44 protein-coding genes (1 of these 44 running past the window's edge) are annotated in these 57,671 nt (G+C 52.0%); 38 read left to right on the top strand and 6 right to left on the bottom strand.

All coding sequences use genetic code 11. The features are described 5' to 3' along the window. Window positions 1–139 precede the first annotated feature (139 nt). Both nuoF and nuoE read right to left on the bottom strand, forming a co-directional pair. Window positions 140–3,247, bottom strand: a complete 3,108-nt coding sequence (nuoF, locus tag HMPREF9473_RS05875) for an NADH-quinone oxidoreductase subunit NuoF (RefSeq protein WP_006779152.1) — start codon at window positions 3,245–3,247, stop codon at window positions 140–142. 3 nt (window positions 3,248–3,250) lie between these two features. Continuing rightward, window positions 3,251–3,772 carry an NADH-quinone oxidoreductase subunit NuoE gene (gene nuoE, locus HMPREF9473_RS05880; protein ID WP_006779153.1) on the bottom strand — a complete coding sequence of 174 codons (522 nt, stop codon included), beginning with the start codon at window positions 3,770–3,772 and terminating at the stop codon, window positions 3,251–3,253. A gap of 414 nt (window positions 3,773–4,186) precedes the next feature. Here nuoE and HMPREF9473_RS05885 point away from each other — a divergent pair, with 414 nt between their 5' ends. The 17 genes from HMPREF9473_RS05885 to HMPREF9473_RS28070 all read left to right on the top strand — a co-directional run bounded on the left by HMPREF9473_RS05885 (window position 4,187) and on the right by HMPREF9473_RS28070 (window position 26,947). After that, on the top strand, window positions 4,187–5,026 hold the full coding sequence (locus HMPREF9473_RS05885) for a DegV family protein (protein ID WP_006779154.1): 840 nt from the start codon (window positions 4,187–4,189) through the stop codon (window positions 5,024–5,026). A gap of 124 nt (window positions 5,027–5,150) precedes the next feature. Continuing rightward, window positions 5,151–6,392 carry a CapA family protein gene (locus HMPREF9473_RS05890; protein WP_006779155.1) on the top strand — a complete coding sequence of 414 codons (1,242 nt, stop codon included), beginning with the start codon at window positions 5,151–5,153 and terminating at the stop codon, window positions 6,390–6,392. A gap of 31 nt (window positions 6,393–6,423) precedes the next feature. Then, entirely contained in the window at window positions 6,424–6,801 is a 378-nt protein-coding gene (locus HMPREF9473_RS05895) for a hypothetical protein (RefSeq protein WP_006779156.1), read from the top strand. Between the two features lie 124 nt (window positions 6,802–6,925). Beyond that, on the top strand, window positions 6,926–7,147 hold the full coding sequence (locus HMPREF9473_RS05900; RefSeq protein WP_006779157.1) for a hypothetical protein: 222 nt from the start codon (window positions 6,926–6,928) through the stop codon (window positions 7,145–7,147). Between the two features lie 104 nt (window positions 7,148–7,251). After that, window positions 7,252–8,544, top strand: coding sequence for a galactokinase (locus HMPREF9473_RS05905; protein ID WP_006779158.1), 1,293 nt, complete (start codon window positions 7,252–7,254; stop codon window positions 8,542–8,544). Window positions 8,545–8,779: 235 nt separating this feature from the next. Next, a complete protein-coding gene (locus HMPREF9473_RS05910; protein WP_034858835.1) occupies window positions 8,780–9,646 on the top strand; it encodes a tyrosine-type recombinase/integrase in 867 nt (288 codons plus the stop codon). Between the two features lie 433 nt (window positions 9,647–10,079). Further along, window positions 10,080–10,883, top strand: coding sequence for a signal peptidase I (gene lepB / locus HMPREF9473_RS05915; RefSeq protein WP_006779160.1), 804 nt, complete (start codon window positions 10,080–10,082; stop codon window positions 10,881–10,883). Between the two features lie 32 nt (window positions 10,884–10,915). Further along, complete coding sequence (locus HMPREF9473_RS05920) at window positions 10,916–19,189, top strand: hypothetical protein (protein WP_006779161.1); 8,274 nt, start codon at window positions 10,916–10,918, stop codon at window positions 19,187–19,189. 119 nt (window positions 19,190–19,308) lie between these two features. After that, window positions 19,309–19,878 (top strand): hypothetical protein, encoded by a 570-nt coding sequence (locus HMPREF9473_RS05925; RefSeq protein WP_138669922.1) that lies wholly within the window; start codon window positions 19,309–19,311, stop codon window positions 19,876–19,878. A 54-nt stretch (window positions 19,879–19,932) separates the two neighbouring features. Next, a complete protein-coding gene (locus HMPREF9473_RS05930) occupies window positions 19,933–20,457 on the top strand; it encodes a hypothetical protein (protein ID WP_006779163.1) in 525 nt (174 codons plus the stop codon). 41 nt (window positions 20,458–20,498) lie between these two features. Continuing rightward, window positions 20,499–21,140 (top strand): hypothetical protein, encoded by a 642-nt coding sequence (locus HMPREF9473_RS05935; RefSeq protein ID WP_006779164.1) that lies wholly within the window; start codon window positions 20,499–20,501, stop codon window positions 21,138–21,140. Window positions 21,141–21,156: 16 nt separating this feature from the next. Next, window positions 21,157–21,864 (top strand): hypothetical protein, encoded by a 708-nt coding sequence (locus tag HMPREF9473_RS05940; RefSeq protein ID WP_006779165.1) that lies wholly within the window; start codon window positions 21,157–21,159, stop codon window positions 21,862–21,864. A gap of 49 nt (window positions 21,865–21,913) precedes the next feature. Further along, the gene (locus HMPREF9473_RS05945) at window positions 21,914–22,612 is read left to right on the top strand and encodes a hypothetical protein (RefSeq protein ID WP_006779166.1); all 699 of its coding nucleotides are present in this window, start codon (window positions 21,914–21,916) and stop codon (window positions 22,610–22,612) included. A gap of 72 nt (window positions 22,613–22,684) precedes the next feature. Continuing rightward, a complete protein-coding gene (locus HMPREF9473_RS05950) occupies window positions 22,685–22,879 on the top strand; it encodes a helix-turn-helix domain-containing protein (RefSeq protein ID WP_006778881.1) in 195 nt (64 codons plus the stop codon). Between the two features lie 339 nt (window positions 22,880–23,218). Further along, complete coding sequence (locus HMPREF9473_RS05955; protein ID WP_006779167.1) at window positions 23,219–24,130, top strand: hypothetical protein; 912 nt, start codon at window positions 23,219–23,221, stop codon at window positions 24,128–24,130. Window positions 24,131–24,322: 192 nt separating this feature from the next. Further along, a complete protein-coding gene (locus HMPREF9473_RS05960) occupies window positions 24,323–25,195 on the top strand; it encodes an EamA family transporter (protein ID WP_034858023.1) in 873 nt (290 codons plus the stop codon). Window positions 25,196–25,207: 12 nt separating this feature from the next. Continuing rightward, complete coding sequence (locus HMPREF9473_RS28070; RefSeq protein ID WP_006779169.1) at window positions 25,208–26,947, top strand: metallophosphoesterase; 1,740 nt, start codon at window positions 25,208–25,210, stop codon at window positions 26,945–26,947. Window positions 26,948–27,047: 100 nt separating this feature from the next. Here HMPREF9473_RS28070 and HMPREF9473_RS05970 read toward each other — a convergent pair whose 3' ends face one another. The 3 genes from HMPREF9473_RS05970 to HMPREF9473_RS05980 all read right to left on the bottom strand — a co-directional run bounded on the left by HMPREF9473_RS05970 (window position 27,048) and on the right by HMPREF9473_RS05980 (window position 32,465). Next, window positions 27,048–28,862, bottom strand: coding sequence for a heparinase II/III domain-containing protein (locus HMPREF9473_RS05970; protein ID WP_006779170.1), 1,815 nt, complete (start codon window positions 28,860–28,862; stop codon window positions 27,048–27,050). A gap of 106 nt (window positions 28,863–28,968) precedes the next feature. Beyond that, on the bottom strand, window positions 28,969–30,573 hold the full coding sequence (locus HMPREF9473_RS05975; RefSeq protein WP_006779171.1) for a helix-turn-helix domain-containing protein: 1,605 nt from the start codon (window positions 30,571–30,573) through the stop codon (window positions 28,969–28,971). Beyond that, window positions 30,570–32,465 carry a sensor histidine kinase gene (locus tag HMPREF9473_RS05980; protein WP_006779172.1) on the bottom strand — a complete coding sequence of 632 codons (1,896 nt, stop codon included), beginning with the start codon at window positions 32,463–32,465 and terminating at the stop codon, window positions 30,570–30,572. The genes HMPREF9473_RS05975 and HMPREF9473_RS05980 overlap by 4 nt, the downstream gene beginning before the upstream one ends. Before the next feature lie 328 nt (window positions 32,466–32,793). Here HMPREF9473_RS05980 and HMPREF9473_RS05985 point away from each other — a divergent pair, with 328 nt between their 5' ends. The 5 genes from HMPREF9473_RS05985 (at window position 32,794) to HMPREF9473_RS06005 (ending at window position 39,533) form a co-directional block, all read left to right on the top strand. Then, complete coding sequence (locus HMPREF9473_RS05985) at window positions 32,794–34,149, top strand: ABC transporter substrate-binding protein (RefSeq protein ID WP_006779173.1); 1,356 nt, start codon at window positions 32,794–32,796, stop codon at window positions 34,147–34,149. Window positions 34,150–34,349: 200 nt separating this feature from the next. Continuing rightward, window positions 34,350–35,426, top strand: coding sequence for an ABC transporter permease subunit (locus HMPREF9473_RS05990; protein ID WP_006779174.1), 1,077 nt, complete (start codon window positions 34,350–34,352; stop codon window positions 35,424–35,426). A gap of 14 nt (window positions 35,427–35,440) precedes the next feature. Further along, complete coding sequence (locus tag HMPREF9473_RS05995) at window positions 35,441–36,277, top strand: carbohydrate ABC transporter permease (RefSeq protein WP_006779175.1); 837 nt, start codon at window positions 35,441–35,443, stop codon at window positions 36,275–36,277. A 151-nt stretch (window positions 36,278–36,428) separates the two neighbouring features. Further along, window positions 36,429–37,631 (top strand): glycoside hydrolase family 88 protein, encoded by a 1,203-nt coding sequence (locus tag HMPREF9473_RS06000; RefSeq protein WP_006779176.1) that lies wholly within the window; start codon window positions 36,429–36,431, stop codon window positions 37,629–37,631. A gap of 30 nt (window positions 37,632–37,661) precedes the next feature. Continuing rightward, a complete protein-coding gene (locus tag HMPREF9473_RS06005) occupies window positions 37,662–39,533 on the top strand; it encodes a DUF2264 domain-containing protein (protein WP_006779177.1) in 1,872 nt (623 codons plus the stop codon). A gap of 184 nt (window positions 39,534–39,717) precedes the next feature. Here the strand turns inward: HMPREF9473_RS06005 and nudC are convergent, their stop codons facing one another. Beyond that, a complete protein-coding gene (gene nudC, locus HMPREF9473_RS06010; protein WP_006779178.1) occupies window positions 39,718–40,557 on the bottom strand; it encodes an NAD(+) diphosphatase in 840 nt (279 codons plus the stop codon). Between the two features lie 171 nt (window positions 40,558–40,728). On the opposite strand from nudC, the gene HMPREF9473_RS06015 reads away from it, so the two are divergent. The 16 genes from HMPREF9473_RS06015 to guaA form a co-directional block, all read left to right on the top strand. Beyond that, window positions 40,729–42,501 carry a sensor histidine kinase gene (locus HMPREF9473_RS06015; RefSeq protein WP_006779179.1) on the top strand — a complete coding sequence of 591 codons (1,773 nt, stop codon included), beginning with the start codon at window positions 40,729–40,731 and terminating at the stop codon, window positions 42,499–42,501. Beyond that, a complete protein-coding gene (locus HMPREF9473_RS06020) occupies window positions 42,501–44,135 on the top strand; it encodes a response regulator transcription factor (protein WP_006779180.1) in 1,635 nt (544 codons plus the stop codon). The genes HMPREF9473_RS06015 and HMPREF9473_RS06020 overlap by 1 nt, the downstream gene beginning before the upstream one ends. Before the next feature lie 100 nt (window positions 44,136–44,235). Then, window positions 44,236–45,618, top strand: a complete 1,383-nt coding sequence (locus tag HMPREF9473_RS06025) for an ABC transporter substrate-binding protein (protein ID WP_006779181.1) — start codon at window positions 44,236–44,238, stop codon at window positions 45,616–45,618. Window positions 45,619–45,709: 91 nt separating this feature from the next. Further along, window positions 45,710–46,603, top strand: coding sequence for a carbohydrate ABC transporter permease (locus tag HMPREF9473_RS06030; protein WP_006779182.1), 894 nt, complete (start codon window positions 45,710–45,712; stop codon window positions 46,601–46,603). Between the two features lies 1 nt (window position 46,604). Further along, window positions 46,605–47,438 carry a carbohydrate ABC transporter permease gene (locus HMPREF9473_RS06035; protein ID WP_006779183.1) on the top strand — a complete coding sequence of 278 codons (834 nt, stop codon included), beginning with the start codon at window positions 46,605–46,607 and terminating at the stop codon, window positions 47,436–47,438. 170 nt (window positions 47,439–47,608) lie between these two features. Continuing rightward, entirely contained in the window at window positions 47,609–50,698 is a 3,090-nt protein-coding gene (locus tag HMPREF9473_RS06040; RefSeq protein WP_006779184.1) for a glycoside hydrolase family 2 TIM barrel-domain containing protein, read from the top strand. A 300-nt stretch (window positions 50,699–50,998) separates the two neighbouring features. Beyond that, window positions 50,999–51,361: a type II toxin-antitoxin system RelE/ParE family toxin gene (locus tag HMPREF9473_RS06045; RefSeq protein ID WP_006779185.1), complete on the top strand. Its 363-nt coding sequence runs from the start codon at window positions 50,999–51,001 to the stop codon at window positions 51,359–51,361. A 2-nt stretch (window positions 51,362–51,363) separates the two neighbouring features. Then, complete coding sequence (locus HMPREF9473_RS06050) at window positions 51,364–51,639, top strand: helix-turn-helix transcriptional regulator (RefSeq protein ID WP_006779186.1); 276 nt, start codon at window positions 51,364–51,366, stop codon at window positions 51,637–51,639. Window positions 51,640–51,784: 145 nt separating this feature from the next. Further along, window positions 51,785–51,955, top strand: coding sequence for a hypothetical protein (locus HMPREF9473_RS27235; protein WP_006779187.1), 171 nt, complete (start codon window positions 51,785–51,787; stop codon window positions 51,953–51,955). Further along, window positions 51,942–52,280: a type II toxin-antitoxin system RelE/ParE family toxin gene (locus tag HMPREF9473_RS06055; RefSeq protein WP_006779188.1), complete on the top strand. Its 339-nt coding sequence runs from the start codon at window positions 51,942–51,944 to the stop codon at window positions 52,278–52,280. The genes HMPREF9473_RS27235 and HMPREF9473_RS06055 overlap by 14 nt, the downstream gene beginning before the upstream one ends. A 192-nt stretch (window positions 52,281–52,472) precedes the next feature. Next, window positions 52,473–53,366, top strand: a complete 894-nt coding sequence (locus HMPREF9473_RS06060) for a helix-turn-helix domain-containing protein (RefSeq protein WP_006779189.1) — start codon at window positions 52,473–52,475, stop codon at window positions 53,364–53,366. Further along, entirely contained in the window at window positions 53,359–54,306 is a 948-nt protein-coding gene (locus HMPREF9473_RS06065) for a DMT family transporter (protein ID WP_006779190.1), read from the top strand. Before HMPREF9473_RS06060 ends, HMPREF9473_RS06065 begins: the two co-directional genes overlap by 8 nt. 227 nt (window positions 54,307–54,533) lie before the next feature. Beyond that, complete coding sequence (locus tag HMPREF9473_RS06070; RefSeq protein ID WP_006779191.1) at window positions 54,534–54,797, top strand: CD3324 family protein; 264 nt, start codon at window positions 54,534–54,536, stop codon at window positions 54,795–54,797. Between the two features lie 144 nt (window positions 54,798–54,941). Then, on the top strand, window positions 54,942–55,652 hold the full coding sequence (locus tag HMPREF9473_RS06075) for a hypothetical protein (RefSeq protein WP_006779192.1): 711 nt from the start codon (window positions 54,942–54,944) through the stop codon (window positions 55,650–55,652). Window positions 55,653–55,663: 11 nt separating this feature from the next. Continuing rightward, complete coding sequence (locus HMPREF9473_RS06080) at window positions 55,664–56,293, top strand: CatB-related O-acetyltransferase (protein ID WP_006779193.1); 630 nt, start codon at window positions 55,664–55,666, stop codon at window positions 56,291–56,293. Between the two features lie 211 nt (window positions 56,294–56,504). Further along, window positions 56,505–57,671, top strand: the 5' portion of a protein-coding gene (gene guaA, locus HMPREF9473_RS06085) for a glutamine-hydrolyzing GMP synthase (RefSeq protein WP_006779194.1). Its footprint extends 123 nt past the window's final position; the window shows 1,167 of its 1,290 coding nt (coding positions 1–1,167); the start codon lies at window positions 56,505–56,507; its stop codon lies beyond the right edge, outside the window.

Genomic DNA, 57,671 nt, shown 5'->3' on the forward strand with positions numbered 1-57,671 from the left:
AGGAGCCGTAGGCGTGGACGTCTTTCAAGTGGCAGAGGCTGGGAATTTTGATTCCGGCCTGGGACTGCCGCTTCCATAATGGTAGTGTTTTCGGGGACCTCTACCGGTTTTCCATTGATTGTAATATGTACCATATTCCTTACCTCCTGTCACAGTGGAGACATCTGAGCGCCTCAGCCATCGCATCCAGCTTGTGGAACCCACATGCCACTTCTTTGAAATTGTCTTTCCGCTCTTCTGGAGAGAGGGTTCTTACCGGGAACCGTTTGTGGGGCTCGGTGACCTCGGAGCCTTCCACATCGGGAATCTCAATGGTCTGGCCACGGTTTAACTCGCCGCTTCCGCCCAAATACCGGTCAATGTTGGAGGCCGCCCGCTTGCCGTCGGCAATGGCGGTGATGACCACATTTCTTCCCCACGGATTGACGTCGCCGCCGGCGAAGACGCCGTCCTTGGAGGTGGCGGTGGTAAACTGGTTGATGCCCACCCGGCCCCGGTTGTCGAAGTCAATGTTGGCGGTGCGGTAGAACAGATGGTCCACATCCTGGTTGACAGCGGTGACAATGCCGTCGCATTCCAGATTGAAGTCGGAACCTTCGATATGGCGGCTCATCCGTCTGCCGTCTCTGCCGTAGTCTGCCAGCTCTCTTCTCACCAGATGGATAGCCGTCACTTTGCCGTCTTCTCCCAGGAACTCTCTCGGGGAGGCCATGGTGATAATGTTGACGCCTTCCTCTCTGGCTTCCGCAATCTCCTCGGCTCCTGCCGGCATTTCCTTCTCGGTCCGGCGGTAGACGATGGTGACTTCCTCGGAGCCCAGACGGATGGCGGTTCTCGCCACGTCCATGGCGGTGCTTCCGCCGCCGATGACTACCAGCCGTTTCGGCACGCTCATGTCACGTTTCAGGCCGATGCGTTTCAGGAAGACAAGTCCGCTCTCCACGCCCTTCAAATCCTCGCCGGGCACATCCAGCAGTCTGGATTCCTGGGTTCCGGTTGCCACGTAGATGGCGTCGGAATCGGTTCGCAGCTGCTCGAAGGAGATATCGTCTCCGATGCGGGTGTTCAGGTGTATGTTGACGCCAGCCATCTCGATGGCTTTCACCTCTTTGGCCAGAACTTCCTTAGGCAGCCGGTATTCCGGAATGCCCCAGTAGAGAACGCCGCCGGCCACAGGTTCGGAGTTGTATACGTCGACCTGATGCCCTAAGTTCGCCAGATAGTAGGCGCAGGTCAGACCGGACGGTCCGGCGCCGATGATGGATACCTTCCTGCCGGTTGCCGGCTGTGGCTGAATCCGCGGAATGGTGTAATCATCCCGGAGGGCATAGTCGCCGATAAACCGCTTCAGGGAGCAGATGGAAATGGGCTCGTCAACCTGGCTGCGGCGGCAGTGGTCCTCGCACGGATGGGTGCAGACACGGCCGCAGACGGACGGGAACGGGTTATCCTGGCGGATTAACTGGTACGCCTCGTCGATTCTGCCCGCCGACAGCAGGGAAATGTAGCCAGGCACGTGTACGTGGGCCGGACAGGCGTTGCGGCACGGGGATTCCTGAAGCTCCGCGCAGACGCCGGCCTCGCAGTGTTTGTCATAGATATGGGTCTCATACTCCCGCCGGAAATATTTTAACGTGGAGAGCACCGGGTTGGGGGCCGTCTGTCCTAAGCCGCACATGGCCGTCTGTTTGATAGTCTCCGCCAGTTCTTCGAGCAGCTCCAAATCGCCTTCTTTTCCCTTGCCCTCGGTGATGCGCTCCAGAATCTCCAGCATCCGCTTGGTGCCGTTGCGGCAGGGGAGACATTTTCCACAGGATTCATCCCGGATAAAGTCCATGAAATACCGGGCCGTATCCACCATACAGGTGTCCTCGTTCATGACTACCAGACCGCCGGAGCCCATGATGGCGCCCAGCTCAGCCAGGGACTCGTAGTCCACCTTGGTGTTTAAATGCTCACAGGTAAGACAGCCGCCGGAGGGACCGCCGGACTGGATGGCTTTGAATTTCTTGCCGTCCTTGATGCCGCCGCCGATTTTGTAAATGATATCGCCCAGCAGAATGCCCATGGGCACCTCGATAATGCCGGAGTTTTCGATATCCCCGGCCAGGGCAAACACCTTGGTTCCGGTGCTTTTCTCCGTGCCGAACTGGCGGTACCAGTCGGCTCCGTGGAGGATAATCGGCGCAATATTGGCCAGTGTCTCTACATTATTAATGATAGTCGGCTCATTAAACAGTCCGCTCTCAAAGGGGAACGGCGGTTTCTGGCGGGGCTCGCCTCTGCGTCCTTCAACGGAGGAGAGAAGAGAGGTCTCCTCACCACAGACGAAGGCGCCGGCTCCGATACGGATTTCCAAATCGAAGGAAAAACCGGTTCCCAGGATATCGCTGCCCAGGAGTCCGGCTTCCCTTGCCTGGGCGATGGCATTGGACAGACGCTCCACGGCCAGAGGATATTCGGCCCGGACATAGACGAAGCCCTTGGAGGCGCCGATGGCGTAACCGCCTATCATCATGCCCTCGATAATGCTGTGGGGGTCGCCTTCCAGAAGACTGCGGTCCATGAACGCGCCGGGGTCGCCCTCATCGGCGTTGCAGACCATGTATTTGATGCCGTTTTTGGAAATGGCTTTCATGCCGGCATCCCACTTGACGCCGGTGGGGAATCCGGCTCCGCCCCGTCCCCGGAGGCCGGAGGCTTTTATCTGCTCCACCACGTCGGCCTGGCTCATGGTGAGAAGGGCCTTGCTGATGGACTGATAGCCGTCTCTTGCGATGTACGCCTCCATGGAGGCAAATTCCATGCGCCCGCAGTTGCGCAGGGCGATGCGGACCTGGCGTTTGAAGAAGTCAATGTCGTCCAGTTTGGGAATGCGTATCTCCTTGTAGGAGTCGTAGAAGGTGTACTCCTCGCAGATTTCCCCATTTACCAGATGGCGGGCCACCATGTCGGCAGTTTTCTCCGGTGTCATGGACGTGTAGAAAATGCCGCCGGGTTCCACCAGAAGGACAGGCCCCGCGGCGCAGGTTCCCATACATCCGGTGACAATCACGTGGACGGTGTCCTCCAGGCCGTTGGCTTTCAGGGACTCCTTTAAGGCGTCCTGGACTTCCTGGCAGTGGGAGGAGATACAGCCGGCTCCTCCGCAGACCAGCACTTGGTGTTTCCAGCGTTTTTGACTGTTTATGTAGTCTTCTTTGATTTGCAGCAAATCATCAGAAGTTTTGATTCGTCCCATCTCCATAACTTACTCCTCCTCCTTCTCATAATATCTGGCCAGTATCTGCTCCAGTTTGTCGGGATTGACCTGTTTGTATACCTGGTCGTCGATGGACATGGCGGGCGCCAGTCCGCAGGCGCCGATACAGCGGGCCACCTCGAAGGTGAATTTCCGGTCGGCGGTGGTGTCACCGATTTCCACATCTAAAAGCTCTTTCAAGCGCTCCACGATTTTCTTGCCGCCCCGGACATAGCAGGCGGTACCCAGGCAGACCCGGATGGTGTGCTCGCCCCGCGGCTGGGTGGAGAAAAAGGAATAGAAGGTGACGACGCCGGACACCTCGGAAAGGGGAATGTCAAGCTCTCTTGCAATGACTTCCTGTACCTCCAGAGGCAGGTATCCGTAGATGCCCTGCGCCATATGAAGGACCTGAATCAGACTTCCCTCCCGGCCTTTGTACTCTGCCGCCAGTTCTGCAATCCGTTCCAGCAGCTCCTGCTCATTCTGCGAACATCCGCAGCAGCAGGTGGTTGTTGTCTCATGACCCATAAATGTAACCCTCCTTGTTTTTTGTTTGTGAAAATTTATACAAAGTCAAAAAAAGAACAGCCTGATACAGCTGTTCTATGTTATGAGCAGTATATAATTTTCACAGAATCGTTGTCGATGCCTTACCTGGTAATTATACATGAAACTACCTCCGGAATCTAAAAAATATTTAGACAAACTAAATAATTTTGATAATTCAATCATACCATGAGACGGGGGAGAAGTCAATATGGATTGTATTTATTTTTGTACAATGTTTGTGGAATCCCGTTATCTTTGTGTAAATGAGCGGAAACCATTGACTTTCTAAGGTATTCTGACTATAATCATATATAGTAATGAAAACTACGTATGATGGTGATTTGATGAAATCACTGCACTGGTTAGGTGCTGCGTGTTTTAAGGAGGAAAATCATGAGCTATAAGATTATTGGGGACAGCTGTCTGGATTTAACAGAAGAATTAAAGAAAGATCCGCACTTTCAGATGATACCCCTGACTCTGCAGGTGGATGACGTGCAGGTGATAGATGACGAGACATTTGACCAGAAGAAGTTTCTGGCTATGGTGAAGGCAAGTCCCAACTGTCCGAAGACGGCGTGCCCGTCGCCGGAGATGTTTAAGGAAGCCTACGAGTGTGACGCGGAGAACATTTTTGTGATTACACTGTCCAGCAATTTGAGCGGCACTTACAATAGCGCGGTGCTGGCGAAGGGGCTTTATGAGGAGGAACACGGGAAGAAGAATATCGCGGTGATTGATTCCTGGTCGGCGTCCTCCGGGGAGCTGAATATCGGGCTTATGATTCGTGATTTGTGCGAGCAGGGGATGCCGTTTGAGGAAGTGGTGGAGAAGGCCATGCAGTATACCCAGCATGAGATGAAGACGTATTTTGTGCTGGAATCTCTGGATACCCTGAGAAAGAACGGGCGGTTGTCCGGGCTTCAGGCATTTTTTGCAACGACGCTGAATATCAAGCCGGTGATGGGAGCGGACAAGGGCAACATCATCAAGCTGGACCAGGCGAGAGGGATTAACAAGGCTCTCGTGAGAATGTGCGAGCTGGCGGTGAAGGAGGCGAAGAATCCGGAGACTTTGCGGGTGATTGTGGCTCACTGCAACAATGAGGCGCGGGCGCAGCTGGTGAAGGAGGAACTGTCCAAGCGGGCTCCGTTTAAGGAGATTATCGTGACGGAGACGGCCGGGGTGGCTACGGTGTACGCCAATGACGGCGGGATTATCCTCGCTTTATAGGGATTTGACCGGATTTGGTGGTGTTTAGAGTAAAAATTTTCGTGGATATTCGGCCATTACGCAACTTAGCGGTTGTGTAATGGCCTTTTTTTGTGTACAATATGTAGTAGTATGGAGGTCGTGTATGAAGCGAAAGGACATGTGGTTGAAAGTGCTGGTTCTCTTTTTGGCCCTGGTGGTGGCGGCCCTGCTTGGCTGGGTGGCGCTGGGACTGGCCCAGGTGGAGAAGAACGGCGGTTATCAGATAATGACAGTGCCGGATTCCTATGCCCATTCGGAGGAGAGTGAGGCGGAGAAACGGCTGGTACTTCTGGAGGACGGCAGACTGGTTTCCGAGTCGGAAGCGGCGAGACTGGAGGCCGGTGTGCCGGAGACCACCGCGCCCCAGAAGAAGCCGGTGATAAAACTGGAAAATGAGAAACGGCCGGTGACGCTGTTGTTTGCCGGAGATGTGCTGTTGTCCGACCATGTGCTGAACGCCTATGACAAGGCGGGAGGCATCCAGGGAGTGCTGGACGAGGGCATCCGGAAACAGATTCGTGGCGCCGACATTTTCATGGTGAACCAGGAATTTCCGTTCAGCAGCAGGGGAGCGGCTGTGGCGGACAAGCAGTATACGTTCCGGCTGCCGCCGTCCCGGGTGAATCTCTTGAAAGAGATGGGGATTGACGTGGTGACGCTGGCCAACAACCACATTCTTGACTTTGGGACGGACCCGCTTATTGACAGCGGAACGACGCTGGATGTGGCGGGAATTGACTACGTGGGCGCCGGGGAGAACCTGGAGCGGGCGAAAAAGCTGCTGCTCCGCCGGGTGAATGGAACCACCATCGGCTATCTGGGCGCGTCCCGGGTGTATATGGATGCATCCTGGGCGGCGACGGCCGGGCGGCCGGGTGTATTTTCCACCTATGACCCGAGAGATTTGGTGGCGGAGATTGAGGCGGCGAGAGAGGTCTGCGATTATCTGGTGGTGTATGTCCACTGGGGGATTGAGCGGGACACGAAGCCCCAGGAGTACCAGCGGACGCTGGCGATGAATTATATCGACGCGGGAGCGGACCTGGTGGTGGGAAGCCATCCCCATGTGCTTCAGGGGGTGGAGTATTATAATGGAAAGCCTATTCTGTACAGTCTGGGGAATTTCGTGTTCGGAAGCAGTATTCCGTCCACGGCGCTGCTGAAGGTGGAACTGTCGGAGGAGCGCCATGGAGGCAGCACCATTTCCCTGATTCCCTGTACGTCGTCAGCGGGATATACCAGTCTGGTGACGGAGGAGGATAAGGTGAAGCAGTTTTACCAGAGGATGGAAGAGCTGTCCTTTGGTGTGAGCGTGGGGGATAATGGAGTGGTGACGCCGAAGTAAGCAGATGATAGGAGCATAGGAGGGGATTGTGATGGGAATCAATAATAATAAAAATTATCTGTCTCGCATGATAGTCTCGTTCAGTATGCTCCTTTTTGCGGCGTGCTTAACGATGAATGTGTTCTTTTGCAGCGCTTATATTCTTCGTGAAGGATTAAATGAAGGATTCAATAAGACGACTTCAATTGAGACGGAGGCTGTTACAGAGCGTATCGCTGCCGATGATGACGGGGATAGTACTGTCTATTTTGAGAAAATAAGCCCCATACTCTCGATTCCGGCTATTGTAAATGGAATCAGTCTGATACTTTTTCTTGTCACTGTTTTTCTTTTTTTCTTTGTGAACTCATTTCGATTATTGCCTGATAGATGGACATTAATTAATCAGAAGGTACGTCTGGACAATTAAATCAATTCCTTTTTAAATCAATGCTCAAATGAATACAAGTATATACCAGTGTTATAAGTCATGTTTGGAATGAAACGATGGCTTGTTTTTGGTATGCAAAGGCGATTGAATTGGAGGAATTTGAATGAAAGAAAAGATGTATAAATTATTTCTCACCTTAATGGTGAGTCTGTCTCTGGGCTCAGGTCCCCTGGCGCAAAATGAGATTCGCAAGCTGCTTGAGGCATTTTCAGGAACGGGTGATGCGCAGGTACAGGTACTTGATGAAGTAGAAAGAGAAAAAGAGTTAGAAGAGATCAGGAAGAAGAAATTTCCAAATTTTTTTCGGGATATTCATAATTCATAAAAATTTATATTGTTATGTATTTTATGTTCTGATATACTTGGGGCAATTGGATATTTTTTAACGATACATAATATCTAAAATGATAGGTAAAGGAGAATGGTGGCATGAAGGTTCAGGACACATTGCAGTTGTTGGAGGGTGATGGAGCCAAGACTCTTTTTGGCAGGCTGTATGGGGAGAACGCCGTGGCGTTGAACGTGGCGAGATACCAGGATGTAGTGAGGAAATTTGAGAAGGAATTTGGCGACAGGGAAGTGTTGTTATTTTCCTCACCGGGGCGGACGGAAATCAGCGGAAACCATACGGACCACAACCATGGGAAGGTGCTGGCGGGAAGCATTAATCTGGACTGTGTCGGAGTGGCGGCGAAGAACCAGTCGGACAAGGTGAATATCATCAGCGAGACCTTTAACCAGAGATTTACCGTGGATTTAAATTACTTAGAGCCCAGCGAGAAGAAGGCGGGGACCCTGGACCTGGTTCGGGGACTGCTGAAGGGGTTTCTGGAGTCAGGGTATGAGATTGGCGGATTTGACGCTTATATTACCAGTAATGTGATCAGCGCGGCGGGGGTCAGTTCTTCCGCGGCCTTTGAGATGCTGCTGTGCTCCATGTTAAATACCTTTTTCAATGAAGGGCGGATGGATACGGTGGCTTACGCCCATATCGGGAAGTTTGCTGAGAATAAATACTGGAACAAGGCGTCAGGACTGTTGGACCAGATGGCCTGCGCGGTGGGCGGGCTGATTACCATCGATTTCTTTGAGCCGCAGACGCCGGTGGTGGAGAAGATTGCATTTGATTTCAGCTCCCAGAACCACAGCCTGATTATCGTCAACACGGGGAAGGGGCATGCGGATTTGAGCGCGGATTACTCTTCGGTGCCTTATGAGATGAAGAAGATTGCGGAGTATTTCGGCAAGGAGTTCTGCTCGGAGATAACGGAGCAGGATGTGATAGATAACCTGGCGAAGGTGCGGGAGTATGCGGGAGACCGCTCGGTGATGAGAGCCCTTCATTTCTTTGAGGAGAATAAGAGGGTGGAGGCCGAGGTGGCGGCGTTGAAGGAAGGCCGGTTCGAGGATTTCCTGTCCAATATCACAGCGTCCGGCAACTCCTCCTGGAAATGGCTTCAGAACTGCTACACCACCAGTGATGTGCAGGAGCAGGGCATCAGCATTGCGCTGGCGCTGACGGAGCTGTTCATCGCCGACAAGCAGAGAGGCGCCTGCAGAATCCACGGCGGCGGCTTCGCCGGCGTCATCATGGCCATGCTGCCCAATGAATTGGTGGATGAGTATGTGGCGTACATAGAAAAGGCGCTGGGCGAGGGAAATGCTTACCGGATGAGTATCAGGCCTTATGGGGCGATTTGTGTGAATGAGGTTATGGGGTAAGAGGAAGGAAAGGTAAAGATAAAGGAATCTTTGGACAGCAAGGAGTAACAGGTATAAAAGGTGGGCAGAGCTATGGTGTGGAGATAGTTCTGCCCTTTTTTGTGCGGGTATCTATGGTTTTGGATGGAAAAAATTACCATGAAGGTGAAACTGGAATATGTTGAAAAAAATAGCTGGATTGTATAAGATATAGATAAGTGATAGAATACAGATGAAAAGGGGGATTTTTTTTATGATGAATGTACGCAAAAATATGGGATTCTTGACGGAGGAACTGCTGGGGCAGTATGAGCGGTACTTGAAGGAGGAGGAGAGAAGCCGTGCTACGGTGGAGAAATATCTTCGGGATGTGAGAAAATTTAGGGATTATCTGGGGGCAGAGGGGGGAACGGAGTTTGATAAAGAGATGGTGCTGGAATATAAGCAGTATCTCAAGGAGCGTTATAGAACGACAAGCGCCAACTCTATGCTGGCAGCGGTGAACAGTTTTCTGGAGTACATAGGGCGTGGGGATTGTAAGGTGAAGCTGTTTAAAATCCAGCGGGCGCAGTTCAGTGAGAAAGAGAGGGAGCTGACAGAGAAGGATTATGAGAAACTGGTGCGGGCGGCACAGAGGAAGGGAGATATCCGGATGAGCATGCTGCTGCAAACCATTGGGAGTACGGGAATCCGAATCAGTGAGCTTCAGTTTGTCACCGTGGAAGCACTGAAGACGGGCCGGGCGGATATTTATAACAAGGGGAAATCCAGGATTGCGCTGCTGCCAGTGGAATTGGTGAGAGTGTTGAAGAAGTACTGCGGGAAAATGGGAATCAGAAGCGGAAGCATTTTCATCACAAGGAACGGGAAGCTGATGGACAGAAGCAATATCAATAAGAGGATGAAGCAGCTTGGAAGAGAGGCCGGGGTGGATGCGTCGAAGGTATTTCCCCATAATTTCCGCCACCTGTTTGCAAGAATTTTTTACAGCATCGAGAAAGACGTGGTGCGGTTGATGGATTTGCTGGGGCATTCCAGTATCAGTACGACCAGGATTTACACGATGGGCACGGAGGAACAGCCAAGGAGGCAGATGTCGCGGATGCGGATGGTATTCGGTTAACTTCCGGCAAATAAAAAATACCCCATAATAGGAATTATGTGGTATCTATAACAATCGTTTGAGGGATTTCTCCTTCATGATATAGTCTATTATACCCACTTTCGTAAAAATTGCAAGGATTGAACTGGAAAAAATTGCAAAATTTCACGAAGAGTTCGCAGAAATGTGAACTGAAAGGGTACGGATCCGGTGATTGGGCTTTTCGGGCTGAAATCGCCTGTTTGCCATGCGATAATCTTTTCGGGCAGGTTCCTGCATTCAAAAACAGTATTCCAAATAAGAAAAAATCATTCGAAAATATCGAAATATTCTTCATCCCCGGCTGAAAAACAGCCGGATTGTGCTCCGATAACCAGGCGGCCGGTTGCCGAAAACCGTTCCATCACTACATAATTCCTATTATGGGGTCAATGCGAAAGAGAGGTGCCAATCCGTGGAAACGGCTGTGTTCAGAGGGAAATCCCGCAGACAGAAGCGGAAAGGGCAGGGGAAACGTGACAGAAAGATATCCCATTTCCGGACGGTGTGCTTTGGCGGTTTCGACGAAGCGCAGATTATCTGCTGTCTGTGGGATATTGTGAAAGCCCTGGAGACGGGTCGGGAAGTGGAAAAAGAACCGGACACCGGACGGGCCACAGATACAGGGCAAAGCCGTGATGCAAAGAGGGAGCAGACCTCCGGCCTGGAAAAACAGCTGCGCAGGCAGATACGGGTGGAGATGCGGCGGTACTTTGTGCGAAAGAAGCGCAGAAATGTGAGACTGCTGCTGGGCACGGCGCTGTGCGTGCTGTGTGCCGTTGGTCTCTTTGGCTTCCTCATAGGAATCGACCGGGTGTCCGGCAATTCCATGTATCCATATCTGAATCACGGGGACTGGATTGTGTACAGCCGGACAGGCGGTAGCTTTCAGCGGGATGAAGTTGTGGTATTTGAAAAAAACGGGGAAAACCTGGTGAAACGAATCGCCGGACTTCCCGGTGATACGGTGGAAATCAGTCCGTCCGGCGGCCGCGTGGTGGTAAATGGAATTCAGATTCGGGAAAACTATGTGACATTGACGGACCAGACGGAAAAAGAGGACAGGATGGGGGCGCCGCAGACAGTGCTGGATGGGCAGTATCTGGTGCTGGGGGATAACCGGAGCGTGTCCATAGACAGCCGTGACAGCGGCATGGGTACGGTGCCAGCCGCCAGCATACTCGGCAGGGTCGTCCTGATAGTCAGAACAAAGAATTGAGATGAGAGATAAAGCGTGGGAGGTACTTGGAAATGAGCCGTTTTATATTACATACAAAGACGAAGGGAAAGCAGAACTATCTGCTGCTGGGAATAGTCTGCATGCTGGTGGTAGCTGCGGCCGGCTACGGGCTGCACAGCATCGGGACAGCCCGTGCCAAAAGCCGGGAGGTGGTGCCCATTTACACACAGGAGGAACTGGAGCAGTATCTGCTGGACCGGGAGAGCGAGGAGTACAACCTGAATGGGAAATACTGTCTGGAGGAAGATTTGGATATGAGCTGGCTGTACCAGTCCATAGGGACGAATCTGGAGCCGTTTACGGGCACCTTCGATGGAAACGGTCATGTGATGAGCGGCTTGAACAGACCGCTGTTCGGCGTGGTGGAGCGAGCTGAAATCAGAAATGTATTTCTGGGGGACGCGGTGATTGTGCACCCGTTTACTTATTCCGATGGGGAACATTATGTGGATGGGTACGGAGCGCTGGCGGCCTATGCGGTGAATGCATCCATGGAAAACTGCGGCATGAGCGGTGAGATTGCCATCGCCAGTCCATCCGAAGCAGAGTACCAAATGGCCAAGGCCAGCCCGGCGGATGAGGAGGAGAGAAAAGGGCCTGGGGAGATGGAAGCCGGGGAAATGCCGGTGGAGGGCGATAGTTCGTCAGAAGAGACAGAACAGGAGATTGGCCCTGGAATCGGGGAAAATGCCGATAGCTCCGTGGAATCGGGAGAAGTGGAGAGCGGCGCAGTGCAGGCAACGGAGACGGAGCAGGAGGAAACAGGAGAGAAAGGGACGGAGAACGGCGTGACCGGTGAAGAGTCCACCGGCGAAACCAGCGATTCCGGGATAAAGGAATCAAGTGCGGAAACGGAGAAGGAGACATCCGAAAATGTTGACGAGCCGAGTAAGCCAGTGGATTCCAGCCAGGAAACCAAAGCTCCAACTGATAATGAGACATCCGCAGATGCACCAGCCGACAGCACCGGCGGAGCAGGAAACAGTGATGCAGATAACAGTGATGCAGGAAACAGTGACGCAGATAACAGTGTGAATGACACGGTGACTAATAATAGCGGAACAGGTAACAACACGGCGGGCAGTGGCGAACCAGAAGCAGATATCCCGGAGACGGTAGGTTACCGGGCCGCGCAGCGGCAGTATCTGATGATGAAGGTACCGGCCGTGGTGGATGCTGACATGGAATCAGCAGTGGTGGCAAGTCCTTCCGATGCTGATTTGGAAATAGATGGCCCGGGACAGGTGGGAGATAGCATGGACCAAGTAACGGGCAGCAGCGTGGCAGATGACACTGACAATACGTACAGCCACGATTCCACCAACCATACAGCTTCCCAGGAAACAGGGAACATCGAAGAGACAGAAGAATACATAGGAAACCCGGATGGAGACATCTACATACTGATCACGGCAGAGCGGATCACAGCGGGAGGTCTATCCGCTGAAATAGCCGGAGACACGCTTTTGACGGACTGCTTTGCCCTGGTGACCATCAGTTCCACCCAGGAAGAGATTGATACCTATACCGGAGGAATGACAGGAATCGTCGGGGGCGATTGCCGCATAGAGAACAGCTACGCCGCAGGGCTGGCAGATACCTTTGGAGTAACCGGTGGATTTGCGGCGCTCCATGAAGGAATAATCCAAAACAGCTATTCCACCGTAACCATCGGTGAAAATGCCACAGCCTGTGGAGCTTTCACGGCGTCCGGCGGCGGAATTCTGACCGGCTGTGTCTATGACCGCCAGATATCCTGCACCCAGGAGACGGAAGAAACGGATACGACAGTGCCAAGTGAGGAAGCCCCTGGGGCCTCAGCGGATTTTGCACTGAAGGGCTTAAACACCACCCAAATGACAGGCCCCGAAGCCAGCATTCCCGGAACCTGGTACAAGGCGGAGCACGCCTATCCCCAGATTCCATATTTCGCCCAGAGTGAGCAGGAGCTGCTCTCCTCCAGTTCCAAAATATCGGCGGTTGCCCTGATACTTCCCGGCGGTTATACCCTGGCGGATGTCCTGCAAGCCGGTGATATCGTACTCCCGGCAGAGATAGACGGGCAGGAAATCTGGTGGGAGGCCCAGGGAGACATTGCAGTCAATGAATTTAACCAGGTAATCATAGGAGGGCAGGCAGAAACCGCCACCCCATCCATAGCCCAATATGAAGCGCCAAGAGTCCAAAGCGCATTACAAGAAGTGGCCGAAACAGAGGTTATCAATTCCGGAAGCAATGCAGATTTCGACGATGATTCCAAAACGGCCACGGACACGGGTTTAGAGACAACCACCACCAACCGCTTAAAAGCCTCCATAGGAAATACCAGCAGAAGTTTCGCCCTCCAGGCCATTGCTTCCGGAAATGGAGTCTATACCAGCTGGCTGGATGTAGGCGCGGCAGTCTCCGCCGGAACGTTGACGGACATAACAGCCCCACAGCTGGCAAATGGATGCTACGAAATAAATAATGCCGAGCAGCTGGCCTGGTTCGCCTATCAGGTGAACCGGGGAACAGATACCTCCATACGGGAGGCCAATATCAAACTGACGGCTGACATTAACCTGGACGGAGCTGACCGCTACGGCGGAAGTAAAACTACCCCCCTCCCATGGATTCCCATAGGCACGGCTGACGGAAGCATTTACTTCAAGGGAACCTTCGATGGAAATGGTCATACCATTGATTACATGAAGGTATCCGGCCAGAATGGCCACTCCGGTTTCTTTGCGGCAGTAGGCGGCGGTGCTGTCATAAGAAGGCTTGGAATCGGCCCCCACAGTTCCGTGACAGCCAAAACGAATGGCAGCGCCTCCACAGGGGGAAATGCAGACGGAACCACAGATGGAACCGCGGCCCTGGCTGGGGGCATTATATCAGAATCTGGCAAAGACCAGGTCGTAATAGAAGGCTGTTACAACCGTGCTGCCGTAGCAGGAAAAAGCATCCATACAGGAGCCTTTATCGGAAACGGCAGCGTTTCCAACCCTGGAAATCAGAGAATAACGAACTGCTACAATGCCGGACCCATCAGCATTGCGGAGGGAGGAACCGGAACGGCCAGTGGGATTGCGGGAACATTTTCCAACGATGTGGGCGCAGGCGGAGGGGGAATCAGGAACTGCTACTGGGTAGACAGTATCGACGGGATAGCCATCACCAGCGCTGCTTCCACCTCGGAAACGGAGGCCACCATAGAAAAATCTAAAGCTGTCCCAGAGATGGAGATGAAAAAAGGAACCATGGTGGCTCTGCTCAACGAATCCGGCCCGGAGAACTTCTGGCGCTACTGCCCGTGGGAAAATGACAACGACGGCTACCCTCTCTTTTTCAGCGAGATATCCACCTACGATGACACCTGCACAGATTGGGGGATGGTTGGTGAGAAAATGGCGTTGGCCGGGATGACTTTGAATGGGGAAGGGACCGCAGACAGCCCCTATGAGCTTGGAACGGAGGAGGAACTGGCGTTATTTGCCTACCGTGTCAATCAGGGGGAGGTCAGTATCCATGCGAAGATGACGGCGAATCTGGATTTGTTTGGCTCCGGCTACACCAACAACATTTTCAATGAGGCATCGCCTAACATTGATGAGGCGCTTCCGTGGGCTCCAATTGGTAATGGGGTCGAATATACGGGAGTTTTTGATGGTGGCGGGTGTGTTGTTTCGAATTTAAAAATAGATGAATTAAATGTCGGAGACAGAGGATTTATAGGAGTCGTAGGTGCAAATGCAGTCGTAAAGAATATTGGAGTGGCATCCGGGATTGTACGTGGTGCTGCGCATACAGGAGGGGTTGTGGGATATGTAAATGCTGGAAATGTAAAAATCATTAACTGCTGGAATAATGCAGATATCTATTCAGAAGCGCAAAATATAGGAGGAGTAGTAGGCTGTAGTAACTACGCTGGCGGATTGTTAATTGAGTGGTGTTATAATCTGGGAAATGTAAGGCAGGCAAAGTTGGACAGCGCCGGAGGAATTATAGGAAAACCACATTCAGGTGCGCAAACTATTAGAAATTGCTATAACGCAGGGACAATATATAGCCCTAAATATTCCGGTGGAATTGTAGGAGACAGACAAAATAACGCAAGTGTTTCCATCATAAATTGCTATAATCGCGGAGAGGTGACCGGGAGTGGGAAAAGTATCATGGGAAGTGGGAATTCCTGTACCGTGAGAAACTGTTATTACGGCGGCGCCGCCTCCCAAAGTCAGGGCGGCTATGGGACTTACCTGCCGGACAGCGCCATGAAATCCTGGGCGCTGGCATTTGCCCTGAATGAAGAAAATATGACAGCGGTAACGACCACCGTGGAAGGGGCCTCCTGGACAAACACAGCCCCCGGAACATCTTACCCTGCCTTTGGCCCTCTGCCATCGGCAAAAACCTGGGATGTGGTGGGGCAGGGAGTGCTGGACGGATTGATTACAGGCCGTTTGACTGGCAGCGGCATTTCCGGCAGCCCCTATGAAATCGGAACGGATGCCCAACTGGCGGCATTTGCCCAGACCGTAAATGGTGGAACGAAAAAAGATGCGGAGGCCATCCTTAACAGCAGCTTGAACCTGCTTGGCGAGAAATACGGAGGAAGTGCGACAGCGCCTCTTCTGTGGAAACCCATCGGAACCACCGATAACGTCTATCAGGGAAATTTCGATGGAAACCAGAAAACAATCAGCCAGATGAAGGTAGAGCAGGAGGGGTACGCCGGCCTGTTCGGCTGTGCCGGAAGCGGGGCTTCCATAAAAAATCTGGGCCTGGACAACACATGCAGCATCGTTTCCACGGGAACCACAGGCGGGGATGGGACGGCCGCCTTTGTGGGAGTGGTAAAGAGCGATAACAATGCTTCCGTCAACCAGCTCACCGTCACCGGCTGTTACAACCGGGCGTCAGTCAGGGGAAATACAGGGAGCAGAACAGGTGCATTTGTGGGAGCCTATGAAGGAAATGACGGTGTAGGCGGCCAGAGAATTTCCAACTGCTACACCACCGGCCCTCTCACGGCGGCAAGCGGAAAACCGGGAGCCATCGCCGGTTCCTTTACCAACAATACATCTGTGGCGACAGGCGGAATCCACTACTGCTACTGGGATGCGGCCACAAGCAGTGCCTCCGGAGTGACCCTGGCTGCGGTTTCCGGAAGCAATCCTGTGACAGTGGGAAGCACAACAAAAGCAATGTCCACCTCTGATATGTCCACTGCAGCCGCGGAAACCGCAGGCGGACTGATTGAACAGTTGAATACAGATATGAGTTCGCCGGTGTGGACAAGAAAGAGCAGCCATAATGACGGATATCCCATCTATACCAACAGCTTGTTCAGCGACAGCTGGGAGGAAATAGGTGCAGCTACAACGGCGCCATCCTATAAGAATACGGGCTCCGCGTCAACCGCAGGTACGAAGGACAATCCGTACTACATCCGGACTCCGGAGCAGCTGGCCTGGTTTGCTTATCAGGTGAATCAGAATAACAAAACCGGTCTGTGTGGGGAACTGAAAGCAGACATCAATCTGTTTGGTGGGTTATATACGGGAAATGCCTATCAGACGGGAACGGCGGAGCAGCTGTCCAAATCCCTCCCCTGGGTCCCCATTGGAAGCGGAGCGAAGCAGTATACGGGAACCTTCCAGGGCAACGCACATATTATTTCCAGAATGTTTGCAAAAGATGGAGAGAAGCTGGGGCTGTTCGGAACTCTGGGGGCCAGTGCCAGTATCTCGGACATTGCCATTTCGGATTCCCGTCTTGACGGTTCCGGCGCCGGATATCTGGGCGGTATCGCCGGATTTGCCGGTGGAAACAATGTCACCATCAATTTCTGCCGGAATGTAGGACTGCTTACCGGAAATGGAGAAAATTTCGGAGGCATATTAGGCGGAAGCGAAACGGCCAGCGGACTGGTACTGGAAGGCTGCTACAATGCGAAGGGCGCGGAGGTCACCGCCGATACCGGCACCGGCAGTGCGGTGGGAGGCATTCTTGGAAAGGGTTCCTCATCCCAGGAGGTAACCATCAGAAACTGTTACAACCAGGGAAAGGTCACCGGCGGCAGCAGCACCGGGGGAATCGCCGGAAATGCAATTCCCGGCAAGACCAAGATTGCCGGCTGCTACAACGCGGGACCTGTGACTGCCGGCAACAGCGGACACGCAGGCTCTATCGCCGGCTCCGGGGACGTGGCTGGGGCTCTGATCAGCGGCTGTCTGATTGAGGATACTTACAGCTATGGCAGTGTCAACGGAGTCACGATAAAACAGGAGATATTCAAGACCTGGGGAGCCGCCTTCCGGCTGAACGGCAGCCAGTTAAACCAGTCCACCGGGCTGTCCTGGATCAATGTGGACGATGCTGCCGGCGCCATTTACCCGGTGCTGACCGATGGCGCTCTGGCGGCCGCAGAAAACTGGGAGACTCCGGCGAAAGCGGTGGAGGACGGTGTAATCGGGGAGAAACCGACAGGAACGCCGTATCAGATAAGCACGGCGGAGCAGCTGGCCTGGTTTGCGAAGCAAATCAATGACGGAGCATTACCGGCCAATACGGGAGCTGTCTTGACGGACAACCTCGATCTTGCCGGAAGCAGCTATGTGGCCAGCGGAAAACTGGCCTGGGTGCCGATTGGAAAGGAGGCTTCCCGTGCTTATAAGGGGAAATTCCAGTCCAGTACCGGGAACTCAAAACTGTATCAGATCCAAAACCTGTACGTGAATACCACCGGGGAAGCGGGGCTGTTCGGCGTCCTGGATACCGGGGCGGGCATCTCGGAAATTGGAATCGCAGGGGCATCGGTAACCGGGGAAACCGCCGGCGGCGTGGCCGGGCTTTTGAAGGGGAGCGCGGAGATATCCCGGTGTTATAACCGCGAAAACAGCGCCATAACCGGTACGGCCTGCGCGGGAGGAATCGCCGGCCAGCTGACGAACAGTGGGGCGGTCAAAGACTGCTACAACATGGAAACGATAATCAAATCCACCGGCTCGTCCTCCTATGCCGGAGGTATTGCCGGAAACGGAGGCGCTGGCTCCATTCGGAACTGTTACAATGCATGCCGTACAGGCGGGAGTATCGCCTCATCCGGTACGGCGGCTTGTTCCATCGCCGGGGGCGGCTCAGGCAGCAGGGTGGTACAGTGCTTTAGTGATAAAACTCTGGCGGACAGCAGCTACGTGAAGGCGCTGGACTGCTCCACTGACGCAAAGCTCCAGACGCAGACAGACAGCCTGAACACGGTGGACGAAACGGAGAAGAAGGGTACGGACCGAGCCTGGTTTACCAGTCTCACCGCGGAAGCTGCCCACGGCCTGCCAACACTGGAAGCGCCCGTGATGCTGACCGTGACGCTGGACCCGTCGGCAGTGACAGAGGCAGGCGGAGTTTTGACCGGAGCACAGGGAGTCTGGAGCGGCGGAACAACACCGCCGTCCAATCTGAAATTCCGGGGCATCCATCAGGAAAATGGAGGATCATCCCAGCCGGGACTTACTCCGACAAAACTGTCGGATGTGGCCAGCGGTTATCGCATCTATGGAACAGACAATGCCCATGAGAAGCTGGCGCTGGAGGCAGGAGGAACTGATTTGTCTACGATTACCACGCCGTCGCTGACTGCTCCGGGGATAACACTGAGTAATGTGACTCCGTTAAAGTTGTACAACGGTGCTGCCTATACTTACCCGGATAAACGGGTGGTTCTCATAGACCTGGCGGACACGTCGGGGGATACCGTCACCAGATATGAAATCAGGGCGGAGATAGCCGGCGTGACAAGAAATACGCTGGATGTGACATTGCCCATAAAATCGGGAATCACGTTGAAGCCGGGAGTGGTGCCGGCAAAAGCGTATTCAGACGTGCCGCTGGAGATTGTCAACCGCGATTCCTGCCCGGTGGAGTTTGGCATCACCGAGGTGAAAGCACAGGATGTGTCGGCGGATATTGATGTGAAGCTGACTCCGGTTGCCAAGGAATTTACGATTCATGATACCGTACCGATTACGGATGCGGCACAGGGAGTGAAGCTGGGCGTCAAGGGAACATTTCTGGCGGAAAACGGAAGTACATCGGAGCGGGAGATCTATTATACTCCCGGAAATACGCCATGGCTGTCCTGTAAGCTGGGATATGGGCAGACGCTTCACTTTGAATATTTCATGGAATACAGTCTTCTCCATGTGGGGCCGGAGCAGAAATTCGGATTTGATATCATTTACCGCTTCGGTATTCCAAAAGAGGATACGGGAAATGTAGTGGAGCAGGTGAGTGGAAGCTGAGTGGAAATCCGGCCGGAGCCTGATTGAGGTATAGATGAAAAGCAGGCAGGGTAACAGATGGAGAGAACAGAGGGGAGACGGACAGACTGATGGCAGGCGGACCCAAAACGGAGAGACCAATGGAAGACAGAGCAATCACAGAGAAAACCAATATGGAAAATTCCATACCGGAAAAGCAGGTGAAGGGGCGCCGGAAAAAAAGACAGAGATGGCCATTTTCCAACGGCGCGGCGGCAGTTATTCTGTGCCTGGGCGTGATCCTTCTGGGCTGTCTGGCCTATCTTTGCCTGGCAGACCCCATCCAGGCCAGGATAGATATTCTACCGGATAAAAATGCCATGGATGGGCGGCTTCACGTCGACAGCCGGCCAGTGGAAGCCGGACAGTACCGGGTGGTATTGAACCAGCTGCCCACCATAAAATCAGGGAGCCGTGAGTGCAATATCGAGTTTGAAAACCCGGAGGGAAACCAATACAATTCCCGGATAAACCTCTATTTAACATCGGACGGAAAGCGGATTGGCGGCACCAGAAGGGTGGATACGGGAAAATATGTGGAAACCATCAAATTAAACCGCACCCTGGAACCTGGCGAGCATCAGGCGCTGGCAAAGATAGAACTGTTTATCGGAACAGAGCCTGCCGGCGAAATGATACTGGAAATCACATTGAGAGTTGTGGAAAAATAAGGCGCAGAAATCAGCATAAGAGCGGCGATAAGAGAATCATAGGAGACGGGAAGGATGCGGAGAAAAAGAAACTATGTGAATGCGGCAGTTGTAATCCTTGCCCTTGCATTTTGTGGGGTGGTACTGGCGTGTGCGGGATACATTGTCCACACCCACAGCCAGCCGGTGGTGCAGTATCCCCAGCTGGAGCCGGAAGCCTATGTCCAGAGCGGGACTTTGAACGACCCGGCAGGGAGACAGGCGGCGCTGGATGCGCTGGTGGCGGAGGGAATGCTGACTTTTTCCATCAATGCCACCCCGAGCATGGAAAACGGTAGCGGAATGGCAAATCTGTTGATAGAAAATCCACCGGAGAACGGAAACCGTTTTACCGTGACCATTCTCCGGGAGGACACGGGAGAAACACTTTTCCAGTCCGGCTATCTGGACCCGGAACAGTACATCGGGGAAGCTCCGCTGGATGTGGAACTGACGGCAGGAGTGTATGCCTGCGTGGCAAATTTTGACGCATACCGCATCAGTGACAACGCCTACATCGGAAGAGGGGCGGCGCGCATCACGCTGTATGTGAGAAACTGACGGGAAAACCGATATGAGGACAAAAGAAAGGGACAGGAAACATGAGCCGGGAGGAGAGGAAAGGAAAACAGGCGGTGTACAGGGAGAGCGGACGGGGGCGTGACAGGCCGGAGAGAGAGCCGACGGGAAATACCCGCCCAGGCAGAAAACAAGGCAGTGGGAGTGACAGAAGCAAAGGACTGCTGCTGGTGCTCAGCATTCTGTTTCTGGCCGCTTTGGTGGCGGCCATCTATTTCTACCGCCAGGGAAGGCAGAACACGCCGGAGCAGGCGGGACTGGTGTATGAGGCCAATATCATAGAGGGAGACATTCCTGGAAAATCCAGGGAGGACATCCAGCGGGAGCTGGACGAAATCGTGGAGGAGGGAATGCTGGCCATGTCCATCAACGCCACTCCGTCAGGGAAAACCACGGGGGAGAACAGAAACGTGAACTGGCTGATTGAAAACCCATCCAACCAGGGAAAATTAATCCGGGTGGAGGTCTTTAGGGATGACACAGGGGAGAAAATCTATGAAACCGGGGCCATTCCACCGGGTAACTATGTGGAAGCCGCCCCGCTGAAGGTGGAACTGCCGCCGGGTCAATACACCTGTACGGCCAGGTTCCACGCCTACAAAGTAGAAGATGAAAGCTACATCGGCCAGGCTGCGGCCCAGATACGCCTGACCCTGTATGAGTGAGAGGAGGAAAACGGTCTTGAAAAAACGAACAGCAACATCAAAGGCGGCCGTTTTCCTGGCGGCCCTGGTGCTGATAGGGGGGCTGCAGCCACCGGGACAGGTCTTCGGCGCAGGAAGCGTGGGCGGAGAACGCCTGGAGGATGCCGAAGAGACGAGGGCGGAATTTCCCAGGGAGCAGGGAACTCAGGCGGTTCGGACAGAGCTGACGGGAAATATTGAGGTGTCGCTGATATCCGCAGCGCTGCCATCTGACGGATTTGAATTTCAGGTCAACCCGGCCTCACCCTTTGACGCGGTGGATAATCCCGGAGGACAGATTGTGTGTCCGGGACCGGAGAGCTTGAAGGTGACCAACCTTTCCGTGGTGTCTGTCCGGCTGGAGATTGCGTCTGTGGAGCAGATGAGAGAGGGAGATGTGACATTTGCGGAGCAATTCCCAGGAGGGCCAAAGCAGAGCTTTCAGCTGGTGGACCGGGTGTCGAAAGTAAATGGATTTGGAACGGCCCTTCTGGTGCTGGGAAGAGCGGACAAGCGGTATATCAGTGAGGCGGATTTTGAGCAGTATGCGCTGTACCCCGGAAGAACGGGGATTCCCATAACGGAGCTGGCGGCAGGCGAGAGTGTCGGCTTGCAGCTCTATGGAACAGCGGAAGCCGATTTTTATGGAGAATACCAGTTTACGGTGAGGCCAATCTTAAAAATCAGCGCAGTACGCGCCAAATAGCGCGGCTGATTTAAATAAGAAGTAAGTAAAAAGGATGGAGGAAAGAAACATGAGGAAGAGAGTAAGACAGACAGCCGCCCTAGCTCTGGCGCTGGGAATGGCAGTGACAGGAAGCATGGCAGGTTATGCGGCGGTGGACCCGGCGGCGGTGGAGACAGATACCGTATCCAGCGTAGGAGGAACGAAGACGGAGCTAGTGGGAACGATTGAGATTACCAGCTTGAGTGTCAGCCTTCCGTTAAAGGCCGGGTTTAACATTGACCCCAGTAAATATGATGGCAAAAGTATTGATGTACAGATTGGAAGCAACCAGTCGGCGAATTATAAGATTATCAATAATTCGGCGGTGCCGGTGTATGTGTATATTTCGGACATCGAGGCCAATAAGGACCATACGGGCAGCAAGCCGGCCGGTGTGAAGGACATTTCCCTGATAAGCAAAACCGATAATATTTCAACACTGAACAGTGTCATGCTCGCCATCAAAGATGCTTCCATGACAACAGCTGACGGCCTGCCGGCAAATGCAGACGCGGACGAGTCGTTCTGGCTGACTACAGCAAATATGACAACAAACAGTAACAAGTACTATTTGAACAATGCGAAGGGAAAAATGGAGGCAAAGACCGGAAGTACCGGCACGGAACTGAATCTGAAGATATACGGCCTGACCCAGAACGGCTGGGCCCCGGCAGATAAATTTTCAGTGGCGCCCACCTTTATGGTATCAACCGTAGAGCCTTCATAGAACTGAAAACGCGACAGAAGCAGCGTCACAGCCACCCAGTGAAATTCTGAAAAGAGACAGGAGGAAATACATATGGCAACAAGAATCCCATGCACCCCCTTTGGCAAAAAGATGAAAATCGCAATGGTAGAACAGGACATCCCCCAGCAGGAACTGGCCAAACGCCTCGGCATCGCCAATTCCACCGTCAGCGATATTATATATGGACGGAACCAGTGTGAGCGGACGAAGGAACGGATTGCGGAGACGCTGGGAATTAAAGGGTGATTTGATAAACGGGCTGTTGGAATGACAGACTGTTAAAAAACAAGTTTATCCAATAGAGTTTCTGTAAAAATTGTTTATGGAAATTCTATTGGATATTTTTATGATTTTGGAATTGCATCTTATAAGGCGATGTGTTATACTGAATCTATTCCTAGATATACAAAATATGATTTAAGTTTCCTGCGGATTTCTTTCCGCAGAAAATTCATTGCCGTTAACGCGGCGCCTACGGTGAACATCACTGTAATGACCGATTCGGTCGAGTATTCAGAAAGAAGAAATTCATTCAGAGCTATTGAAGTTAGGTCGTTTTTTTATTATACTGAAGGGAGAAAATGAATGAAGAGAAGGACATTGCAGTGGCACCCGGCGTTTCAGGCGGCACTGCAGGTAGAACTGATGGAAGACCGGGAATTTCTGGTCTTTCAAGAGGAACATAATCTCAGCAAAAAACCGCTGCAGATGGATACACTGATCATCAAGCAGAGGAAGGATCATGTTGTCAGAAAAAGTATAGGTAAGTTATTCCGCCAGTACAATATCGTAGAGTACAAAAGTCCGGAGGATTACATCAGTGTCAATGATTTTTACAAGGTGACGGGATATGCCTGTGTCTATCAGTCAGATACTAGAAAAGTTCTGGAGATACCACCGGAGGAGTTGACCATAACCCTGGTATGCAGCCATTATCCGAGGGAACTGGTGGCGCATTTAAAAGAGAGGTATCAAGCGGCCGTATGGGAGGAATTTCAGGGAATCTATTATGTGAAGGGCCTGATGTTCCCGATGCAGATACTGTTGACAAACCGTTTATCAAAGGAAGAATATATCTGGCTGGGGCGTCTGCGTGGCGGACTGGAAATAACAGAAATCGAGCCACTGGCCAGAGAATATAAAAGTAACCAGGAGGACCCATTGTATCAGGCTGTGATGGATTTGATTGTCCGGGCGAATGCGGAGCAGTATGAGGAGGTAAGAAAAATGTGTGATGCATTGAGAGAATTGTTTGCCGATGAGTTGGAGAAGAGGGAAGAACGCGGAATAGAACGTGGAATAGAGCAGGGGAGAGAGCAAGGAGTTTTGCTGAATCTTGTTTATCAGGTTCGAAGGAAAAAGAACAAGGGAATGGCAGTAGAGGAGATAGCAGAGATTTTGGAAGCAGATGAACAACTGGTGCAGAAGATGTATCAGGCGCTGGCGCTGCATCCGGAAAATACGGATACAGAGATTGTTGAACTTTTAAAGATGTGATTGCAGGTATCGTTTACGTTAGGAAAAACATACGGATAACATGTAGGAGAGCGAAGTCACCGGGAGTGGTTGGGGGCTTCGCTCTCTTTGTGTTATCCGGTAAAGTTGCGGGGGCGGGTACATTTACAAGAAGTGAGGAGTATGTTAGAATAGCAAAGACAATGATGAGAGAGCGAAAGGTACATAGAAGTGATGATGGATAAGAAGCTGAAGGGGCATTTGGCGGCGTTTTTTTGTGCGATTGTGTGGGGGACCACGTTTATTTCTACGAAGGTGTTGCTGCGGGAGTTTCCGCCGCTGGATATTCTGTTTTATCGGTTTCTGCTGGGGTATGTGATGCTGTGGCTGGCGCGTCCCAAGTGGTTTAAACCGGCGAAACTAGCTCATGAGCTCTATTTTCTGGCGGCTGGGGCCAGCGGGGTGACAATCTATTATCTGTTGGAAAATGTGGCGCTGACTTACTCTTTGACAGCCAATGTAAGCATTATTATATCAGTAGCACCATTTCTTACTGCGTTGATTGCGCATTTTGTGTTGAAAGATGAGAAGATGAAGAAGAACTTTTTCATCGGGTTTGTGGTGGCGATACTGGGTGTGGCGCTGGTGACATTTAATGGAAGGGCGGTTTTAAAGCTGAACCCATTGGGAGATATGCTGGCTGTGGGAGCGGCGGTGGTCTGGGCTTCCTACTCCATCATTATCAGGAAGATGGGAAAATATGAGTATCCGGTTATTTTTACGACGAGAAGGATATTCTTTTATGGATTATTGCTGATGATTCCGCTGTTAAAGCCTATGGGCTTTGCTTGGAATCCGGCGGCGGTGACACAGCCGGTGTATCTGTTTAATTTCCTGTTTCTGGGGATTTGCGCCTGCGCGCTGTGTTTCTCGGTGTGGAGTTATGCGGTGGATACGCTGGGGGCTGTTATCAGCAGCAACTATATTTATGCGGTGCCGGTGATTACGGTGGTGACGTCGGCGATTGTGCTGAAGGAGCCGATTACACCTATGGGGGTGGCCGGCATGGTACTGACAATTGTGGGACTGGTGATATCGGCCAGATAGGATGACATAATATTGAAGAGACAGATTAGGATTATAATAGCGGGCCTGGTGCTGATTGCAGCGTGCATCGGTCTGTTTTGGATAATAAAATTGGGAACGGGCGATAGAACGTCCGATGGCGGAAAAGAGACTACGGAGTGGAGCGAACCTTCGTCTGAAAATGGAGAGGAATCCGGGGATGTGGCGACACCGGCAGACGTGGAGTCTGAGGCGGATGATGATGTGGAGTCGGAAACGGCTGTGGAAGCGGGAGCCGATGTGGAACGGGAGACGAATACCGCACTGCCTTCCTGTCGAACTAGATGGAAGAAGAGCGGGGATACGGAGCCGGTGGAAGAGGTGAAAGGGCCTCCGAAAATCATAATTGCCTCGGACCTCCATGTGTTGGCGAAGGGGCTGACGGATGGGGGAGCGGTCTTCACGAAGAAGATGGATGACGGGAAGACGACTCTTTACAGCGGCGAAATCGTGGAGGCATTTCTGGACGAGGTGCTGGTGGAGCGGCCGGACGCGCTGGTCCTCAGTGGAGATTTGACCTTTGAGGGAGAGCGGCTGAGCCATCTGGAACTGGCCGGAATGCTGAAAAAGGTGCAGGACGCCGGCATCCAGGTACTGGCGATACCGGGAAACCATGATATCAATAATCCAAGGGCGTCAGCGTACTTTGATGCCGATGATATGACGGATGATACGGCTGGGTACCGGGTGGAGAAAAGCGGTGGTTCGGATAAAGCGACTGGTAAGGAGATGATGGACGGGGAGGCGGAAAAGAAGGCTGGCGAGCCGGGGATGGCAGACCGTGTGATAGAAACGGGAACCGGCGGAGCAGAAACAGAGGACAGCAGGTTAGAATCATCAGCGAACCAGGAGCAGACCGGCGAAGCATCGGAAAAGGCCCCTGACGAATCCATCACCGCGGCAGAGTTCGCAGAGATATACGGAGAATACGGCTATGAGCAGGCCGTCAGCCGGGATGAGAACTCCTTAAGTTACATCTATCCACTGCGGGACGACGTCTGGATGATGATGCTGGACACCAATCAATATGACCCGGTGAATTTGGTAGATGGCGATATCCGGCCGGAAACCTACCAATGGATGATACAGGAGCTGGACAAAGCAGATGAGGCTGGAATCATGGTAGTCCCCATAGGGCACCACAACATCCTGTCAGTCAGCCGTCTCTATACCAGGGAGTGCATGATATGGAGCAGGGCCTCCGCCATCTGGCTGTTTGGCGAACACAACCTGCCTCTGTATCTGAGCGGCCATCTCCATGTACAGCGGATGAAAAAATACAAGACAGAGCCAGGTGTCCCCAAAGAAGCCTACGGCGTTCATGAAATCGTGACCAGCTCCCTGGGAATGACACCCCACCAGTACGGCATCCTGACATGGGATGATAATTACCAGCTGGAATATCAGGCCAGACGCGTAGACGTAGAGAACTGGGCCAGACGCACCGGAAGCCAGGATGAAAACCTGCTGAATTTCAACCAGTACAGCAAAGACTGGTATTACCATGTAGTAGAGAAAAAAATATTGAAAAACCTTCACGATTACCCGGAAGACATCAAGCAGGACATGGCCCACCTCTACGCCGATGTCTTATACCACTACGGCGCCGGAGAAACGATGAATCAAAAAGACGTGGAAACCACCCGCGGCTACCGCATGTGGGAGCGCCTCCTGCCGAATGATAAAAAGTTTGGGGATATTAAGATGATGCTGAAGGATATGAAAGAGAGCTAAAGAGTCATTAATTGTAGGATTTATGATAGAGGGAAAGATAAACAAGGTGCAGTGATACGACAAAATGTCATATCTGCTGCACCTTATTTTATTTACAGGTTTATTTTATTTTTAACACCAACTGATTCCCATCCATCGTCACCAATGTCCTGTACACATCGTGCTTCCATGCCAGTTTGAGGCGGGCGTCGGTGATGGGGATGATTTCGGTCTGGATGGCGGAAGCGCCTTCTATCTGGCAGGTGCCAAGGGCGCCGATTTGGAGGGTGCTGCCCTGGAGGGTGGGCTCCTCGTAGGTCATCAGGGACAGAACGACTGGGCGGGTGTCGCCGTCGTAGGTGTCGGTGATGGTGATGCATCCGTCGGACATGCCCGTTTCTCCCTTATCCAGACGGGCCAGGCGGCGGTAGGAGCGGATGTTTTCATCCGGGTAGGCCGCGGCGATGTCCATGGAGATTTGACCAAAAGTGTTATTTAGCTCGTAGGAGACATCGTCAGCCCGGTATTCGGGGCCGTTTAACTGGGTGACATCTCCGAAGGTGGGCAGGTTGTGGTAGCGGGACTGCATGGTCCAGATGGTGTAGCGCTCCGGGGAGAAGGTCTTCTTGGAATAAGTCTCTACCCCGATATCAATGAAGAGCGGTCTGCCATTTTTGTAAATGGTAAAGCTGCCGGTATCATTGTGGTTGTGGCTGTCGTCATTGTCCCCCGCCTTGACAGCCAGATAAAGGTTATCGTCCCGGGTGATGAACAGACCGGCGCTGGGGTAGAACATATCCGGGTGGGATAGAACTACCTGCCTGTCGCAGTTCATCATCTCTTGATGGGTAAATATCGTCTGAAGACGGTAGAACAGACTGTGCTCCTCCGGCAGCAGCGGCGATTCGGACGCCTGGTAATCGGCGGCCGCAAAGGCCATCAGCTCCTGGTTGCCGGTCCGTTTCCCAAAGAGGAACTCTCTTGCATTGCAGCGGCCCGCCACCGGGGAGCAGTCTGCAAAGTTTACATAATATTCCCCATCCACATGGGCATTCAAAATATAGGACGCGATATTGCGCACCTTCTCCTGCCGGTAGACAGAGACAAAGGCGTCGCCCGTGATACCGTTCAAAACTTCCAGCGCATTAAACAGCGTAAGTCCCGCGTGCCGGTAATACTGGGCTCCCTCGTCGCAGCACCCGTCCACCCCATACTCATCCAGAAAATAATCCAGACTCTTACAGGCCTTCTCAAACATTTCCCGCTCCCGCTCATGAGGCGTCTCCCTGGTAAATGCAGCCAGCAGCACATTCTGCGTGCACCAGGAGGTCCAGTTGTTCATATGACTCTCCCCGTCGCCCATCCACCAGAAATGCTCCTCCAGATAAGGCCGGAAAATGCGTTTCTCCAAATTCTCATTGACGACAGTCGAGACCGCCGGACTGATATCTGCAAATGCATCCCGAAGCAGATACTCCGCCACTCCCAGAACCGCCCCCGTCTCCGCCGCGAACAAATCCACCACCGGCCTCGTCACATCCGGCAGGATAAACTGCGGCGTATCCCGGATATAGGAGTTGTGGGCCGGAAGCTGCCAGGCACTCTCCCCGCAGATGAGGAACACGTAATTGATGATATCATCCAGAAACCGTCCCTCCCCCTCCACACATTCCGCCAGAATCAAATCATTCAGCGTCGTCCGCCGCTCAAACAAAAGCGTCTGATAACGCTCCCGGTCTCCCGTCCTGCAAAAATCCATAAAATCCGTCGCCAGTATCACCGGAGGCCGCCGCCCAAGATGGGCCTCCCCGTTTTCCACCAGCTGGGAAGCTATCTCCCGCGGCACATTTCCCCACGCCTTTCTGTCCGTACTGGGCGGACATGGAAGAAATCGCGTCAATGGCATTGTAATCGTCTTGGAAATCTCACTAATCATAAAAAAGTTCCTCCCTGTTATCAAATACGAATCATCTCATCCGTCTATCATAACAGGGAAGAACTTAGAAGAAAATGTGTTTTTTTATGGAATAAATATACTATCTTTACGAGTTGGTTTTCTGCTGTACATACTCCCTCGGTGAAATCCCCTCCACCTTCTTAAACACCTTGCTGAAATAAAACGCGCTCTCAAATCCCAGCTCATTTGCCACCTCATAAATCTTCATATCCTGCTCCAGCAGCAGGGTTTTGGCCTTGCTGATTTTCATCTGGGTAATGTACTCGGAGAAGCCGATATCACAGGTCTTTTTAAACAGCACGCTGAGATAGTTGGGGCTCAGTCCGAAAATGCCGGCCACATCGTTGAGAGTCAGCCGTTCCTCGATATGGCTCTGGATATATTTCTTCACGTTGGTGATGACGTGCTCCTTGTAGGTCACCTTCTTGGATTTCAGCGTCTCGCACAGCCCATCCCGCAGGGTTTTCATCCAATCCAGCACCTGCTCCACATTGCCCAGGCGGTAGATGGAGCGGTAGCCGTCAGAGTAATCCGCAAAGATTTCCGACAGCGTCGTCTCCCCCTCCGGCAGCAGGGAAATCGCCAGGTACAGGATATTGCAGGCCCCGTCGATGGCCTGGAGATAGCGCATGGGATTGGAGGCAAAGACATCCATAATCTGTGTCAGCGTATCATACAGCACATCCGTGTCAAACTCCTCAAACGCCTGGGTGATATCATTTTTGAACACCGAGATGTTAAAGGAATTCTTGTGGGCTTCCGGCGTCGCCTGGTTGCAGTTGACAATCGGGTGTTCCCGGTCCGCCATGGCGAAGGCCATTCTGGCGTCCTGGAAGGACTCGCATATCTTGAGCGGCGCATCCACCGCGGAACCAATCCCCATGGACAGCCACACGTTGAAATAATTGTGTGCCATGGAGGAGGCATTGGTCAGCGCCTCCATCATTTTCCCCAAATCCATGTCCTCTGTGGTGGGGAAATGAAACAGCACCACAAAGTGCTTCATATCCAGCGATATCACATGGCAGGGCAGATGCTTGTTTAAAATGTCCCCGGCCATCTGAATCGTGCTGTTGTACAGGTTGAGCAGCTTCTCATGCTCCATCCCCGCCGCCTGGGATTCCTCGTGAATCTCACACTGAACCACCACATAACACCGGTCAGAGAAGTCCAGGGACAAATCCCGCACCTGAAGCTCAAACTGTTCCTCGCTGTCAAACAGATTGTGAAGCAGCCGCAGGAAGAATTTGTCGTGGTAAATCTGCAGCAGGGGCTTGCCGGTGGAACGGATTTCCTCCGTCGCCTTCAGCTCTTTCAGCCGCTCCAACGCCCGCCCCACGGATTCGCCCAGGGTATTGGCGTCCAACTCCAGCTTCACCAGATAATCCACCACCTGGTAGGACAATGCCTCCTTCACCAGTTGGAATTCCTCATAGCTGGTCAGGATAATAAACAGCGGTATCTTCCCGTAAGTCTCCTGACAGGTCTTGGCCAGCTCCAGCCCGTTCATAATGGGCATGCGGATGTCGGTGATGACAAGCTCCGGCGAGTACTCCTCAATCAGTTCCAGGGCATTGGCCCCGTTGACGGCCGTGCCGCACACCTCAATCCCGTAGTCCGCCCAGTTCAGCATGGATTTGATGCCAATCTGAACCAGCGGTTCATCGTCCACAATCAACAGTTTAATCATAACTTTTTCTCCCCTTCATCTAACGGATTCTCCGGTATGGAAATGTCCTCGTCCCCCGGTATCACACAGGGAATCAGAATCCGCATTGTCGTATATTCTCCGGGCACGCTCTCGATGGTAATGCCGTACTCCGGTCCAAAATCATATTTGATTCTCTGGTTCACATTGTGGATGCCCACCTGCTTGAAGAAATCCGCCTTGGTCTTACCCTCATCGTCATTTGACAGCACCCGTTCAATCACATCCGGCGTCATACCGATGCCGTTGTCCGTGATGGAAATGTCAAGCAGTCCGTCGGTCCGCTTCACATCCACCACAATCTTCCCGGCCGTCCCCTTGGGTTCAATGCCGTGGAAGAGAGCATTTTCAATAATCGGCTGTAAAGAGAACCGGTGTATCCTGCACTGATACAACTCCTCCGATTCAATGTGATATTCGATGGAAATGCTTCCGCCATACCGGTACTGCTGAATCAGAAAATAATCCTTCACCAAATCCAGCTCCTCACGGAGTGTGACAAGGGAGCCGGTCCCCTTGGCGATGCTCTTCATCAGCCGGGCCAGGGCGGTGGTCATCTCCGCAATGCCGCTGGCGCCCTGAATCGTGGCCATCCATTTGATGGAATTCAGCGTATTATACAGGAAATGCGGGTTAATCTGGCTTTGCAGAATCTGATACTGTAAATCCTTCTTCTGCTGTTCGTCGGCCACCCGCTTGTCCATCAGCGTCACCACGCTCCTCGACAAGTCATTAATGCCCTTCCCGATATCCCCAATCTCATGGTCCCACTCAATGCTCTCATCCCGGGAGAAATCGCCAGCGGAGATAGCGTCGATTTTCTTCTTCACCAGGGCGACCGGCTGGCTGATGGTCCGATTGAGAAGATACATCAGCGCCCCGCCCAGGGACAGAATCACCAGGCAGATGGCAAACATCAATAATATGTAGAACCTCCGCTGTGCCTGAAGCTGCTGCTCCGAGAGAATCTGGTACAGACACCAGCCCTCCGGCTCCAGCGCTCTCGACACCAGGGTTCGGTGGGAGCCGTCGGCCATGCGGACCGTCTGGGCCCTGGTACCGGAGTCCAGCACATTCTGGCTGATATCCGTTTCCACCGTGAAATCCGGGGACATTTCCACAACATGGTCCCCATCAATCCGGTAGAATTTGCCGCCCATGGAAAAGTACAGGGCGCTGTCGTCCGCCAGTGGATAGGATTTCAAATAATCTGTCACGATATTGGAGGAGATGGACAGGTAGGTCCACCCGATAATATCGGAATTGTAGCTCTTGTAGACTGGACGCACGAGAGGAATGATGGGATTGTTCCCGCTGATATTGAAAAACGGGTCATCCACAAATCCAATCCACTGATAGTCCGGGCTGTTATATAAATAGGAATAAAAATCTGCACTCAAAAGTCTTTGTACGTTATGAGGCGAACTTTCGCCAGACAAGTAAATGAACTGGAGCAGATTGTTGGCGTTATCGGAGGAGATAATAAGCCGGGTCATGTACTTTTGGGTACTGGATGCCATATACTCTTCCTTCACCCTGTCGAAGGTGGCAAGAGCGATGGTCCTAAGCCCTTTATCCTCCCTGGAAGCGTAGGTCATCCGTTCCTTCCCCTTGAAACTCTCCAGATAGCTCAACACCTGATTGTTGGCCAGCAGCCAGTCGTTAAAATAAAGGATATCTTCCATATCGGAATTGACGCTGTTGGCCACCAGCTGAAGATTGAACTCAGCGGTCTGAATCTGGTTCCGATGGAGAAAGGACTGGAAGACGGAGAAGCAGACAGCCACGGTGATAAAGGTAATAATCAGGGTAATGCCCGCCGTCATGGCAATGATTCTGCCCCGGATGGTTTTTGCAAAAAATGATTTCTTCATATTGTGCCATTCCTTCTTATGTAAATACTTGGGGGGGGTATTTGTAAATTCTTTAAGAAAAGTATGATATATAAATTGTTAAATGTCAATAAAAACATAGGGAGAAAGCCGTGCTGTACAATGCAAAATGTATACAAAGATAAAAAAATACTGTAAAATCATAAAATATTACATGTTTTGGAAATGGTGAAAACCGCCGGATGTAATTGTGAACAAATCATGAATAAATAGTGAATCTTTTACAAGAGAATTTCCATTCTCCGGGGCGGCTATTTCCGCTATACTGTGTACATAGCAATTACATATATCTAACGAGGAGGAAGTAAACATGAAGAAAAGAGTATTGGGTCTGACACTGGCCTTATCCATGGCAGCGGCAAGTCTGGCTGGCTGTGGCGGCGGTGGCACCACAGAGACCACAACCGCGGCGGCAGGTGATACGACAACGGCGGCAGCAGCCGAGACTACAACCGCAGCGGCGGCAGCAGGCGATACCGTTTTAAAATGGGCGGTATGGGATATTAACCTGACCACGTATTATCAGCCATTGATTGACGAGTTTGAGGCGGCCAATCCAGGCGTGAAGATTGAGATGGTAGACTTAGGTTCCGCGGATTACCAGACCGTACTGGCTACCGAGCTGACAGGAAGCGGTTCCAACTTTGATGTGGTAACCATCAAGGATGTTCCGGGATATGCAACTCTGGTAAACAAGGGCGTTTTGGAGCCACTGGATGACTATATCGCAAAAGACAATGTGGACTTATCCGCTTACGGCGGCGTGACCGACCAGGTGGTGATGAATGACAAATTATATGAGCTTCCATTCCGCAGCGATTTCTGGGTGGTATTCTACAACAAAGACGTATTTGACAACGCTGGCGTGGCTTACCCGACCAACGATATGACCTTTGAGCAGTACGATGAACTGGCAAGAAGCGTGACCAACACCACACCAGGTCAGGAAGTGTACGGCGCTCACTATCACACATGGCGTTCCGCAGTTCAGCTGTTCGGTATTCTGGATGGCAAGAACTCCATCGTTGACGGAACCTATGATTTCTTAAAGCCTTACTATGAGATGGTTCTTGCGGAGCAGAATGACGGCGTATGCCAGGATTATGCTACCTTAAAGACATCCAGCTTACATTATTCAGGAGCATTTGCACAGGGTAACATCGCTATGATGAACATGGGTGCATGGTATGTTCCAACTCTGATTGATAAGTTAAAATCCGGTGAGTACGGTCCGGAAGTTGCCAACTGGGGCATTGTAAAATATCCTCACGCTGAGGGTGTGGAGCCAGGTACCACTCTTTCCGCTATCGCTTCTCTGGCAATTCCGACTTCCGCGCCGAACAAAGATTTGGCATGGGAATTCTTGAAATATGTCTGCGGTCCTGATGGAGCGGAGACGATTGCCAAGACAGGTACTTTCCCGGCTATCCAGACAGATGCCGTAGTTGAGGCTATTTCCAGCCTGGAAGGATTCCCGGAGGATGAGGGAAGCGCTGAGGCTCTCAAGACAGCCAAGACTTATCTGGAAATGCCAGTTCATCCAAAGAGCGCTGAGATTGAAATCGTGTTGAACGAAGCTCATGACGCTATCATGACAGAGGGCAGCACCATCGACGAGGGTATCGCTCAGATGAACGAGCAGGTAGGAGCAATCTTAGCCCAGTAATTCGTTAGAACAGGAATCAAAAACAGTGACAGTTGTGAGGCGGGCTTAAAAAACCCGCCTCATATTGAGAGAAGGTGCTTAAGGCGTTCAGCGAAGGAAACGGATGAATGCCTGCCGGCTTCGATGGATGCCTTAGGCACTTTGGAAAACATAAAAAGGGAAAAGGAGGATAAGCCGGTAACGAGTGGCTTGACAGAGGGATGGAAAAAAAGGCGAAACAAATTGACCAGGCAAAAGTAAAGGAAAAGCTGGCAAAACTGGAGCCGCAGCTGGCTGAACTGCAGCGGCAGCTGGCGGAGACGACAGACAAGAGAAAACAGGGGAAGCTGGTAGAGAAAATCGAGTATACCCAGGGGAAAATCAAACAGGTGAAAACCGGACAGCGGATGAGCCGCCAGGAGAAGCGGGATTTGATTGCCTACTCGTTTATAGCGCCCAACTTCATCGGGTTTGCGGTATTTACGCTGGTACCCATTATCTTTGCGTTCGTGCTGGCATTTGCCAAGTGGGACGGGAACAATGCCATGGAGTTTGTGGGACTGAGTAACTTCTTTAGGGCATTTACCAACGACAGGTTTATCGCTTCTTTTAAGAACACGATTCTCTACTGTATCGGGACAGTTCCGCTGACACTGGCGGCGGCTCTGGGACTGGCGATTATTCTGAATCAGAAGGTGAAAGGAAGAAACTTCTTCCGTACCGTCAGTTTCTTCCCCTACGTGGCATCCCTGGTTGCGGTGGCGGCGGTTTGGAATATGCTGTTCAGCCCGCAGAAGAGTGGTCCGGTCAATATGCTGTTATACAATTTAGGCGTGGCGGCCAACCATCTGCCAAAATGGTCCGCGGATAAGGACTGGGTCATGTTCACGGTTGTCCTGTTCAGTGTGTGGAAGAACATGGGTTACTATATGGTTATCTATCTGGCGGGACTTCAGGGAATCAATGCGGAGCTCTATGAGGCGGCCAGTCTGGACGGGGCCAACACGTGGCAGAGATTCCGCTATATTACCTGGCCCCAGCTTCGGCCGACTACATTTTTTGTCACCATCATTTTGACAATCAACTGCTTTAAGGTGTATGACATCGTCTACATGCTGGCGGGCGGTTCCAACGGAATCCTGAACAAGTCGGCGATTGTCCTTGTTTACCACATTTATGAGGAAGCGTTTAGAAACTGGGATTTGGGCTATGCAAGCGCGGTGGCTATGGTGCTGTTCCTGCTTGTCCTTGCCGTGACTCTGATTCAGTTCAGAGGCGAGAAAAAATATGCGAATTAGGAGGATGATGTGAGATGAAAGTACAGAGTACCAGTTATAAAATCAGCCGTGTCGTCCTCTATGTAGTGTTAATTGCACTGGCGGTGTTGATGCTGATTCCTTTTGCATGGATGCTGTCGGCTTCCCTGAAGCTGGATAAGGACGTGTTTTTATTCCCAATCAAGTGGATTCCTGAGAATCCCAGATGGGCCAACTATGTGGATATCTGGACGAAGATTCCGCTGGCGAAGTTTGTGTTAAATACCACGAAGCTGACCATTATCGTGACGATTTTGCAGCTGTTTACCAGCAGCTTCGCGGCGTATGCATTTGCCAAATTGAAATTTAAACATAGGGATTTACTGTTTTTAGCTTACGTATCCACCATCGCTATGCCGTGGCAGGTGTACATGGTGCCCCAGTTTATCATGATGAGGTCCATGGGGATGAATGACTCCCATATGGCGATTATCTGTCTCCAGGCGTTCTCGGCCTTCGGTGTGTTTATGATGAGACAGTTCTACCAGGGGATTCCCGATGAGCTGTGTGAGGCGGCCAGAATTGACGGAATGAATGAGTACCAGATTTGGTATAAGATTATGCTGCCGCTGTCGAAGCCGGCGCTGTCGACCCTGACAATCTTTACCTTTGTGAGCACCTGGAACGATTTCCTGGGGCCGATGATTTACTTGAAGACCGAGGCGAAGAAAACCTTGCAGATTGGACTGAGAATGTTTATCAGCCAGTATTCCTCCGAGTATGGACTGATTATGGCGGCATCGGTGCTGTCGCTGATTCCGGTGCTGGTGGTGTTCCTGTCTCTCCAGAAATATTTTGTGGAAGGGATTGCGGCAACCGGCGTGAAAGGGTAAGATAGGGTCAGAAAGAAACATGGGAGTGAACCGGTGGCAGGTGTGCCGCCGGTTTTCCTGGCATCCGGATACAGGGCAGTGTCTGACAAAGAGGAGATGGAGCAGCCTGGCGGGCCGGATAGCAATATGGCGAAGAGGAGAGTAAGAGAAGATGAATGAGAGGACAGAAGCCCTTCTGGCAGGGAAATCTGAGATTGAGGAGAGAGACGTGGCCACGGCCATGGATTTTGCGCTGGAGCAGGTGAAGAGCAACCTGGCGGAGTTTACGTATCAGTTTAAGAAGGCATACAGCGAGGAGGGGATGTATCACCCTACGGAAAATGTGAACTGGACCACCGGATTCTGGACCGGGCAGGTGTGGCTGGCCTATGAGTGGGCGAAGCGGATTGGCGATGAGGCCGGAGCGGAAGCCTTAAAGGCGGCCGGGGAAATCCAGATTGAGAATTTCCTGGAGCGGATTGAGAAGAAGATCGAGGTGGACCACCACGATATGGGATTTCTCTATTCCCCGTCCTGCGTGGCGGGATTTAAGCTGGTGGGAAGTGAGAAGGGGAAGGAGGCGGCCGTCAAGGCGGCGGACCAGCTCATTTCCAGATTCCATCCGGTAGGGGAGTTTATCCAGGCGTGGGGGCCTATGGATCAGCCGGAAAATTACCGGTTTATCATTGACTGTCTGCTGAATCTGCCGCTGTTATACTGGGCGTCGGAGGAGACCGGGGATGAGAAATACCGGGAGATTGCGGGGAAACATCTGCGCACAGCGGCCGCCAATGTAATCCGGGAGGATTACTCCACCTGGCATACGTTCTTTATGAATATGGAGACGGGGGCGCCGGACCATGGGGCCACCTGTCAGGGATACCGGGACGGCTCCGCCTGGGCCAGAGGCCAGGCATGGGGCGTGTACGGCATGGCGCTGGCTTACCGGTATACCGGCCGGAAGGAGTATATTGAGGATTTCAAACATGTGACGGGATATTTCCTGGAGCATCTGCCGGAGGATTTGGTGCCTTACTGGGATTTGGAGTTTGGCGACGGCTCCGGGGAGCCGAGAGATTCCTCCTCCGCGTCCATTGCGGCCTGTGGAATGCTGGAGATGGCGAAATATCTGGAGGGGGACGACGCGGCTTACTACACAGGAATTGCGAAGAAGCTGATGAAATCGGTGGTGGATTCCTATGCGGTGAAGGATCAGGCAGAGTCCAACGGACTGGTGTTGCACAGCACTTACTCCAAAAAATCGCCCTATAACACCTGTACGCCGGAAGGGGTGGACGAGTGCAATATCTGGGGAGATTATTTCTATATGGAAGCATTGATGAGACTTGCAGGTGACTGGAATCCCTACTGGTAATTGGAAGGCAGGGTAAAAAGGAGAGCTAAGATGAGATTACATACAAAACAGGATTTCCGGGATTGGATGTTTCAGGTGTTGAATCCGCTGAAACCGCTTTATAGCGAGGGAGGCGCGAGACTGCATCTGGGGGATACAGGAGTGACTTATCCCCAGGTGAGCATAGAGATGGAAGCATTTTCCCGCCCGCTCTGGGCGCTGGTGCCCTACTGGCTGGGCGGTGGTGCGGAGAGGAGAGACGGGAAGGCAGGAGCCGCAGGTAATGGCCGGGCGGAGAGGAAAGCTGGGGAAGCAGGAGCTGCAGACCAGTTGGCCGGAGTGGAATATGCAGCCGGAAAAGGCAGGGTGACAGGGACGAAAAATGCCTGTGAACATACCGCGGACATCACCTTCGAGGAATTATACCGGAAGGGGCTGGCGAACGGCACCAACCCGGACCACCCGGAATACTGGGGCGGATTTAACGATTATGACCAGCGGTTTGTGGAGATGGCGGCCATCGCCTCCGGGATTATCTTTGCGCCGGAGAAGGTGTGGGAGCCGCTCAATGAGACGGAGAAAGCCAACCTGGCAGCGTGGCTGTACGGGATTAATGAGTATGTGATTCCCGACTGCAACTGGCAGTTTTTCATGATTCTTGTCAATGTGGCACTGAGAGAGCAGGGCTGCAAGTATAGCGCTGAAAAGCTGGAGTCGGGACTTGATAAGATTGAGAGCTATTATTTGGGGGACGGCTGGTACCGGGATGGCGCGTCCAGCCAGAAGGATTACTATATCTCCTTTGCCATGCATTATTATGGACTGCTGTATGCCGTGGCCATGGAGGACAGCCGGGAGGAAGAAGAGCGGGAGCGGTGCCGCCGGTTCAAGGAGCGGGCGGAGATGTTTGCCGAAGATTTCCTCTACTGGTTTGATGAGAACGGGGCGGCCCTGCCCTTTGGGCGGAGTCTTTCTTACCGGTTCGGGGAGGCGGCCTTCTGGTCGGCCTATGTGTTCGCCGGGCTGGATGGCGTGCCGGTGGCGGTGGTGAAGGGAATTCTGGCCCGCCATTTAAACTGGTGGATGGAGCAGAAGATGTTTGACCGGGACGGTGTGCTGACCATTGGCTACGCCTATCCCAACCTGGTCATGGCGGAGCGGTACAATGCGCCAGGTTCCCCCTACTGGGGCATGAAGACCCTGCTCTGTCTCGGTCTGCCGGACGACCATCCATTCTGGAGCGTGGAGGCGGCGCCGATGCCGAAGCTGAAGGCGGTGAAGCCGCTGTATCAGGCGGATATGCTGATGCACCGCCACGACGGCGATGTGGTGGCCTATGCGGCCGGCGTGTGTGAGAAATACGGCCACGGCCATGTGCCGGAGAAGTATTCCAAGTTCGCCTACTCCACACGGTTCGGATTCTCCGTGGCAAAGAGCCAGATTGTGCTTCACGAGAACGCGCCGGACTCCGCGCTGGCATTTGTCATCGACGGGGACGACTATGTGTTTGTCCGCAAGGTGAGTCTGGACAGCGAAGTGCAGCAGGACCGCGTAATAAGCATCTGGCAGCCCTTCCCCGGAATCCGGGTGTCTTCCACGGTGATACCGACAGAGCATGGACATAAGAGGATACATAAGATAGAGAGTGATTACAACTGCACCGCTTACGACTGCGGATTCGCCGTGGAGAAATTTACGGACGGATATGAGGAACATGCGGCGGAAAACACGGCCACGGTGAAGTATGCAAGACAGGGCTGCACGGTCACCGGCCGCGGCCCTAAGGCCGCCGGTCTCGTCATCGGTGCGGACCCCAACACCAACGTACTGTATCCAAACGCGTCGATTCCGGCGGTGTCCTATCGGATTGAGAAGGACGCTGCCGTGCGGATTGAGACGGAGATTGAGACATTTTATGAATAGAGTTTCATATAGAGATTTACAGAAAAAGAGCAGGTGGGAATCGACCCCGCCTGCTCTTTTTTATATCATAGGAAAGTGCTCTATGATACAAAAACGCTCCGCTATGGATGCGCACTCCGCGCTAAGGAAGTATGGCCGCTAAAGCGACCGCGCTCCGGCGCGAGAGTCTGACTCGGCAGACTCTTTATTCGATCTCATGGTCTCTGAAATACCGTATCATATTCCAGGTCAAACTGTTCTGGGAGCCGTCATCCGGGATATCTTCCCGCTCAAACCATTCCGCCAGCGCCAGCTCCTCCTCGTCCAGCGTAATCTCGTCCGGGCTTTCCAAATCGCAGAAAAAACCCATCAGAAGCGTGCCGGAGAAGGACCAGGGCTGGCTGGCATAGTAGCGGATATTGGTTACTTTCAGACCGACTTCCTCCATGACTTCCCGCTTCACCGTCTCCTCCGCGGTCTCCCCAATCTCCACAAACCCGGCCAGCAGCGCGTATTTCTGATAGGTCCGCCCCGCATATTTAGAGAGCAGCAGCCGGTTTCCATCGGTCAGTCCGATGATAACAGCCGGTGATATCTTCGGGTACTCGACCGTATGGCAGGTTTCACACCGGAGCATCCGTTCCTTCTCATCTGGCTTCATCAGCCCGCCGCACCGCCCGCAGAAATGGTGGTCCCGGTACCAGCCGTAGAGCTGCCAGCCCGTGATGCCCGCAAAGGCGAGGTGCTGGGGAACGCATTTCCCAAACACTTCCGTGTTCTCCATGGAAAAGCAGGAGGGGGCCGGAATATTCACATGTTCCAGCAGGTAAAAGCCCTGTCCGTCAATGGAAAACAGGTAAGTATAATGCTCATAAATATCCGGGTTCCTCTCCTCCAAATCCCGGAACCGGGGATAGTCAATCTCCCCCTCCCGGCGGCAGGCCAGCACGTCATGCTCCTCATAGTAGAGGGCGTAGCTGTCAGGAACCGGAGGCTTGGGCCGGTAGGCGTTGTCAAATTGGTGTGGGGCGATATCTTGTATCATGATTTTTTCTCCTTGGTGTTTAGTCGTTCTAATTGTTTTCAGTATAGTACCATCGGGGACATTTTACAAGATGCTTCGGGATTAGGGGAGTGTCCTCTGTTTTTTTACGTTGGAAGTAGGAAAGATGTGTGATAAAATATAGAAAAATATGGAAATGGCAGGGAGAGCGGGATGTGGGTAGATAAACGGAAAGAGTTGAAATCATCATATTACAGAAGTTTTCTTGCGCTGATTGTGGTTCCCATCCTGGTGGTCATTCTGGTGTCCATTGGCATCATAAGAACGATGATGAAGGATGCGGCCGTTGAGAATATCAAGAGGGCCCAGGATAATATTGTCTCCACGTTAAACAGCGAGGTGAAGGACGTGTCACTCCGCCTCTCCCATTTTGTGTACGTGAATGACAACGAGATTATGAAGGTGGCAGCGAGGACGGATACTGACGATATTGGGGACAGGCATACCTACACAACGATGCTGACGGAGGCATTTAACTATTCCATGGTTCCGGTTCAGGACATCTTATCCGCGGCCTTCTATATGAAGGATGGAAAAATCACCTACATGAAGGACGATGTGCTGTTTCGGGATGAGGAGGTGAAAGCCTCCGACTGGTATCAGGCCGCACTGGCGGACAAGAATATGGTGAAAATCGGCTATTACAACACCAGGGTCACGGTTTCCAGCTCCGGCAGCAACGCTTTCACACTGGTAGCCGGTCTGGCGCCAGGGATTGATGTGGACAGGGACGAACATGTGGAAATGGTGGCGCTGTACGTGACATCCCAGGTGGGAAATCTGATTCGGGATTACGACCGGGAAGGAAATCTTGGCACAACGGTGATTCTTGACAAGGATGGAAATGTGCTGTTTGACAGGATGGATACGGCCGGTCTTCTGCCGGAGGAGATATCTGCAGATGGGGCGGCGGTGACCCACTACCGGGTGAAGGGACGGGAGTATGTCTGCGCGGTGTCCGTGGAGCCGATGACCGGCTGCCGGATCGCCAGTGTGGTGGAATCGGAGACATTGACCAGGGATTTCAACCGGATAGCGGCGGTGATTGTCTGTGTGATGGTGGGGTTATTTGTCCTGTTCTACTTCTTTTCCAGCTATTTCCTTCGCAATATTATCGAACCGATTCACAATACCGTGGAGGGAATGCAGAAGGTGGAGGAGGGCAGTCTCACCGTACATATCGAGCCGGCCGGACAGGCGGAGCTGCGGACGATGATACATTCCTTCAACCGGATGACCCGGCGGTTAAAACAGTTGATTGAGGATAATGAGGAGCAGCAGAAGAAGAAACATGAGGCGGAGATACGGGCGCTCCAGTCCCAGATCAACCCGCATTTTCTGGTGAACTCCCTAAGCTCTATCAAGTTCATCGCCCAGGTGTCCAAGTTTGATTCCATCGCGAAGATGGCGGAGGCGCTGATTAAAATTCTTTCCTGTTCATTCCGGAGCAGCGCCGGCTATTATTCCCTGAAAGAGGAGCTGGATGTGCTGGACAGCTTTATCTACCTGATGAAAATCCGGTATTCCGACGGATTTGACATCCGGTATGAGGTGGAGGAATCCTGTATGGACTGTCTTGTTCCCCGGCTGATTCTCCAGCCCATTGTGGAAAATTCCATTGTACACGGGTTTGACGAGATGGAGGAGGATATCGGTCAGATTGTGGTGGCGGCCAGCAAGCAGGACGATTTTCTGGTGATTCAGATTAGAGATAACGGAAAAGGGATGACGAAGGAGGAGATGGAAGCCCTGCTTTCGGGAAAAGAGACGGGAGAGAAGGACCATTCCAGCATCGGGATATCCAATGTCAACGCGAGACTGGTGCTCAATTACGGGAAGGACTGTGAACTTAAGATGGAAAGCGAAACCGGTGTCTATACCATGACGGTTCTGCGTCTTCCAATTCGAAGAAGGGAGGAGAAGTGATGAGGCAGGTATTGATTGTGGATGATGACACCATTGTCCGGATTACACTCCACTCGCTGGTGGACTGGGAAGCGCTGGGGTATCAGGTTGTGGCGGACGCGATTCACGGCGAGCAGGCGCTGGTCCGGTTGAGGGAACATCCGGTGGATTTGGTGATTACGGATATGAAAATGCCGGTGATGGACGGAATTGGACTGCTCACGCAGATGAACCGCATGGTGTCAAACCGCGAACTGCCGGTGATGCCAAAGGTTCTTGTGCTCAGCGGCTATGACGATTTTAATCTGGTGAGAGAGTCGTTCCGATTGGGAGCGGGCGACTATCTGTTGAAGGCGGATTTAAATGAAACCATGCTGGAGACGGTGCTGAAACGGCTGAATGACGAGTGGCAGGACAGTGAGGACAGGCAGGGCAGTGAGGCAGGGCAGAACAGTGCTGGCAGTGGGGCCAGGCAGAACGGTGCCGGCAGCGATGGACAGCAGGAGGGAACACACGTGCCGGAGGTGGAAAAAGGACAGCTTCTGGCGGACATGGCCATGGGAAAGCGGGATATCCGGCCGGAATTCTTTTCTGGGGATTATATCGTCATCCAATTCGAGATAGAAGATTTTATCCGTCATTCCAGCCGGTTTGACGGTGACATGAGGGAGAGTCTGGTGAAGCCGGTGCTGGAGTTTGCAGGCCAGATACCGAGAGTGGTCTCCAAATGTGTGCTGGGAAGCATTTCCCCGTCCCGGTATGTGATGCTGTATCAGGTGGGAGACAGGAATACGTATCAGGATACGGTGCTGTCCACCTGCCGCCAGCTGTGCAGTGTCTGGAATAATTACATGAATCTGCCGGTGTCCTGTGGAGTCAGTTCCGTGGGAAATGGGGCGGAGGAATTTGCACATCGGTTTACGGAGGCGGGGAACCAGCTGGCCCTTCATTGCCTGAAAGGCAAGGCCCAGGTGTGTTTCCCCTGGGAAAAAGGATGTGTCCGGTATGAGGATGTGGTGAAAACCGGAGAGGAATATGAAAAGCTGTTGAAGGGGCTGCTGGTGGGGGATGAGCTGGCCGTGGATGAGGAGAAGACGCGGCTGTTTGCTGCCTGCTATCAGGAAGGGCCTGAGAAGGCCAGGCTGTGGTGTCTGCACTTAATCTGTCAGCTGGCGTGGCGGCTCTTAGAAAACCATGATGACATCGGCGCGCTGTTTGCCGACGAGGTGAATTATTACAAGAAGCTGGGGCGGCTTGACGATGTCAGGAGCCTGGAGGTCTGGATGAACAATTATTTCCGCTGGGTGACCGACTATATGCAGCATCACTATGACAGAAAGCAGGCGGACATGATGATTCGGGCCAAGCGGTTTATCATGGATAACTATGCCAACCCGGAGTTGACGCTGGGAAGTGTGGCCGGGTATATCGGTCTCAATGAAAAATATTTCAGCTCCCGGTTTACCAAGGAGGAGGGGATGACATTTTCCAATTATCTGACGGAGGTGCGCATCCGCAAGGCCAAGGAACTGATGGAGCAGACGGACTTAAAAATCTATGAGATCAGCCAGAGCGTGGGCTATAACAGCGTGGAGCATTTCACCAGGGTGTTTAAAAAGCTCTGCCATGTCAGCCCCGGCGGATATCGGAAATGATGTCAAATCTAACGATATATCAAGAAATCCAACGTATCTTCATGGAGATGAAAACGCCAACATGGTATGCTTAGTGCATCAAAACAAGGGAGGTTACATCATGAGAAAGAAAGCATTAGCATTGGGACTCTGCGCGGCGATGACAGTCGGCACACTGGCGGGCTGTTCCTCAAAAACAGCTACGGATGCCACAACGGCGGTTCCGGCGGGCACCACGGCAGCAGGGGAGGCGTCAACGGAAGCCAAGACAGAGGCTCCGGCATCAAACGAGGACCTGGAGGGAACGCTGGTATTTGCAATCTGGGACAACAACCTGATGGATTATATTGATGAAAATGACATGGTAGGCAAGTTCCAGGAGAAATATCCAAACGCCGAAGTGGAAGTTGAGAAAATGAAGGACGATTCCGAGTACTGGAACGCCATGAAGATGCGTACATCGGCCAATCAGTTGCCGGATGTGATGTTTAACAAACCGTTTACATTATCCAGATTTAAAGATTATCTGCTGGATTTATCGGACTTGGAGGCGGCAAAGAATAATGAGCTGGCGGCAGGATATGCCATCGACGGCAAGATTCTGGGCGTTCCGATGACGGCAGGTTATGAATATGTGTACTACTGGAAAGATATGTTTAAAGAGGCCGGCGTTGAGGTGCCGACGACCTGGGAAGAGCTGGAGACAGCGGCACAGACCCTTCAGGATCATTTTGGCAAGGACAACCCGGATTTCATGGCGATTGCACTGGGAGCCAAGGATGAATGGCCGGATTACCCATACATGGAATTTATGCCGGCGCTTGAGGGCGGCAACGGCCAGAACTGGAATGACATGGCCAAGACCGACGCCCCGTTTGCGGACGGAACGGATATCAACAAGGCTTACACCAAGGTAAACCATTTGTTCAACATGAATGTGTTTGGCAAGGACCCGCTGGGGATGAGCAAAGACCAGGTGACGACATTGTTTGCACAGAAGCAGGCGGCCATCACGGCTCTGGGAGACTGGGGCTTACAGGATATCCAGAGCGGCGCCGATGACATTGCGGAGCTTGGAACCTTCTACCTGCCGGTGAGAGATACCAAGGATGACCCGTTCCGCGTGATTGTACAGGGCGACTCCTTCATGGGCGTGACGACCCACAGCAAGAATCCGGAACTGGCGAAGGCATTTGTGGAGTGGTTTTACAGTGAAGACTGGTATCCGGGATACATTAACTACGTGACCAGCGCTTCCTCCATGACCAACTTCCCGAAGGAGAAGGACCCGATTCTGGCAGAGGCGGATGCATTGCAGCCAGATATGGAGATGGTGATGTACGATGGCGGCGGAGATGACTTCCAGGCCATTCAGAATGAAATCGCATTTGATTACAAGAAACTGGGCGCGCAGATGTTTACCGACGGGTTTGATTTGACGACGGAGTTGAAGGCCCTTGATGAGAAATGGGCTGGCGCGAGAGCAAAGCTGGGAATCAAATAGAATTTTTTATAAAATGGGATAGGGCTTTATCCATATGCCCTATCCTCTTTTTGTGGAAAAACAGGATGGATTTTGGAAGGTGGAGGTAGTTATGAATTCTCTGGAGAGAAAAAAACGGACATTTATTGTGTGTTCCCTGGTCATTCCCATGGTGCTGCTCATCGGGCTTGTGGTGATTCCGGCCATTGATTTATTTCGAATGAGCTTTACGAACTGGGATGGATATTCGGCCGGTTATGACTGGATTAAACTTGATAATTATATCGCCATGCTGAAGAATAAGGATTTGTGGATGTCGCTGAAGAATAACGCGGTGTATTTTGTGGGACATCTGCTGTTTATTCCGGTGGAGCTGGCATTTGCGGTGTTGCTGACTTCCAAGCTGCGGGCGGCGAAATTTTATAAGACCATGGTGTTTATGCCATATATCATCAACGGCGTGGCGATTGCCTATGCGTTTTCCTACTTCTTTTCACCGGTGAACGGGGCATTTGACGCGATTTTAAGTCTGTTTCATCTGGATGGCCTGATTCGGAACTGGCTGTCCGACACCAAAATTGTCAATTATGTGCTGACCAGTGTTTCCCTGTGGAGGTTCTCCGGGTACCATGTGGTTCTTTTTATGGCGGCGCTTCAGTCTCTGTCACAGGATGTGCAGGAAGCGGCCGAGGTGGACGGGGCCAACGCCTGGCAGCTGTTTCGATATATTCAGATACCGTCGATTATGCTGATGGTGGATTTTGTGCTGTTTGACAATATCCGCGGTGCGCTCCAGGTGTTTGATATCCCTTACGTGATGACCAGCGGCGGACCGGGGTACGCTTCCTCGACCTTTACGCTGTACACCATTGACACGGCATTTAAATACAGCAACTTTGGGCTGGCTTCCACCATGGCGGTGGCCATCATGCTGATGATTGTGGTGATTTATCTGATTCAGAATAAGATTATACACGGAATCGTGCTGAAAGGAGTGGAGAAGTAAGATGAAGAAACGTACATTGCTTCAGATACTGAAACAGCTGATTTGTATCGGTATGGTTCTGATTGTGCTGGCTCCCATTGTCCTGACGCTGTTTGCGGCATTTAAGACCAAGGGAGATATGGTGAAAACGTCACCGCTTCTGCTTCCACCGGCGGCGCGGATTACATTTGACAACTTTAAGAAGGTGCTGGGGGATAAATACCTGGTGATTGGATTTAAGAATACGGGGATAATTCTAGTGGTCAGTATCTTCTTTAACGTGATGTTTGGAACGATTACGGCGTTTATCCTGGAGCGTTTTCAGTTCCGGTTTAAAGGGGTCATCATGGCGCTGTTTTTCCTGGGGATGCTGATTCCAAGTTTTGTTACGGAGATTGCAAGGTTCAAGATCATCAATGGGATTGGCCTTTACAATACGCTGGGGGCGCCGATAATCATCTATGTGGCGTCGGATTTGATGCAGCTTTATATTTACCGGCAGTTTATCTCCACGCTTCCGGTGTCGTTAGACGAGAGCGCGCTGCTGGACGGCTGTTCTTACTTCGGGCTGTTTCGGAGGATTATCCTGCCGCTTCTGGCGCCGGCTACGGCTACGGTGGTGATTATCAAGGCGATTACCATTATCAATGACATGTATGTTCCCTATCTGTACATGCCGAAGAATAAACTGCGGACGCTGACCACCTTCCTGATGAATTATGCCAATGCGCAGAAGGGCTCCTGGCAGCAGCTGGCGGCCGGTATCATTATCATCATGCTGCCGACGGTTTTGATTTATATATTCTTCCAGAAATATATTCTGGCGGGGGTTGCGGCCGGAGCGGTGAAGGAGTAAAAACAGGCTGGATGGAAAAAGGAATGGGAAGATACAGGAAATCATAAAAATTTGCATGGATTTTCTTGGAGATTGGATTTATAATCAAGAGAGTGAAAATGTAATCGAGGGACGGAAGCGTGACAGTTGCCGTCCCTTTTTAAAAAGACAGATATCAGGAGGAGTGGGAAATGGAGAGCAGAGCGGCATCGTTAGAATGGCTGGAAAATCCGGAAGTGTTTGAGGTGAACCGGGTGGAGGCGCACTCGGACCACCGGTATTATGAGAGCAGGCGGGAGATGGCCCGCGGGAAAATGAGACTGCGCCAGGATTTGAACGGGACGTGGAAATTTTCCTATGCGGAGAATCCGGGGGTGAGAGAGGCGTCATTTTATCAGGATGGATATGATTTGTCCAGGTTTGGGGAGATTGTAGTGCCGGGGCATATTCAGCTTCAGGGGTATGACAAGTGTCAGTATATCAACACGATGTATCCCTGGGACGGACATGCGGAGCTGCGGCCGCCTCATGTGGCCCAGGATTATAATCCGGTGGGAAGCTATGTGAAGGAATTTGATTTGGAGGACGCGCTGGAGAATAAGCGGGTGTTTGTGTCGTTTCAGGGCGTGGAGACGGCCTTTTATGTGTGGCTGAACGGGGAGTTCGTGGGTTATGGGGAGGACTCGTTTACGCCGTCGGAGTTTGAGCTGACGCCATTTATCAGGAAGACGGGGAACCGGCTGGCGGTGGAGGTGTATAAGCGCTCCAGTGCAAGCTGGATTGAGGACCAGGATTTCTTCCGGTTCTCCGGCATTTTTAGGGATGTGTATCTGTATGCGGTGCCGAAGGTGCATGTGCGGGATTTGTTTGTGAAGGCGGGGCTGGAGGACTGCTACCGGGACGGTGTGTTTTCGGCGGAGCTGGAGCTGATGGGGGAGCCGGAGCTGATGGCCGGATGCCTGGTGAACGGGATACTGTATGACCAGGAGGGCACGGTGATGTGCCACTGGGACCGGATGCCCTGCGAGGAGAAGGTGACGCTGGGGGGAAAGATTTCCAGGGTACATAAATGGAGCGGGGAGGACCCGTATCTGTATACGCTTGTGCTGATGATAGCGGAGGACCCGGGGGACGGGAGTGAGGCATCGGAGGGACATGTGATTGAGATTTTAAATCAGACGGTGGGCTTTCGGACCTTTGAGATGATTGACAAGATTATGTGCCTGAACGGGCAGAGGCTGGTGTTTCACGGGATTAACCGCCATGAATTTAATGTGCGCCGGGGGCGGGCAGTCACGAAGGCGGATATGCTGTGGGATATTCATTTTATGAAACAGCACAATATCAACGCGGTGCGGACCTGCCATTATCCAAATCAGAGTCTGTGGTATGAGTTGTGTGATGAGTTTGGGATTTATCTGATTGACGAGGCCAATCTGGAGAGTCATGGTTCCTGGCAGAAGATGGGGGCCTGTGAGCCGTCCTGGAATGTGCCGGGTTCTCTGCCGGAGTGGAAGGAGGCGGTGGTGGACCGGGCCAAATCTATGCTGGAGCGGGATAAGAATCATCCGTCCGTGCTGATCTGGTCCTGTGGAAATGAGTCCTATGCCGGGGAAGATATTTTGGCCATGTCGAAGTTTTTTAAGGAGCGGGATGACTCCAGGCTGGTGCATTATGAAGGGGTGTTCTGGAACCGGAAGTTTAACGATATCAGTGATATGGAGAGCCGGATGTATGCGAAGCCGGCGGAGGTTGAGGAGTATTTGAGACGGGCGCCGGAGAAGCCGTTTATCCTGTGTGAGTATATGCACGCCATGGGGAATTCTCTGGGCGGAATGAAGAAGTATACGGATTTGGCGGACAAATATCCGATGTACCAGGGAGGATTTATCTGGGATTATATCGACCAGGCCCTGGCGCGGAGGGATTTGGATGGGAAGGAAGGGCTGGGGTACGGCGGCGATTTTACGGATAGGCCGACGGATTACAATTTCTGTGGAAATGGGATTGTGTACGGGGACAGAACGGTGTCGCCGAAGGCCCAGGAGGTGAAGTATTTATACCAGAATCTGGAGCTGGAGCCGGAGCCTGGGGTGGTATGGATTCGGAATAAGAACCTGTTTGTGGGGACAGAAGGCTATGAGTTCCATTACCGGGTGCTGAAGGACGGGGAGCAGGTCTGGGAGACTAGGTTTACGGCTGATGTGGCGCCCCAGAGCAGGGACAGGGCCGTGGTGAAAATGCCGTCGTTTTCGGAGCGCGGGGAGTATGCCTACCAGGTGTCGGCGGTGTTGAGAGAGAAGACGCTGTGGGCGGAGGAAGGATTTGAGGTGGCGTTTGGAGAGACGGTGGTGAAGATCGGTGGAGTGGTGGAGTCCGCCAGAAACGCCGAAATCGCCAGAGCCGCGGCTGCGCCTACCATGAAGGTGATTCATGGGGATGTGAATATCGGAGTGCGGGGAAATGGATTCTATGTGCTGTTCTCAAGGACGGAGGGGGGGATTGTGGCCCTTCGAAGCCATGGGCAGGAGTGGATAACAAGGGCGCCTATGCCAACTTATTGGCGGGCTTCCACGGACAATGACAGAGGAAACCAGTTTGCGGTGAACAGCGCTGTGTGGATGGGCGCCGACTGCTTCAGAGGGTATCAGAATTCGGATGTGGATGTGCTGGAGGAGATTGGGCGTGTGACGGTTACCTATACCTACCGGCTGCCGGTGGCGCCGGAGACAGTCACGGAGGTGAAGTATGTGGTGACGCCGGATGGACATATTGGGGTGAAATGCCATTACCATGGCCAGCCGGGGCTTCCGGAGCTGCCGCTGTTTGGGATGCGGTTCCGTTTCCTGGAGGCGGTGAATGCATTTTCCTGGTATGGCCAGGGGCCGGAGGAGAGCTATGTGGACAGGTGTAATGGGGCGAGACTTGGCATTTATGAGGGAACGCCCGCTGGAAGCATGTCCCGGTATCTCCTGCCGCAGGAGTGTGGAAACCACACGGGTGTGAGGTGGCTGGAACTGCGCAATCGGAATGGTGGGCGGCTGAAATTCACGGCTGTGAACACGCCGTTTGAGATGAGTGTCCTGCCGTACACAGCCGAAGAGCTGGAGAGCGCCCAGCACATGGAGGAACTGCCGGTTCCTCACTATACCGTAGTCAACATCCTGGCCCGCCAGCGCGGCGTCGGCGGCGACGACAGCTGGGGCGCGCCGGTGTACCCGGAGTACTGTATCAGCGGGGAGAGGGATGTGGAGTTTTCGTTTGTGATTGAGTGCGTGTAGAGAGTTGAATGGAGGAGTTGGGCGGGGAGAAATAGAGTTGTGGGGGCGGTGCCTTGGAGGGGAGTTGAGACCTCGGAGGCGCCGCCTTTTTTAGAGAAATTTCTTGACTTTCTCCGATAAGTTTTATAAGATAGAATTACGTTCAAGTTATGACAGTCTATTTTCTACAATCTTACCATCTTGCGTATTTCGCAAATTATTTCAGTTTTTTGATGGGAGCCAGGCAGCAAAAAAATAATTTTGAAAATAGCAAATTTGATATTGCAAAATATATAAAATTTGCTATAATGAAAGGAGAACATGTATAATATCATTTTTTACGAAGGAAAAGACGGAAGTAGTGGTGTTGCTGATTTATTGAAGGAATTGAGAGAAAAAGCGGATACCTCGAAGGATGCGAAGATTAATTTTTGTAAGATAGTCGCGTATCTTGATTTGTTATCAGAGAGAGGGACCGCTATGGGAGAGCCGGTTTTAAAGTATTTGGGAGATGGCATCTGGGAATTGAGACCGCTTCGGAACAGGATTCTGTTTGCGTCTTACCAGGAGGACGGTTTTATTATTCTGCATCATTTTATAAAAAAGACGCAGAAGACACCGGCCAGGGAGATTCGAAGAGCCAAGGCAAATTTAAGAGATTTTGAGAAGAGGAATGGAGGATAGAGATGGCTAAGAATTGGATAGAGTTGAGGAAAGAACTGGATATCACTCCGGAAGAGGAGGCTGTCATTGAGATGGAGAAGGAATTGATTGAAACGCTGGTGAAGATTCGGGAGGAAGAGGGACTCACCCAGGCGGAGCTTGCCAGGAAATGCCATGTGAAGCAGCCGGTGATCGCGCGGCTGGAAAATGGAGTCCATTCTCCTCAGGTGAACAGTCTGTTAAAGATACTGGTCCCGCTGGGATATACGCTGCGGGTGACGCCGATGGAGAAGCGGTGAGTGGGTTTTTATGTGGGAGGCTGGAGCTGTTTTTTAATATGAGAGTTAGAGTAAAATTTGTTGTTGCAGAGAGTGGTTTGTGTTAAACTGTGAGTAGGAGCAGAGAAAATACGTAAACTGTATTAAGAAAGGAGGCGTGGTAGATATGGCATGGATTAGGAGAGATGAGTATGCAAAAGAAAATGAGCAGAATCAGTTCTTTGAGATGCTGGACAGAGGGATTGATGACATGGAAGCAGGGCGTGAACTGCCAGTGCAGGAAGCATTTCAAAAGATAAATGAATTGAGGACGGTTAGGAGAAATGCAAGAGTATAAAGTGATATTGACTTGGGAGGCTGTCTATGATATTACACAGATTGCCGAATATATTGAGACCAAGTTTGGCAGGGAGCGGGCAGATCAGTTTCAATATGATATCCAGCAGGAAATTGAAAAATTAGGATATCAGACAGAGAGATTTCTGAAAACACAGTTGTTTTATCGAAACTATGCCATACATAAAAAGCCGTTTTCTCCATCTATTATTTTCTATGTTAAGATAGAGTTCACTGATGAGATTCATGTATTGAGAGTATTACGGGAAGAACGAAACTGGGAAAAAATGCTGGAGAAGCAACAAAAGTATACATATCCTGAGTAACAGTCTATGATTAACAATCTTACCATCTTGCGCAGTTCGCAAATGATTCCGTTTTTTTGATAGAAGCACCAATGACAAAAAAGTTATTTTTGTATATAACAAATTTGATATATGAAGTGTCATATCATTCAAGAAATATTTGACCGGTCGTGTTAGAATGGTAATTATTAGGCTGAAAAGGGGATTGGAACCATGGTGGATGAGAGGGAGCAGAGACGGATATATTATGACAGGGACTTGGGGATTGAGGCGTATAATCTGAGCGGGATTGTGCAGAAGTTTCCCAATCATTTTCATGAGTATTATGTGATAGGATTTGTGGAGGGCGGGAGACGTCATCTGTGCTGTAAGGGACAGGAATATGATGTGGAAATGGGGGATTTGCTGTTGTTTAATCCCAGGGATAACCATTTCTGCGGGCCGATTAACGGGGAGATTCTGGATTACCGGGCGGTGAATGTGCCGGTGGACGTGATGAATCGGGCCGTCCTTGAGATTATGGGGGAGGAGTTTACACCGCATTTTACGCAGAACGTGGTGAGACAGAGCGAGATTGCCCAGTCGGTGGGCGTGCTGTACGATGCCATTCTTGACAATGAACCGAAGCTGAAGCGGGAGGAGGCGTTCTTCTTTCTGCTGGAGCAGGTGTTGCGGGAGTATGCGACGCCTTTTGAGGATGCGGCTGTCACCTCGCCGGATGAGCAGATTCAGATGCTGTGCGATTACATGGAAGAACATTATGCGGAAAATATTTCCCTGGATGAACTGCTGTCCATGACCAGTTTCGGGAAATCGTATCTGCTTCGGGTGTTTACAAAACAGGTTGGCGTATCGCCCTACCGCTATCTGCAGAACGTAAGGCTGGACCGGGCGAAGAAGCTGTTGGAGCAGGGCGTGGCGCCGGTGGATGCCGCGGTGACGACAGGATTTTCGGACCAGAGTCATTTCTCCAACTTTTTTAAGGAATTTATCGGGCTTACGCCGAAGCAGTATCAGCGGATTTTTGAGGAGGATGCGGAAGCGGACAGGAAGGGACCCGGAGAAGCTATGGAAGACAGGATGGATGGGGAGGCAGAGCATGAATAAATCGGTTGTGGGACATGGGGCGGCTTTCGTCACCATATTGATTTGGGGCACCACGTTCATTTCCACGAAGGTGCTGCTGCGGGTGTTTTCACCGATTGAGATTCTGTTTATCCGGTTTCTCATCGGGTATCTGGCGCTGTGGCTGGCATTTCCCCATCGGTTACAGGTGAAGGAGAAGCGGCAGGAACTGTATTTTGTGGCGGCAGGGCTGTGCGGGGTGACACTGTATTACCTGTTTGAAAATATTGCGCTGACCTACACGCTGGCGTCCAACGTTGGGGTGATTATCTCGGCGGCGCCATTTTTTACGGTGATTTGTTCCTGCCTGTTTCTGCATGAAAAGCGGCCAGGGAAACGGTTTTTTGTGGGATTTTTGATTGCCATGGCGGGGATTGGGCTTATCAGTTTTGGCAGTGACGCGTCGTTGCAGCTGAATCCGCTGGGGGATATTCTGGCGCTGGTGGCAGCGGTGATCTGGGCGGTGTATTCTACCATTACGAAGAAAATCAGTGAGTTTGGATATGGGACGATTCAGACCACGCGGAGAACATTTTTCTATGGGCTTCTGTTTATGATTCCGGTGCTGTTTGCGATGAATTTCCAGGTCAGCCCGGAGATGTTTTATGACAGGACGATGGTGCTGAATCTGCTGTTTCTGGGGCTGGGGGCCTCGGCCATCTGTTTTGTGACATGGAATTTTGCGGTGAAGGTACTCGGAGCGGTGAAAACGACCGTCTATATCTATATGGTGCCGGTGATTACCACGGTGACGTCGGTGTTAATTCTGCATGAGCGGATAAGCTGGCCGGTGGTCTGTGGAATTGTGCTGACGCTGACGGGATTGTTTTTGTCGGAGAATAGGAAGCAGGAGGATGTAGCGGCTGAAGATGGGGTGAATGGCAGCGGCAGTGCGGAAGTTTCGGAGGTCCCAGGGATTTGAGGGAATGATTGAATTTGTGGTGTCCGGATGATATAATAAAGGTGTTGCTGGAAACTGGTGATAGGAAAGTAGTGATAACATGTGTGTGAATAAGAAAAAGAGGAACAAAGTTTGGCTCCATGCAAAGCCAGTAGACAGCGATAGTTGCATGGAGTAGTTTTCATCGCTGGTTTGATGCTGGTTTTGCTGCTTGAGAAATGATGATCATGATCAAGGAGGGAGCCCGCATGAAATATATAAACGCAGAAACGCTGCTTCCCGATGGGCTGGTGAAAGAATTGCAGCAGTATATCCAGGGCGGTTATCTGTATGTGCCGGCAAATGCGGCAGAGCGCAGGCACTGGGGAGAATTGTCCGGTTACCGGACGGAATTGCAGCAGAGAAACCGGGAAATCATTGGGGAATACCGGAATGGTGTTTCCGTTGAGAGTCTGGCGGAACGGTATCATTTGTCCGTGTACGGGATTCGAAAAATTATATATCGGAAGTAAGTGACAGGGCAGTGCCGGTAACATGGCATCTGCCCTGTTTTGATACAAAACACTGCTGGATTATCCGGTATATTGAAGTGGGCCTGGGGATGGCATAAAATGAAAGGGTGATTGGGAAGATGAGATGACAGGGAGGAAATAAGGATGTGTACGAGGTTTGTTTATCATGGAAATGATATCATTACAGGGTTTAATTTTGATATTGACCTTGCGGTGTGGAAGCATAAGGTTATCCAGGAGCGGGAGCGTTTTTATATTGGGATAATGAGGCCGGACGGGCGTTATCACTCCTACCATGGAGTGAACAGGAATGGAAATGCGGGCACGCTGCTGTATGTTCATGGGAACCCGGCGGGCAGTTATGTGGAGGGGGATGGACGCGTCACGATTGCAGATTTGACGGAGCAGTTTATCAAAAATGAGATATCGTTTGACGATGCATTGGGGATAGCCAGAACGGGAGCGGTGGTCTATGCGTCTGACAGTACCATGCAGGCAATGTTGTCGGATAAGGACGGGAGAGTGTTGGTATTGGAGCCGGGGATTGGGTACCGGGAGGAGAGAAAACGGTACTCGCTGATAACCAATTATTCGGTGCTGGAACCGGAGTCGACGAGGGAGTTTGTTGTGCCTGGGGATGACAGGTATGAGCGGGCGGAGGCGCTTTTGCGTGGTCAGGGAGAGAAGTTCTCCGTGGCGGATGCATTTTCCATATTGAGGGAAGTGAGGCAGGAGGGAATGTGGGCGACGAGAGTGTCATTTGTGTACTCGTGGCTGGAAAAGAAAGTATATTATGTGGTAAATAATGAGTTCGGGAATGTGATGGAGTATTGCTTTCCGGATGGAGAGGAATGAGGGAGTTTGTGATGAGTCAGTTAATGGATAAGATTTATCCCCGCACGGGGGATTTGGAAACGGTTTATCTGCGGGAGATTATCTCGAAGCCCGGCATTGAGGTGGGGGAGTATACCATGTACAATGATTTTGTCAATGACCCGGTGGAGTTTGAGAAGAATAATGTGTTGTATCAGTATCCGATTAATCATGACAGGCTGGTGATTGGGAAGTTCTGCTCGATAGCTTGTGGGGCGAAATTTATATTTAACAGCGCGAATCATACGCTGTCCTCCCTTTCGACCTATCCGTTTCCACTCTTTTTTGAAGAGTGGGGGCTGGAGAAGAAGGACGTGGCCAGGGCATGGGATAACAAAGGGGATATCGTTGTGGGGAATGACGTGTGGATTGGGTATGAGGCGGTGATTATGGCGGGAGTTACGATTGGAGACGGCGCGGTGATTGGGGCGCGGGCCGTTGTGACGAAGGATGTGCCGCCGTATACGATTGTGGGCGGGGTGCCGGCGAAGGAGATTCGGAAGCGTTTTCCGGAAGAAACGGTGGCGGCGCTGCTCGAAATGAAGTGGTGGGACTGGCCGAGAGAGCGAATTGCTGAGAAAATTGGGGCAATTCAGGCGGGAAATTTGGAACAATTGAGATAATTCTGGCTTATTTTTCCTTTTATGATAGAGGGGAATATGATATAATGTTCATAAACATTATATCTGCGCCGGTCCGGTGTCACGCAGAGCGGGACAAAACACGTCCCGGACCATGTGCATCCATGCGGAGCATATCGTGACCGCAGGACATGATATAATGTCATGGACATATAGCATTTTCTATAAACGAAGGAAAAAGGAGAACGCACAGATGAAGCAGGATATGATTGTTATTCTGGATTTGGGAAGTACGGAAAATACGGTAATTGCGCGCCAGATTCGTGATTTGGGTGTGTACAGCGAGATACATCCCCATGATATCACCGTGGAGGAACTGCACGCGCTGCCAAATGTAAAGGGAATTATCTTAAACGGCGGTGAGAACCGGGTAGTTGACGGGAACGCAGTGGATGTGGACCCGGCCATTTATACCTGCGGTTATCCGGTGATGGCCATTGACCATCCGACGGCACAGTGTGAGATGCTGACCGAGCTGCCGAAAGAAGATGTTTTGAAAGAATATTTGTTTGATGTCTGCAAGGCACAGGCAAACTGGAATATGAAGAATTTTATTGCGGACCAGATTGACGCGGTGCGCAGCCAGGTTGGGGACAGAAAAGTTCTGCTGGCATTGTCCGGCGGTGTGGATTCCTCCGTGGTGGCGGCACTTTTGCTGAAAGCCATTGGCGACCAGCTGGTCTGTGTCCATGTGAATCATGGGTTGATGAGGAAGCATGAATCGGAGAGTGTGGTGGAGGTATTTAAAAACCAGTTACACGCCAATCTGATTTATGTGGACGCCACGGAGCGTTTCCTTGGGAAACTGGAGAATGTGGCTGATCCGGAGCAGAAGCGGAAAATCATAGGCGGCGAGTTTATCCGCGTGTTTGAGGAAGAGGCGAGAAAGCTGGACGGCATTGATTTCCTGGGACAGGGAACCATTTACCCGGATATCATCGAGAGCGGAACGAAGACCGCCAAGATGGTGAAATCACACCACAATGTGGGCGGCCTGCCGGAAGATTTGCAGTTTGAGCTGGTTGAACCGCTCAAGCAGCTGTTCAAGGATGAGGTTCGCGCCTGCGGTGTGGAGCTTGGCCTTCCGGCCGACATGGTATACCGCCAGCCATTCCCAGGCCCGGGCCTGGGCGTCCGTTGCCTTGGGGCGATTACGCGCGACAGACTGGAAGCGGTGAGAGAGTCCGATGCAATCCTGCGGGAGGAGTTCGCAAAGGCGGGGCTTGACAAGAAGGTATGGCAGTATTTCACGGTGGTGCCGGACTTCAAGTCCGTGGGAATGCGGAATCATGCGAGATGCTTTGAGTATATGGTGATTATCCGTGCCATCAACACCATCGACGCCATGACGGCATCAATT

The organism is Hungatella hathewayi WAL-18680 (assembly GCF_000235505.1).
In the GTDB taxonomy this organism is placed as follows: Bacteria; Bacillota; Clostridia; order Lachnospirales; family Lachnospiraceae; genus Hungatella_A; species Hungatella_A hathewayi_A.

What these genes read in the sequence shown, in the direction of transcription:
- nuoF (WP_006779152.1), bottom strand. Translation starts at nt 3,247, where the DNA reads ATGGAGATGGGACGAATCAAAACTTCTGATGATTTGCTGCAAATCAAA.
- nuoE (WP_006779153.1), bottom strand. Translation starts at nt 3,772, where the DNA reads ATGGGTCATGAGACAACAACCACCTGCTGCTGCGGATGTTCGCAGAAT.
- HMPREF9473_RS05885 (WP_006779154.1), top strand. Translation starts at nt 4,187, where the DNA reads ATGAGCTATAAGATTATTGGGGACAGCTGTCTGGATTTAACAGAAGAA.
- HMPREF9473_RS05890 (WP_006779155.1), top strand. Translation starts at nt 5,151, where the DNA reads ATGAAGCGAAAGGACATGTGGTTGAAAGTGCTGGTTCTCTTTTTGGCC.
- HMPREF9473_RS05895 (WP_006779156.1), top strand. Translation starts at nt 6,424, where the DNA reads ATGGGAATCAATAATAATAAAAATTATCTGTCTCGCATGATAGTCTCG.
- HMPREF9473_RS05900 (WP_006779157.1), top strand. Translation starts at nt 6,926, where the DNA reads ATGAAAGAAAAGATGTATAAATTATTTCTCACCTTAATGGTGAGTCTG.
- HMPREF9473_RS05905 (WP_006779158.1), top strand. Translation starts at nt 7,252, where the DNA reads ATGAAGGTTCAGGACACATTGCAGTTGTTGGAGGGTGATGGAGCCAAG.
- HMPREF9473_RS05910 (WP_034858835.1), top strand. Translation starts at nt 8,780, where the DNA reads ATGAATGTACGCAAAAATATGGGATTCTTGACGGAGGAACTGCTGGGG.
- HMPREF9473_RS05920 (WP_006779161.1), top strand. Translation starts at nt 10,916, where the DNA reads ATGAGCCGTTTTATATTACATACAAAGACGAAGGGAAAGCAGAACTAT.
- HMPREF9473_RS05925 (WP_138669922.1), top strand. Translation starts at nt 19,309, where the DNA reads ATGGAAGACAGAGCAATCACAGAGAAAACCAATATGGAAAATTCCATA.
- HMPREF9473_RS05930 (WP_006779163.1), top strand. Translation starts at nt 19,933, where the DNA reads ATGCGGAGAAAAAGAAACTATGTGAATGCGGCAGTTGTAATCCTTGCC.
- HMPREF9473_RS05935 (WP_006779164.1), top strand. Translation starts at nt 20,499, where the DNA reads ATGAGCCGGGAGGAGAGGAAAGGAAAACAGGCGGTGTACAGGGAGAGC.
- HMPREF9473_RS05945 (WP_006779166.1), top strand. Translation starts at nt 21,914, where the DNA reads ATGAGGAAGAGAGTAAGACAGACAGCCGCCCTAGCTCTGGCGCTGGGA.
- HMPREF9473_RS05950 (WP_006778881.1), top strand. Translation starts at nt 22,685, where the DNA reads ATGGCAACAAGAATCCCATGCACCCCCTTTGGCAAAAAGATGAAAATC.
- HMPREF9473_RS05955 (WP_006779167.1), top strand. Translation starts at nt 23,219, where the DNA reads ATGAAGAGAAGGACATTGCAGTGGCACCCGGCGTTTCAGGCGGCACTG.
- HMPREF9473_RS05960 (WP_034858023.1), top strand. Translation starts at nt 24,323, where the DNA reads ATGATGGATAAGAAGCTGAAGGGGCATTTGGCGGCGTTTTTTTGTGCG.
- HMPREF9473_RS05970 (WP_006779170.1), bottom strand. Translation starts at nt 28,862, where the DNA reads ATGATTAGTGAGATTTCCAAGACGATTACAATGCCATTGACGCGATTT.
- HMPREF9473_RS05975 (WP_006779171.1), bottom strand. Translation starts at nt 30,573, where the DNA reads ATGATTAAACTGTTGATTGTGGACGATGAACCGCTGGTTCAGATTGGC.
- HMPREF9473_RS05980 (WP_006779172.1), bottom strand. Translation starts at nt 32,465, where the DNA reads ATGAAGAAATCATTTTTTGCAAAAACCATCCGGGGCAGAATCATTGCC.
- HMPREF9473_RS05985 (WP_006779173.1), top strand. Translation starts at nt 32,794, where the DNA reads ATGAAGAAAAGAGTATTGGGTCTGACACTGGCCTTATCCATGGCAGCG.
- HMPREF9473_RS05990 (WP_006779174.1), top strand. Translation starts at nt 34,350, where the DNA reads ATGGAAAAAAAGGCGAAACAAATTGACCAGGCAAAAGTAAAGGAAAAG.
- HMPREF9473_RS05995 (WP_006779175.1), top strand. Translation starts at nt 35,441, where the DNA reads ATGAAAGTACAGAGTACCAGTTATAAAATCAGCCGTGTCGTCCTCTAT.
- HMPREF9473_RS06000 (WP_006779176.1), top strand. Translation starts at nt 36,429, where the DNA reads ATGAATGAGAGGACAGAAGCCCTTCTGGCAGGGAAATCTGAGATTGAG.
- HMPREF9473_RS06005 (WP_006779177.1), top strand. Translation starts at nt 37,662, where the DNA reads ATGAGATTACATACAAAACAGGATTTCCGGGATTGGATGTTTCAGGTG.
- nudC (WP_006779178.1), bottom strand. Translation starts at nt 40,557, where the DNA reads ATGATACAAGATATCGCCCCACACCAATTTGACAACGCCTACCGGCCC.
- HMPREF9473_RS06015 (WP_006779179.1), top strand. Translation starts at nt 40,729, where the DNA reads ATGTGGGTAGATAAACGGAAAGAGTTGAAATCATCATATTACAGAAGT.
- HMPREF9473_RS06020 (WP_006779180.1), top strand. Translation starts at nt 42,501, where the DNA reads ATGAGGCAGGTATTGATTGTGGATGATGACACCATTGTCCGGATTACA.
- HMPREF9473_RS06025 (WP_006779181.1), top strand. Translation starts at nt 44,236, where the DNA reads ATGAGAAAGAAAGCATTAGCATTGGGACTCTGCGCGGCGATGACAGTC.
- HMPREF9473_RS06030 (WP_006779182.1), top strand. Translation starts at nt 45,710, where the DNA reads ATGAATTCTCTGGAGAGAAAAAAACGGACATTTATTGTGTGTTCCCTG.
- HMPREF9473_RS06035 (WP_006779183.1), top strand. Translation starts at nt 46,605, where the DNA reads ATGAAGAAACGTACATTGCTTCAGATACTGAAACAGCTGATTTGTATC.
- HMPREF9473_RS06040 (WP_006779184.1), top strand. Translation starts at nt 47,609, where the DNA reads ATGGAGAGCAGAGCGGCATCGTTAGAATGGCTGGAAAATCCGGAAGTG.
- HMPREF9473_RS06045 (WP_006779185.1), top strand. Translation starts at nt 50,999, where the DNA reads ATGTATAATATCATTTTTTACGAAGGAAAAGACGGAAGTAGTGGTGTT.
- HMPREF9473_RS06050 (WP_006779186.1), top strand. Translation starts at nt 51,364, where the DNA reads ATGGCTAAGAATTGGATAGAGTTGAGGAAAGAACTGGATATCACTCCG.
- HMPREF9473_RS27235 (WP_006779187.1), top strand. Translation starts at nt 51,785, where the DNA reads ATGGCATGGATTAGGAGAGATGAGTATGCAAAAGAAAATGAGCAGAAT.
- HMPREF9473_RS06055 (WP_006779188.1), top strand. Translation starts at nt 51,942, where the DNA reads ATGCAAGAGTATAAAGTGATATTGACTTGGGAGGCTGTCTATGATATT.
- HMPREF9473_RS06060 (WP_006779189.1), top strand. Translation starts at nt 52,473, where the DNA reads ATGGTGGATGAGAGGGAGCAGAGACGGATATATTATGACAGGGACTTG.
- HMPREF9473_RS06065 (WP_006779190.1), top strand. Translation starts at nt 53,359, where the DNA reads ATGAATAAATCGGTTGTGGGACATGGGGCGGCTTTCGTCACCATATTG.
- HMPREF9473_RS06070 (WP_006779191.1), top strand. Translation starts at nt 54,534, where the DNA reads ATGAAATATATAAACGCAGAAACGCTGCTTCCCGATGGGCTGGTGAAA.
- HMPREF9473_RS06075 (WP_006779192.1), top strand. Translation starts at nt 54,942, where the DNA reads ATGTGTACGAGGTTTGTTTATCATGGAAATGATATCATTACAGGGTTT.
- HMPREF9473_RS06080 (WP_006779193.1), top strand. Translation starts at nt 55,664, where the DNA reads ATGAGTCAGTTAATGGATAAGATTTATCCCCGCACGGGGGATTTGGAA.